The organism is Amphritea atlantica (assembly GCF_900111095.1).
Taxonomy (GTDB): domain Bacteria; phylum Pseudomonadota; class Gammaproteobacteria; order Pseudomonadales; family Balneatricaceae; genus Amphritea; species Amphritea atlantica.
The window spans coordinates 34,118-90,214 of record NZ_FOGB01000006.1; the positions used below are offsets into that span (position 1 = coordinate 34,118).

General features: G+C 51.0%; 59 protein-coding genes. 34 read left to right on the forward strand and 25 right to left on the reverse strand.

What is annotated here, in order from left to right; all coding sequences use genetic code 11:
• Positions 1-98 precede the first annotated feature (98 nt).
• Entirely contained in the window at positions 99-719 is a 621-nt protein-coding gene (locus BMY09_RS11220) for a riboflavin synthase subunit alpha (protein ID WP_091358023.1), read from the reverse strand.
• Positions 720-838: 119 nt separating this feature from the next.
• On the opposite strand from BMY09_RS11220, the gene BMY09_RS11225 reads away from it, so the two are divergent.
• On the forward strand, positions 839-1,744 hold the full coding sequence (locus tag BMY09_RS11225; protein ID WP_091358026.1) for a TIGR01777 family oxidoreductase: 906 nt from the start codon (positions 839-841) through the stop codon (positions 1,742-1,744).
• Between the two features lie 40 nt (positions 1,745-1,784).
• Here the strand turns inward: BMY09_RS11225 and BMY09_RS11230 are convergent, their stop codons facing one another.
• Positions 1,785-3,482, reverse strand: coding sequence for a BatD family protein (locus tag BMY09_RS11230; RefSeq protein WP_175483518.1), 1,698 nt, complete (start codon positions 3,480-3,482; stop codon positions 1,785-1,787).
• A 316-nt stretch (positions 3,483-3,798) separates the two neighbouring features.
• Here BMY09_RS11230 and BMY09_RS11235 point away from each other — a divergent pair, with 316 nt between their 5' ends.
• Both BMY09_RS11235 and BMY09_RS11240 read left to right on the forward strand, forming a co-directional pair.
• Positions 3,799-4,017 carry a DUF2835 domain-containing protein gene (locus BMY09_RS11235; protein WP_091358031.1) on the forward strand — a complete coding sequence of 73 codons (219 nt, stop codon included), beginning with the start codon at positions 3,799-3,801 and terminating at the stop codon, positions 4,015-4,017.
• Between the two features lie 64 nt (positions 4,018-4,081).
• Positions 4,082-5,113, forward strand: coding sequence for a quinone-dependent dihydroorotate dehydrogenase (locus BMY09_RS11240; protein ID WP_091358034.1), 1,032 nt, complete (start codon positions 4,082-4,084; stop codon positions 5,111-5,113).
• 150 nt (positions 5,114-5,263) lie between these two features.
• Here BMY09_RS11240 and rmf read toward each other — a convergent pair whose 3' ends face one another.
• Complete coding sequence (rmf, locus tag BMY09_RS11245; protein WP_091358036.1) at positions 5,264-5,470, reverse strand: ribosome modulation factor; 207 nt, start codon at positions 5,468-5,470, stop codon at positions 5,264-5,266.
• 446 nt (positions 5,471-5,916) lie between these two features.
• Here rmf and rlmKL point away from each other — a divergent pair, with 446 nt between their 5' ends.
• Together rlmKL and BMY09_RS11255 are read left to right on the forward strand one after the other, a co-directional pair.
• On the forward strand, positions 5,917-8,103 hold the full coding sequence (gene rlmKL / locus BMY09_RS11250; RefSeq protein ID WP_091358039.1) for a bifunctional 23S rRNA (guanine(2069)-N(7))-methyltransferase RlmK/23S rRNA (guanine(2445)-N(2))-methyltransferase RlmL: 2,187 nt from the start codon (positions 5,917-5,919) through the stop codon (positions 8,101-8,103).
• Positions 8,104-8,404: 301 nt separating this feature from the next.
• The gene (locus tag BMY09_RS11255; protein ID WP_091358042.1) at positions 8,405-9,613 is read left to right on the forward strand and encodes an ammonium transporter; all 1,209 of its coding nucleotides are present in this window, start codon (positions 8,405-8,407) and stop codon (positions 9,611-9,613) included.
• A 119-nt stretch (positions 9,614-9,732) separates the two neighbouring features.
• Here the strand turns inward: BMY09_RS11255 and BMY09_RS11260 are convergent, their stop codons facing one another.
• Both BMY09_RS11260 and gltA read right to left on the reverse strand, forming a co-directional pair.
• Positions 9,733-10,146 (reverse strand): hypothetical protein, encoded by a 414-nt coding sequence (locus BMY09_RS11260; RefSeq protein ID WP_139203184.1) that lies wholly within the window; start codon positions 10,144-10,146, stop codon positions 9,733-9,735.
• 191 nt (positions 10,147-10,337) lie between these two features.
• On the reverse strand, positions 10,338-11,618 hold the full coding sequence (gene gltA, locus BMY09_RS11265; protein ID WP_091358049.1) for a citrate synthase: 1,281 nt from the start codon (positions 11,616-11,618) through the stop codon (positions 10,338-10,340).
• Positions 11,619-12,132: 514 nt separating this feature from the next.
• Here gltA and sdhC point away from each other — a divergent pair.
• From sdhC to BMY09_RS11345, 16 genes are all read left to right on the forward strand, one after another.
• Positions 12,133-12,510: a succinate dehydrogenase, cytochrome b556 subunit gene (sdhC, locus tag BMY09_RS11270; protein ID WP_091358052.1), complete on the forward strand. Its 378-nt coding sequence runs from the start codon at positions 12,133-12,135 to the stop codon at positions 12,508-12,510.
• Positions 12,504-12,851 (forward strand): succinate dehydrogenase, hydrophobic membrane anchor protein, encoded by a 348-nt coding sequence (gene sdhD, locus BMY09_RS11275; protein ID WP_091358054.1) that lies wholly within the window; start codon positions 12,504-12,506, stop codon positions 12,849-12,851. Before sdhC ends, sdhD begins: the two co-directional genes overlap by 7 nt.
• 1 nt (position 12,852) lies before the next feature.
• Entirely contained in the window at positions 12,853-14,628 is a 1,776-nt protein-coding gene (gene sdhA, locus BMY09_RS11280) for a succinate dehydrogenase flavoprotein subunit (protein ID WP_091358057.1), read from the forward strand.
• Positions 14,629-14,640: 12 nt separating this feature from the next.
• Positions 14,641-15,345, forward strand: coding sequence for a succinate dehydrogenase iron-sulfur subunit (locus BMY09_RS11285; RefSeq protein WP_091358059.1), 705 nt, complete (start codon positions 14,641-14,643; stop codon positions 15,343-15,345).
• Between the two features lie 315 nt (positions 15,346-15,660).
• Entirely contained in the window at positions 15,661-18,492 is a 2,832-nt protein-coding gene (locus tag BMY09_RS11290; protein ID WP_091358061.1) for a 2-oxoglutarate dehydrogenase E1 component, read from the forward strand.
• 47 nt (positions 18,493-18,539) lie between these two features.
• Positions 18,540-19,757 (forward strand): 2-oxoglutarate dehydrogenase complex dihydrolipoyllysine-residue succinyltransferase, encoded by a 1,218-nt coding sequence (odhB, locus tag BMY09_RS11295; protein ID WP_091358063.1) that lies wholly within the window; start codon positions 18,540-18,542, stop codon positions 19,755-19,757.
• A 40-nt stretch (positions 19,758-19,797) separates the two neighbouring features.
• Positions 19,798-21,231: a dihydrolipoyl dehydrogenase gene (gene lpdA, locus BMY09_RS11300; protein ID WP_091358066.1), complete on the forward strand. Its 1,434-nt coding sequence runs from the start codon at positions 19,798-19,800 to the stop codon at positions 21,229-21,231.
• A gap of 159 nt (positions 21,232-21,390) precedes the next feature.
• Positions 21,391-22,557, forward strand: a complete 1,167-nt coding sequence (gene sucC / locus BMY09_RS11305; protein WP_091358069.1) for an ADP-forming succinate--CoA ligase subunit beta — start codon at positions 21,391-21,393, stop codon at positions 22,555-22,557.
• 2 nt (positions 22,558-22,559) lie between these two features.
• Positions 22,560-23,435: a succinate--CoA ligase subunit alpha gene (gene sucD / locus BMY09_RS11310; RefSeq protein WP_091358072.1), complete on the forward strand. Its 876-nt coding sequence runs from the start codon at positions 22,560-22,562 to the stop codon at positions 23,433-23,435.
• A 150-nt stretch (positions 23,436-23,585) separates the two neighbouring features.
• The gene (locus tag BMY09_RS11315; protein ID WP_091358075.1) at positions 23,586-24,149 is read left to right on the forward strand and encodes a hypothetical protein; all 564 of its coding nucleotides are present in this window, start codon (positions 23,586-23,588) and stop codon (positions 24,147-24,149) included.
• On the forward strand, positions 24,146-24,751 hold the full coding sequence (locus BMY09_RS11320; RefSeq protein ID WP_091358077.1) for a hypothetical protein: 606 nt from the start codon (positions 24,146-24,148) through the stop codon (positions 24,749-24,751). Before BMY09_RS11315 ends, BMY09_RS11320 begins: the two co-directional genes overlap by 4 nt.
• A 125-nt stretch (positions 24,752-24,876) precedes the next feature.
• On the forward strand, positions 24,877-25,158 hold the full coding sequence (locus BMY09_RS11325; protein ID WP_091358080.1) for an HlyU family transcriptional regulator: 282 nt from the start codon (positions 24,877-24,879) through the stop codon (positions 25,156-25,158).
• Positions 25,159-25,250: 92 nt separating this feature from the next.
• On the forward strand, positions 25,251-26,477 hold the full coding sequence (locus tag BMY09_RS11330) for a S1C family serine protease (RefSeq protein ID WP_091358082.1): 1,227 nt from the start codon (positions 25,251-25,253) through the stop codon (positions 26,475-26,477).
• Positions 26,478-26,488: 11 nt separating this feature from the next.
• Positions 26,489-27,064: a hypothetical protein gene (locus tag BMY09_RS11335; RefSeq protein ID WP_091358085.1), complete on the forward strand. Its 576-nt coding sequence runs from the start codon at positions 26,489-26,491 to the stop codon at positions 27,062-27,064.
• A gap of 62 nt (positions 27,065-27,126) precedes the next feature.
• Complete coding sequence (locus BMY09_RS11340) at positions 27,127-27,624, forward strand: MOSC domain-containing protein (protein WP_091358594.1); 498 nt, start codon at positions 27,127-27,129, stop codon at positions 27,622-27,624.
• A 35-nt stretch (positions 27,625-27,659) separates the two neighbouring features.
• Complete coding sequence (locus BMY09_RS11345) at positions 27,660-28,487, forward strand: AraC family transcriptional regulator (protein WP_091358087.1); 828 nt, start codon at positions 27,660-27,662, stop codon at positions 28,485-28,487.
• Here BMY09_RS11345 and BMY09_RS11350 read toward each other — a convergent pair.
• Entirely contained in the window at positions 28,476-29,069 is a 594-nt protein-coding gene (locus BMY09_RS11350; protein WP_175483519.1) for a LysE family translocator, read from the reverse strand. The genes BMY09_RS11345 and BMY09_RS11350 overlap by 12 nt on opposite strands.
• Before the next feature lie 176 nt (positions 29,070-29,245).
• Between BMY09_RS11350 and BMY09_RS11355 the strand changes: the two genes are divergently transcribed.
• On the forward strand, positions 29,246-29,761 hold the full coding sequence (locus tag BMY09_RS11355; protein ID WP_091358090.1) for a MerR family transcriptional regulator: 516 nt from the start codon (positions 29,246-29,248) through the stop codon (positions 29,759-29,761).
• Positions 29,762-29,853: 92 nt separating this feature from the next.
• On the opposite strand, the gene nhaA is transcribed toward BMY09_RS11355, so the two are convergent.
• From nhaA to BMY09_RS11375, 4 genes are all read right to left on the reverse strand, one after another.
• Complete coding sequence (nhaA, locus tag BMY09_RS11360) at positions 29,854-31,218, reverse strand: Na+/H+ antiporter NhaA (RefSeq protein ID WP_091358095.1); 1,365 nt, start codon at positions 31,216-31,218, stop codon at positions 29,854-29,856.
• Positions 31,219-31,321: 103 nt separating this feature from the next.
• Entirely contained in the window at positions 31,322-31,714 is a 393-nt protein-coding gene (locus BMY09_RS11365; RefSeq protein ID WP_091358098.1) for a Rap1a/Tai family immunity protein, read from the reverse strand.
• Between the two features lie 238 nt (positions 31,715-31,952).
• Complete coding sequence (locus BMY09_RS11370) at positions 31,953-33,716, reverse strand: DEAD/DEAH box helicase (protein WP_091358102.1); 1,764 nt, start codon at positions 33,714-33,716, stop codon at positions 31,953-31,955.
• 77 nt (positions 33,717-33,793) lie between these two features.
• Positions 33,794-34,366, reverse strand: a complete 573-nt coding sequence (locus tag BMY09_RS11375; protein WP_175483520.1) for a DUF3047 domain-containing protein — start codon at positions 34,364-34,366, stop codon at positions 33,794-33,796.
• A 542-nt stretch (positions 34,367-34,908) separates the two neighbouring features.
• On the opposite strand from BMY09_RS11375, the gene BMY09_RS11380 reads away from it, so the two are divergent.
• Positions 34,909-35,214, forward strand: coding sequence for an MGMT family protein (locus tag BMY09_RS11380; protein WP_091358108.1), 306 nt, complete (start codon positions 34,909-34,911; stop codon positions 35,212-35,214).
• Positions 35,215-35,312: 98 nt separating this feature from the next.
• Here BMY09_RS11380 and BMY09_RS11385 read toward each other — a convergent pair whose 3' ends face one another.
• Genes BMY09_RS11385 through purM form a run of 6 tightly spaced genes read right to left on the reverse strand, consistent with a single transcriptional unit; the run spans position 35,313 to position 38,867 of the window.
• Positions 35,313-35,759, reverse strand: a complete 447-nt coding sequence (locus tag BMY09_RS11385) for a potassium channel family protein (protein WP_091358111.1) — start codon at positions 35,757-35,759, stop codon at positions 35,313-35,315.
• Between the two features lie 27 nt (positions 35,760-35,786).
• A complete protein-coding gene (locus BMY09_RS11390; RefSeq protein WP_091358114.1) occupies positions 35,787-36,182 on the reverse strand; it encodes an immunity 22 family protein in 396 nt (131 codons plus the stop codon).
• Positions 36,179-36,445 carry a YfcL family protein gene (locus BMY09_RS11395; RefSeq protein ID WP_091358117.1) on the reverse strand — a complete coding sequence of 89 codons (267 nt, stop codon included), beginning with the start codon at positions 36,443-36,445 and terminating at the stop codon, positions 36,179-36,181. Before BMY09_RS11395 ends, BMY09_RS11390 begins: the two co-directional genes overlap by 4 nt.
• Positions 36,445-37,149 carry a DUF3108 domain-containing protein gene (locus BMY09_RS11400; RefSeq protein ID WP_091358120.1) on the reverse strand — a complete coding sequence of 235 codons (705 nt, stop codon included), beginning with the start codon at positions 37,147-37,149 and terminating at the stop codon, positions 36,445-36,447. Before BMY09_RS11400 ends, BMY09_RS11395 begins: the two co-directional genes overlap by 1 nt.
• A 3-nt stretch (positions 37,150-37,152) precedes the next feature.
• Entirely contained in the window at positions 37,153-37,806 is a 654-nt protein-coding gene (gene purN, locus BMY09_RS11405) for a phosphoribosylglycinamide formyltransferase (RefSeq protein ID WP_091358123.1), read from the reverse strand.
• A gap of 2 nt (positions 37,807-37,808) precedes the next feature.
• Positions 37,809-38,867 carry a phosphoribosylformylglycinamidine cyclo-ligase gene (gene purM / locus BMY09_RS11410; RefSeq protein WP_091358126.1) on the reverse strand — a complete coding sequence of 353 codons (1,059 nt, stop codon included), beginning with the start codon at positions 38,865-38,867 and terminating at the stop codon, positions 37,809-37,811.
• A gap of 162 nt (positions 38,868-39,029) precedes the next feature.
• On the opposite strand from purM, the gene BMY09_RS11415 reads away from it, so the two are divergent.
• From BMY09_RS11415 to BMY09_RS11450, 8 genes are all read left to right on the forward strand, one after another.
• Positions 39,030-40,118: a DUF2066 domain-containing protein gene (locus tag BMY09_RS11415; protein ID WP_091358129.1), complete on the forward strand. Its 1,089-nt coding sequence runs from the start codon at positions 39,030-39,032 to the stop codon at positions 40,116-40,118.
• A gap of 38 nt (positions 40,119-40,156) precedes the next feature.
• Positions 40,157-41,209, forward strand: coding sequence for an AI-2E family transporter (locus BMY09_RS11420; protein ID WP_091358131.1), 1,053 nt, complete (start codon positions 40,157-40,159; stop codon positions 41,207-41,209).
• Between the two features lie 148 nt (positions 41,210-41,357).
• A complete protein-coding gene (gene hda / locus BMY09_RS11425) occupies positions 41,358-42,062 on the forward strand; it encodes a DnaA regulatory inactivator Hda (RefSeq protein ID WP_091358134.1) in 705 nt (234 codons plus the stop codon).
• Between the two features lie 19 nt (positions 42,063-42,081).
• Positions 42,082-42,318: an RNA-binding protein gene (locus BMY09_RS11430; protein WP_091358138.1), complete on the forward strand. Its 237-nt coding sequence runs from the start codon at positions 42,082-42,084 to the stop codon at positions 42,316-42,318.
• A 49-nt stretch (positions 42,319-42,367) separates the two neighbouring features.
• Positions 42,368-43,057 carry a TIGR01621 family pseudouridine synthase gene (locus tag BMY09_RS11435; protein ID WP_091358141.1) on the forward strand — a complete coding sequence of 230 codons (690 nt, stop codon included), beginning with the start codon at positions 42,368-42,370 and terminating at the stop codon, positions 43,055-43,057.
• Positions 43,058-43,076: 19 nt separating this feature from the next.
• Positions 43,077-43,292 carry a hypothetical protein gene (locus BMY09_RS11440; protein ID WP_091358143.1) on the forward strand — a complete coding sequence of 72 codons (216 nt, stop codon included), beginning with the start codon at positions 43,077-43,079 and terminating at the stop codon, positions 43,290-43,292.
• A 14-nt stretch (positions 43,293-43,306) separates the two neighbouring features.
• Complete coding sequence (gene tcdA, locus BMY09_RS11445; RefSeq protein WP_091358146.1) at positions 43,307-44,107, forward strand: tRNA cyclic N6-threonylcarbamoyladenosine(37) synthase TcdA; 801 nt, start codon at positions 43,307-43,309, stop codon at positions 44,105-44,107.
• Between the two features lie 110 nt (positions 44,108-44,217).
• On the forward strand, positions 44,218-45,531 hold the full coding sequence (locus tag BMY09_RS11450; RefSeq protein ID WP_091358150.1) for a sensor domain-containing diguanylate cyclase: 1,314 nt from the start codon (positions 44,218-44,220) through the stop codon (positions 45,529-45,531).
• A 22-nt stretch (positions 45,532-45,553) separates the two neighbouring features.
• On the opposite strand, the gene BMY09_RS11455 is transcribed toward BMY09_RS11450, so the two are convergent.
• The 4 genes from BMY09_RS11455 to arsC are packed head-to-tail and all read right to left on the reverse strand — an operon-like array spanning position 45,554 to position 48,635.
• Entirely contained in the window at positions 45,554-47,251 is a 1,698-nt protein-coding gene (locus tag BMY09_RS11455) for a SufS family cysteine desulfurase (protein ID WP_091358153.1), read from the reverse strand.
• A 15-nt stretch (positions 47,252-47,266) separates the two neighbouring features.
• Positions 47,267-47,674: a DUF2069 domain-containing protein gene (locus BMY09_RS11460; RefSeq protein ID WP_175483521.1), complete on the reverse strand. Its 408-nt coding sequence runs from the start codon at positions 47,672-47,674 to the stop codon at positions 47,267-47,269.
• Between the two features lie 16 nt (positions 47,675-47,690).
• A complete protein-coding gene (gene wrbA, locus BMY09_RS11465) occupies positions 47,691-48,287 on the reverse strand; it encodes an NAD(P)H:quinone oxidoreductase (protein ID WP_091358157.1) in 597 nt (198 codons plus the stop codon).
• Positions 48,288-48,635, reverse strand: a complete 348-nt coding sequence (gene arsC / locus BMY09_RS11470) for an arsenate reductase (glutaredoxin) (RefSeq protein ID WP_091358160.1) — start codon at positions 48,633-48,635, stop codon at positions 48,288-48,290.
• 123 nt (positions 48,636-48,758) lie between these two features.
• Between arsC and BMY09_RS11475 the strand changes: the two genes are divergently transcribed.
• Entirely contained in the window at positions 48,759-49,976 is a 1,218-nt protein-coding gene (locus BMY09_RS11475) for a virulence factor BrkB family protein (RefSeq protein ID WP_091358161.1), read from the forward strand.
• Positions 49,977-50,018: 42 nt separating this feature from the next.
• Complete coding sequence (locus BMY09_RS11480; RefSeq protein WP_091358164.1) at positions 50,019-50,288, forward strand: acylphosphatase; 270 nt, start codon at positions 50,019-50,021, stop codon at positions 50,286-50,288.
• On the opposite strand, the gene BMY09_RS11485 is transcribed toward BMY09_RS11480, so the two are convergent.
• The 5 genes from BMY09_RS11485 to BMY09_RS11505 form a co-directional block, all read right to left on the reverse strand.
• The gene (locus BMY09_RS11485) at positions 50,289-50,861 is read right to left on the reverse strand and encodes a lytic transglycosylase domain-containing protein (RefSeq protein ID WP_091358166.1); all 573 of its coding nucleotides are present in this window, start codon (positions 50,859-50,861) and stop codon (positions 50,289-50,291) included.
• A gap of 107 nt (positions 50,862-50,968) precedes the next feature.
• Positions 50,969-51,271: a heme-degrading protein HmuQ gene (gene hmuQ, locus BMY09_RS11490; RefSeq protein ID WP_091358168.1), complete on the reverse strand. Its 303-nt coding sequence runs from the start codon at positions 51,269-51,271 to the stop codon at positions 50,969-50,971.
• Positions 51,272-51,322: 51 nt separating this feature from the next.
• Positions 51,323-52,051: a PhnD/SsuA/transferrin family substrate-binding protein gene (locus BMY09_RS11495; protein WP_091358171.1), complete on the reverse strand. Its 729-nt coding sequence runs from the start codon at positions 52,049-52,051 to the stop codon at positions 51,323-51,325.
• A gap of 92 nt (positions 52,052-52,143) precedes the next feature.
• Positions 52,144-53,865, reverse strand: coding sequence for a proline--tRNA ligase (locus BMY09_RS11500; RefSeq protein ID WP_091358173.1), 1,722 nt, complete (start codon positions 53,863-53,865; stop codon positions 52,144-52,146).
• Positions 53,866-53,979: 114 nt separating this feature from the next.
• Entirely contained in the window at positions 53,980-55,401 is a 1,422-nt protein-coding gene (locus BMY09_RS11505; protein ID WP_091358176.1) for a hypothetical protein, read from the reverse strand.
• Positions 55,402-55,515: 114 nt separating this feature from the next.
• On the opposite strand from BMY09_RS11505, the gene BMY09_RS11510 reads away from it, so the two are divergent.
• On the forward strand, positions 55,516-56,022 hold the full coding sequence (locus BMY09_RS11510; protein WP_091358177.1) for a DUF3087 family protein: 507 nt from the start codon (positions 55,516-55,518) through the stop codon (positions 56,020-56,022).
• The last annotated feature ends 75 nt before the right edge of the window (positions 56,023-56,097 follow it).

Sequence of the window (56,097 nt, forward strand, 5' to 3'; positions counted from 1 at the left end):
GAGCAACGAGCAACGAGCAACGAGCAACGAGCAACGTCTTTTTCTGGCAAGGAAAGCGAAGCTTTCCGTCTGGCCACTAACAGGCGCGAAGCGCCGTTCTAGCGGCTTAATATAGCGTTCTGTTGCATATATCGTTCTACAGTGTCGACTACTGCCTGAGTCTGGCTATCGACCTCGAGATTGATCCTGTCTCCGACAGATGCTGTACCAAAAGTGGTGACAGTGAGTGTTTCCGGTATCAGGTAAACGTTAAACCGGTTGCCCTGAACCTCTCCAATCGTCAGGCTGCAACCATTCAGGGCGACAAAGCCTTTCGGCAAAATGTATTTCATCAGTTCAGAATTACCTTCAAACCAGACAATCCGGTTGTCTTCGGGTTGTTCAATCTGGCTGATGGTTGCCTGTCCATGGATATGGCCGGAGAGCATATGTCCACCAATCTCGTCACCGATTCTGGCGGCGCGTTCAAAGTTTACCTTATCACCGGGTTTCAGCTCTCCCAGATTAGTGACTCTGAGCGTTTCCATAATCAGGTCAAAGCTGATCTGGTTTGCTCTGAATCCGGTGATCGTCAGACAGGTGCCATTGATGGCAATACTGGCACCGGTTTGAAGGTGTTCGCAGTGCTGCTGGGGAAACTCCAGCGTCAGCTGCATGAACTGATCTTTCATTAAAGTCGTAATAACCGTTGCGGTACCCTGAACAATTCCGGTGAACATAATTATTTCCTGTTAAATTTTCACTGGTCTATGTTTATAAAGAGAGACAGCCTGGTTTGCAATATCAGGGTAGGGGCTAATGTCCTCTGTTTCTTGGCACTCTTTCTAAGGAGATCTATATGAAGGTTCTGATCAGCGGTGCTACCGGCTTTATTGGGCGCCACCTTATTCCCCGGTTATTGGATTACGATCATGAGCCAGTGGTTCTTACCCGCTCTGAAGCCAAAGCCAGGGATCTGTTTGGGGCTTCTGTCAGAGTAATTACCAGTCTTGATCAGATTAACAGTGATGAGCAGATCGATGGCATCATCAATCTGGCTGGAGAGGGGATCGCCGATAAGCGCTGGAATGAGGCCCGCAAACAGGCATTAGTGGACAGCCGGATCAGCATTACTGCAGATCTGGTCTCACTGATTATGCGGCTGGAACACAACCCGGAAGTGATGATCAGTGGTTCGGCAATTGGCTATTATGGTTGCCGGACAGATGATCTGCAGCTACCTGAACGAGGGGAGGTGGTTGATGATTTTACCCATCAGCTGTGTCAGCGGTGGGAAAGTGAAGCGCTTAAGGCTCAGACCATGGGGGTGCGGGTTTGTCTGATCAGAACCGGGGTGGTATTGGGGCATGGCGGTGCGTTGGCAAAAATGTTGCCTGCTTTCAAACTCGGTTTGGGTGGTCCGGTTGCCAGAGGGGATCAGTGGATGTCATGGATCCATATGGACGACGAGGTAGAGATCATCTGTATGATGCTGACCCATAATAGTTTTCATGGCGCCTATAATCTCACCGCACCTGAAGCAGCGACCAATGCAACCTTCAGTCAGACGCTGGCGAGTGTTTTATCCCGGCCATGCTGGTTCAGAGTGCCTGCCGTGATGCTTGATCTGATGCTGGGTGAGGGCAGTGATCTGCTGGTTAAAGGGCAAAATGTTTACCCCGAACGGCTGTTAAAGGCGGGCTATAAGTTTGCCTATCCTGATCTGGATACTGCGCTGGCCCAGGTGCTGGAGCCTGCAGACTAATCAGGATTAACTCGCCGCTTATCAGCAAAACGGTGCGGTTTCAGCGCTGCCGCTTGCGTAGCTGACTCTCTCTGATATGTCTGAGAGCCTGTGCCAGAAGGTCGCCGGACCACTGGCCTGTTTCAGCACCGCTGATGTAGCTTTCCATATCGATCAGTAGCAACTCCAGGGTTTTACTGTTGTTGATCTCACTCAGATGGAGACTGTCTGTAAACTGGCTGTTTGGCCAGAACAGTCGGGCCCAATCCAGTATCAATAACCGGGCTTCGAGGGGAATATCCCGGTCACAGGCCTGAATCGCTTTATCAAACGCGTTCTGCTCATCGTCTTGTGGTTTTGCCTGGGAAGCGCCGGCTTCAGCCATTGGTTGCTGCGACAATGAGTTGGGGAGAGGATTTTTGTCCGCTGAGCTGATATCAAAGTCACCGATATCAAACTTCTTGCGCCGCTGTGCAGAATAGCTATAGAGCCAGCCCAGTGAGGAGATAATGGTAATCGCGGTCAGCAGCCAGACCAGTATGCGTATACTGCTGTAATCCGGCTTATCCTCTGAGGGGATGTTTGGCGCGACCATTGCCGATTTTTCGGCAACCGCCTCTACTGCCGGGGGCGTGGCTGGCGCAGGTGAGGGGGGGGCAACTCTCAGAATCACCTGGGCTAAGCGGACTTTCTCACTCTGGTCCTGATTGATGTTCCACCAGGGAATAATTATCTCCGGCAGGGTGACCTCACCCCGCTCTGCAGGGGTGATACGCAGCGTCTCTGTACGGCTGCTGACAACCCCTTTGGCAGTGAGTTTCTGCTCCAGGCTGACATCTTCTACGTTGATGCGGGCCAGTTCATTACGCAGAGGCATCAGGGCGGGTAACTGTTCAGCCATCAATCCCTCGGCACTGATTCTGAGGGTGCGTAGCTGGCTTTCACCCAGTACCAGGTTGTTATCCGCTTCAGTAAGGTCTTCCAGAGTAATTTTGCTGGCTGGCAGCCAGTAGCCGCGTATCGTTTGAGAAACTCTGGGTAATACATCGATGGAGATCGGATCAGTGGTCAGCTCCGGTGTTCCGGGACCGGCACTGAAGTGGGCCGCGGGTATTGTTAATGGACCGGTTTGGTCTGGAAAAATGGCATAGCTCTGTTCTGTTACCTGATAGGTCTGCCCCTTCATCTGGCGGCTATACTGCTGTTTATCACCGAGAGGAACTGTTTTGGTGCCGGGGATGGTCAGCTCAGACAATGTTGACATCGGCGGCAGCTCTTCCAGATGGAACAGTCTGACGCTATACAGAAGCTGGCTGCCCTGATAAACCTCATAACTGTCAACTGAGCTTTCAAGAAATGAATCGCTGCTGATCAGTGCCGCCGCACCGGCAACCCCTTCCACGGTGATCAGTTGTGGTTGACTGTATTCATTATTCAACTGCAACGCCGGAATCTGCAGATCACCTGCCCGGCGAGGCCGCAGCAGAATTTTCCAGCGAGTGATATTTTGGTTAGCACCGTTAGCATAGCTGGAGACAGTCATCTGTTTGCTGCCCAGAAAGTGAAAATCTTTTGTCAGAGGCGAAAAGTCCGGGCGGCTTGAGGTACGCTGATCGATCTCAACCGTTAGCTGAATGGTTTCACCCTCAGTGATAGAAAAGCGATCAGGAAAAACATTGAGCTGTGCCCAGACTGGTGAGGAGGCCAGTATGATCAAACCAGTGATGAGAGAACGGGTAAGGTGGAACATCTGCGACATAAGTAAGTTAATCTCCGGTGACTGTCCGGCTCCAGAAGGCTTGTTAATACAGTCCGTGTTCATGGTCATCTTGTTAACGCTGCCCGCTGGGCGGCTGTCGCACCACCGCTGCAGCCGTAGTAGCATAACTGAAAAATGCTGCAAAAGGATAACTTTTAGAGAGATAAACCGGAGTCTTTGAGTTAGCCGCATGACTCGATTGTTGTGACCTTTTGCTGAACCGACAGAGGGAGGGACTACGCGGATATGCTGGCAGCCTGCCTGCAGCGGCAGTAGAATAACGCAGGAAGCCATATATCCTCTTTAAGAAACACTTATGCAACAGATCATTGTCGATATACACTTAACTCAGGAGCAGTATCTGGCTCATTACACATCTCAGGCAAGGGATGTTGTGGCCACCAGTCGTGATGGCCGGCGGGTCAGATTTCCATCTTCATTGCTGCAACCCTATCTGTTGCATAACGGAATTCAGGGGAGTTTTCGTATCTCATATACTGATGCGGGAAAATTCAGTAGCATCGAACGGCTCTGATTTTTTTACAGCGCCGACGGCTTTGCATATAATGCCCGCACTTTAATTTGACTTGTGGTATCCCATGCTCTATCAAGCTGCCCGATCTTTGTTGTTTAAACTGGATCCTGAAACGGCCCATGACCTGTCACTGAACAGCCTTAACCTGATGGCCAGTATTGGATTGAACTCACTGTTTCGCTTTAAAACGATCAGTCAGCCCGTAGAGGTGATGGGGATTAAGTTCCCGAATCCGGTAGGCCTGGCTGCGGGACTGGACAAAAACGGCATTGCTATCGATGGTATGGCGTCACTGGGATTCGGTTTTGTTGAAGTGGGGACGGTTACACCCAGACCGCAGCCGGGCAATCCTCAGCCGCGTCTGTTCCGGATTCCTGAACGTCAGGCGATTATCAACCGTATGGGGTTTAATAATCAGGGTGTTGATACACTGCTGAAAAATATTGAAAAGAGCCGTTTTGATGGCATTCTGGGCATCAATATCGGTAAAAACTTCGATACCCCGGTGGAACAGGCGACGGATGACTACCTGATCTGCATGCGCAAAGTGTATGACAGGGCAAGCTATATCACAGTGAACGTTTCCTCTCCCAATACTCCCGGGCTTCGGACATTACAGTTTGGCGACACCCTGAATGAACTGTTGGCGGCACTTAAGACCGAACAGGCCAATCTGGCCCGCTTGCATGGTAAGTATGTCCCGATAGCGGTTAAGATCGCCCCCGATATGAGTGAAGAGGAATTCGCTCTGGTCGCTGCATCGCTCAAGTCCTATGAGATCGATGGTGTGATTGCCACTAACACCACCCTTTCCCGTGCCGGTGTTGAGGAGTTTCCGGTGTCACAGGAAGCCGGAGGGCTGAGTGGTGTACCAGTGCGTAATGCTGCCACTAAGGCTATTCGTATTCTGGCCCGTGAACTGGACGGTGCTTTGCCGATTATCGGTGTGGGCGGAATTACCAATGGCTTTGATGCGGCAGAAAAGATTGAGGCTGGGGCTTCACTGGTTCAGGTGTATACCGGCTTTATCTATCGCGGTCCTGAATTGATTTCTGAGTCTGTAAAAGCGATTGCAGAGCTTGAAAGGAAAGCCTGATAAGCAACCCATGACAGAGATATCTGATGTTTAGATGTCCGTTGCTTAGGTGAGAGTGACTAAGGCCTGAACGGCCAACTATAAGAAAGGCTCCCAAGGGAGCCTTTCCTGTTTATGTTCTTTCCACAATTATTGTTTTCAGTGGTTCGGTTAATGCAAAGATGGATTAATGTTTATAGCCGAGACACCCGACTGACCATTCCAATGTGCTTCACGACCTTCACGCCATCCACTCATCCAGTGGGTTCTGAGGTCTCCGATTGTGACTGGACACTCGTCTTTAGATTTACCTACGAGTCCGGCGGTAAAGCCGCGGTTGAAAAGTACTGAAGAACGATCACGTTTTTGTCTCTTCATAAAAGACGCCTCTATTTAGTTCTTAATATTTTCAGGCAGACTACTGATACCAGGGCCATTGGTGCGAAACACAGCTACAAGACAAACTCATAACATTTTCGACTTCCCTGGCGTCTCAGTAATCCGGTTTACTGTGACTCAATTGCTCCTGTGGTTTGTGTGTTAACTGTTTACATTGTGAACTTCACAGAAATCCACAATGGCGCAAACGCAATCGGGTGTGTAATTAAAAAAAAGTATCAGGAATCGTTTTTTAATAAAAATGTCATAGAAGCATCTGCAAAAAGATCATTACTTCAATAGCTTGCACAGGGGTTTTGAAACAGCGACACCTCAATGAAAAAAATTCACTTTACTGTAGTTTTCTTTGAATTTGCATCTTAGTCATTGGTCTTAAAAGCGTTTGCCGTTAATATGCCCGTTCTTAAATGAGGTATTCCCTGAGTATGAAATTCTTTGCTACCTGCCCAAAAGGGCTGGAGCCTGTTCTGTTTGATGAACTTCAGGCCCTGAATGTTGACGCGCCGAAACAAACCCTGGCGGGGGTCTACTTTTCCGGCGGACTTGAAGCCGCCTATCGTGCCTGTTTATGGTCGCGGGTAGCTAACCGTATTCTGCTTGAGTTACACCGCTGTCCTGCGGAAACGGCCGAGCAGTTATATCAGGGTGTGCAACAGCTTAAATGGCTTGAGCATATGCGTCCGGAAGGCACGCTGACAATCGACTTTACCGGGCAGTCTGAAGGGATTAATCACAGTCGCTTTGGGGCACAGAAAGTTAAAGATGCCATTGTTGATCAGATCCGCGATGAAACTGGACGGCGCCCCTCTGTCGACCGGATGAAACCGGACCTGAGAGTCAATGTTCATCTGCAGCGGGGCGAAGCAACCATTGCGGTTGATATTTCCGGTGACAGCCTTCATCGCCGGGGATACCGTCTGCAATCCGGTTCGGCACCGATGAAAGAAAACCTGGCTGCTGCGTTGCTATACCGCTGTGGCTGGCCGGAAAAAGCGGCTCAGGGGCAAGCGTTGCTGGACCCGATGTGTGGTTCCGGAACCCTGCTTATCGAAGGGGTGCTGATGGCGGCTGATATCGCCCCGGGGCTGCTGCGCCGGGATTACGGTTTTACTTACTGGACACAGCATAACAGCAAGTTATGGAAATCACTGCTTGAAGAGGCACAACAGCGCCGGGAGGCGGGGCTGAAAGTTGTCAGCAGTCGCTTCGAAGGCTTTGATGCCGATGCCAAAGTACTCAATATCGCCCGGGATAATGCCCGCAGAGCTGGTGTTGAGAGGCTGATTCATTTTGAACGCAGAGAGTTGTCGCGCCTGTCCCTCCCAGCGACCGATGCTCAGGGGCTGGTGGTGACTAATCCGCCCTATGGCGAGCGTCTTGGGGATGAGCCAACGCTGTTCTTTCTGTATCAGCATCTGGGGGAGCGCCTTAAAGCGGAATTTGCTGGCTGGCAGGCGGCGGTGTTCACCGGTAATCCGGAACTCTGCCGGATGATGAAGCTGGCAGCGGATAAAACCTATAAATTATATAACGGAGCGATTCCCAGTCAGCTGCAGATCTTCAATATCCGGGCCCGGCAAGCAGCTGAAATACAAGCATCTGAGTGCCTGGAGACGCGCGAGCCTGATAGCAGTGAACCAGCAGTGACAGACGCGGCGCCGGTTGAGCTGAGTGATGGCGCTCAGATGCTGGCTAACCGGTTGAGAAAAAACCTCAAGCAGTTGGGTAAATGGGCGAAGCGACAGGAGATAACCTGCTACCGTTTATATGATGCTGATCTGCCGGAATATTCCGCTGCCATTGATATCTACGATGACTGGGTGCATGTGCAGGAATACCAGGCACCGAAAAGTGTCGATGTGGTGAAAGCGTTTGCCCGTCTGCAGGAGATTGTCGCTGTGCTGCCATCAGTGCTGGGAGTGCCGGCTGCTCATGTAATTCTGAAGCAGCGCCGCCGTCAGCAGGGCAGCAGTCAGTATGAAAAACAGGATCAGACCGCGCACTTTATCGATATCACAGAGGGTGGCTGCCGGATTCTGGTTAATCTGGAAGACTATCTCGATACCGGTCTGTTTCTTGATCACCGTCCGGTGCGCATGCAGATTCAACAGGAAGCGAAAGGAAAGGATTTTCTTAATCTGTTCTGCTATACCGCGACGGCATCACTTCACGCTGCTCAGGGTGGCGCCCGTTCCACCACCAGTGTTGATATGTCGGCAACCTACCTGAACTGGGCGAAGAAAAACTTTGCTTTAAACGGCTTCTCAGAAGCGCGTAACCATTTTATTCAGGAGGACTGTATCAGGTGGTTAAAGGCGCAGAAGGGGGAGGGCTATGACCTGATCTTTCTTGATCCGCCGACATTCTCTAATTCAAAACGGATGCACGATGTGCTGGATGTGCAGCGGGACCATGTTGAGCTGATCAGTCTGGCAATGGCATTGTTGCGCCCAGAGGGTAAGCTGATCTTTTCCAATAACTACCGCCGCTTTAAAATTGATCCGCAACTGGCAGAGCGTTATCGGGTGGTGGATATTACCCGCAAATCGATCGATCTTGATTTTAAGCGCAGTAGTAAGATTCATCAGTGTTTTGAAATTTCAGCGCTGTGATGCAATCAGTGGCGAGAGATTAACAGCCAGACATCGATTAAAACCACCGGGAGGTGGTTTTTTTTGGTGCGGATATTTTGCGTTCAAATGGTGCGAGTTTGTGTGTTGGCACATTATCTGCTTATAAAAATGCACATTTCTGGAGCAATAGTGAGCGGATTTCGTTGATCTCTCGATATATGGTTGATAGAGATGATTAGCGACATGTTCTGATTGTTCGAATAATTAATAAACGCACCATAAATGTGCCTATGATTAAGAATTGGCATTAAAAGAGTGCGTTATTTCGCAGGAGGTCTTCGTGGAAAGTGTTAATAGTGCCGTAGAAACACTGGTTCAGAGTTCAAATACGCTGTTTATTCTGATGGGCGCCATCATGGTGTTTGCCATGCATGCTGGCTTTGCCTTTCTTGAAGTGGGTACCGTGCGTCAGAAAAACCAGGTGAATGCGCTGGTTAAAATTATGACCGACTTTGGCTTTTCCGCAGTCGCCTATTTTTTTATAGGTTATTGGGTTGCATACGATGTGACCTTCTTTCAGGATGCACAGACCCTGGCCCAGGGGAATGGTTATGAGCTGGTAAAGTTCTTTTTCCTGATGACCTTTGCGGCGGCGATTCCGGCAATTGTCTCCGGTGGTATTGCGGAGCGGGCACAATTCTGGCCTTTCCTGATTGCATCCTCGCTGATTGTGGCTTTTGTCTATCCGTTTTTTGAAGGCATCATCTGGAATGGTAATTACGGTATTCAGGACTGGATGGAGGCCACCTTTGGTGCTGCGTTCCATGACTTTGCCGGCTCTGTTGTGGTGCATGGTGTTGGGGGCTGGCTGGGATTGGTGGCGGTCATTATGCTGGGCATCCGTAAAGGGCGGTACAGAAGCGGCAAGCTGGTGGCTTTTCCTCCCTCTAACATCCCTTTTCTGGCGCTGGGGGCATGGATTCTTTGTATTGGCTGGTTTGGATTTAATGTGATGTCAGCCCAGACTCTGGATGGAATCTCCGGTCTGGTGGCGGTTAATAGTTTGATGGCGATGGTCGGCGGTATCATTGTTTCTCTGTTACTGGGTAAAAATGACCCTGGTTTTATTCATAACGGTCCTCTGGCGGGTCTGGTAGCGATCTGTGCCGGTTCAGATATTGTGCATCCCATTGGGGCGCTAATGATCGGTGGAATCGCCGGCGCACTGTTTGTCTGGATGTTTACCGTGGTGCAGAACCGTTGGAAGATTGATGATGTGCTGGGGGTGTGGCCACTGCACGGTCTCTGTGGTGCCTGGGGCGGTATTGCGGCAGGCATCTTTGGTTCGGTCTCGCTGGGCGGGTTGGGCGGTATCAGTCTCACTACACAGGTGGTAGGCACTCTGTTAGGGATTGCTATTGCCGTGGTCGGTGGTGTGATTGTTTACGGTGCGATTAAAGTTGTGATGGGGCTTCGGCTGGATGAAGAGCAGGAGTTTAACGGTGCAGACCTGTCGATTCACAATATTGAATCCGTATCTGTCGATTGAGTCTTCAGTCTGATTCGGGTCCTGCAGGCTGACGGCTCCACATCAGTGGTCTGTCGATCTGATCAGGGGGTTAATGCAATGCAGCGGTGGCATTCTGGGGAATGCCACCGCTGCTTTTTTTATATCCTGGAAACTGAAGAATTGAGCTCATGTCTGCAGTGTATTCTGATTCTCAGGACAATCAGACCTGCCAGTACCAGTAGTGTGCCGCTGACAAAGCCCAGAGGGTTTTCTACCAGGGTATAGCAGGTTACGCCGCCAGCCAGGTAGGCAAAGGGCAGGCTCTCATACAGCCACTCCGGGGCATAACCTTCGACATTGCCTCGGGATATCTGGCTGAGAAGGAGGCGGTGTTCCCGACGGTCCCGGCGACGGTAGTTTGAACGCATAACCCAGATTACACTACCGCAGAGGTAGAGTAGCAGTGCTGCAATTAGCATTGCCGGGCTTTGGTGATATCCAATTGCCAGAAGTGAGCATATGGCAAAGTAGAGATAGGGCAAACTTTCGTAAACAGGGGTGGGAAGCCGCATAGTCATCGCCTTTTGCAGATTGCTGTTTAAATCCCCCTACCCATGTATGGATATTAGTATGAAGTTAAACGTATTGACTAGTTTGCTGCATGAAAAAAATTCAACAATGCTGCTAGTTTTATGAATTGAGTGTGTATCGGGCAAAAAAAAGCCGCTTCAGAAAGCGGCTTTTTGGTTTTTTGTTCTGGGGGTTACTTGCTAGGGTAATCCCGCTTGGCAGGTCCGGTATAGAGCTGACGTGGTCGTCCGATCTTGTTCGGGCTGCTGTGGAATTCGCTCCAGTGCGAGATCCAGCCGATAGTACGCGACAGGGCGAATATTACCGTGAACATGTTAGTTGGGATGCCTACCGCTTTCAGGATGATGCCTGAATAGAAGTCTACATTCGGGTAGAGCTTGCGCTCTACGAAGTAATCATCTTCCAGGGCGATCTGCTCAAGCCGCTTAGCGATCTTCAACAGAGGATCGTTTTCAATGCCCAGCTCGGCCAGAACCTCATCACAGGTTTGTTTCATAACCTTAGCCCGCGGGTCAAAGTTACGGTAAACACGGTGACCGAAGCCCATCAGACGGAAGGAGTCATCCGGATCTTTGGCGCGCTTGATGAACTCTTCGATATTGGACTCATCACCAATCTCATTGAGCATTGTCAGAACTGCTTCGTTGGCGCCGCCGTGAGCAGGCCCCCAAAGGGCGGCGATGCCGGAGGCGATACAGGCAAATGGGTTGGCGCCAGATGAGCCGGCCAGACGTACGGTAGAGGTCGATGCATTCTGCTCATGGTCGGCATGCAGCAGGAAGATCTTATCCATCGCTTTAGCCAGCACGGGATTGGTTACATAGTCCTGGCATGGATTGCCAAACATCATCTGCAGGAAGTTGTCTGCATAATCCAGATCGTTACGTGGATACTGGAATGGCTGACCGATGCTGTATTTGTAACACATCGCAGCGATAGTAGGCATTTTAGCGATAAGGCGGTATGCGCAGACTTCACGGTGGTGGGCATCGTCGATGTCCAGAGAGTCGTGGTAGAACGCTGACAGTGCACCGACAACACCGACCATGATTGCCATCGGGTGAGCGTCGCGGCGGAAGCCGTTAAAGAAATGCAGCATCTGTTCGTGAACCATGGTGTGGTTCTTAACGGTGGCAACAAATGTTGCTTTCTGCTCAGGTGTCGGCAGTTCGCCGTTCAGCAGCAGGTAACATACTTCCAGGTAGTCAGATTTTTCTGCCAGTTGCTCAATGGGATAACCGCCATGCAGCAGGACACCGTTGCCGCCATCTATATAGGTAATGGCAGAGTCACAAGCTGCAGTAGAAACGAAGCCCGGATCATATGTGAACAGGCCTTTACTTGTCAGAGCGCGTACATCTATAACATCAGGTCCCATTGTTCCGGAATACACCGGCAGTTCAAAAACCTCGTCGATACCGTCGACTGTTAAGCGTGCTTTCTTGTCAGCCATTATAGGCTCCTATCATTTCTGTTTAATCTGAATGACTTTATAAATTGTTGAAGGGTGATCTGTCGCTACAGCAGGGTTTGCAGTTAAACCTGTCAGCACTCGCAGCCCTTTATCTCAGTCACAATATATGAGTTTTAGCTCGAAATAGGACCCTGACACTATAGAGCGTTGAATACGTTTGTCAATTCAAACGAGCCAGGTTTTACTGCAATGCAGCAAAGGTATTATATGCTTAAGAACAGGTTTATCAGGAAACTGAAATAAGCTGAATAATCATTTAGTTGTAGGTAGTTCAGACAGGGTGTCAGATAAAAAAAACACTAGACAATAGACTTAGATTCGGTGTTGATTAATTGTATTGCGACAATTTGCTGGTATACTCCGTCTCCAGCTTGCATTCCTCATTTCGGGATGGGGTGCGGGCGCTGGACCGAGGTGCTTATCTTTGTCTTTGTACACTACCTTCAACAACCTAGCCCTGCAATCGGGCTTAACATAAGTGTGAACAAGAGCCGTGAACGAGAAAAGACCCGTAAACTTAGATCTACGAACTATTAAACAGCCACTTCCGGCTATCACTTCCATACTGCACCGTGTGACGGGGCTTGCGCTGTTTTTTGGCGCGTTCTTTATGCTGTATGCACTTGGAATGTCTCTTGAGTCTGAGCAGGGCTTTGAAGCTGCTGCGCAGATGCTGACGGAGAGCTTCTTCGCGAGGCTGATCGCATGGGGACTGGTTTCAGCGTTGCTGTATCATTTCTTTGCCGGCATCAAACACCTGGTGATGGATTTTGGTCATTGTGAAGAGTTGGAAAGCGGTAAGATGGCTGCCAAGGTTACCCTGGTTGTCTCTGCTGTTTCTATTCTGCTGGCAGGAGTATGGATATGGTAACTTCAATTACAAGTTTTGGCCGCAGTGGGCTGTATGACTGGATGATCCAGCGTGTAACTGCTGTTGTGCTGCTTGCTTTTACAGTCTTTATGATTGGGTATATGTTGTTTAATCCGGATCTGGATTATCAGCAGTGGAAAGAACTATTCGAATGCACCTCTATGCGTATCTTTACACTGATGGCTCTGCTGTCAATGGCGGCACACGCATGGATCGGAATGTGGTCAATCTCAACTGACTACATTAAGCCAACAGGCATTCGCTTCTTGTTCCAGTCAGCTTGTGGTCTTCTGACGTTTATCTACGTCGTTTGGGGCATTCAGATTCTGTGGGGAGTGTAAAATGAGCAGCAAGCTACGTACGCTGACTTTTGATGGTATTGTTATTGGTGGTGGCGGCGCAGGTATGCGTGCGGCACTGCAACTGGCCCAGGGCGGCCTGAATACCGCATGTATTACTAAAGTATTTCCAACCCGTTCGCACACTGTATCAGCCCAGGGTGGTATTACCTGCGCGATTGCCAGTGCTGATCCGAACGATGACTGGCGCTGGCACATGTACGATACCGTTAAGGGTTCCGACTATATCGGTGACCAGGACGCTATCGAATACATGTGCTCTGTAGGTCCTCAGGCGGTATTTGAGCTGGACCACATGGGTCTGCCTTTCTCCCGTACTGAAGAGGGGCGTATCTATCAGCGTCCTTTCGGTGGTCAGTCTAAAAACTTCGGTGAGGGTGGTCAGGCTGCCCGTACCTGTGCTGCAGCTGACCGTACCGGTCATGCATTGCTGCACACGCTGTATCAGGCGAATATGAAAGCCGGTACAACATTCCTCAACGAATGGTATGCAGTTGATCTGGTTAAGAATGGTGATGGTGCTGTTGTCGGTGTTATCGCGATCTGTATCGAAACTGGTGAAACTGTTTATGTAAAAGCTAAGGCAACTGTGCTGGCGACCGGCGGTGCCGGACGTATCTTCCAGTCGACCACTAACGCTCTGATCAATACCGGTGACGGTATGGGTATGTCTCTGCGTGCAGGTGTTCCTGCTCAGGATATGGAGATGTGGCAGTTCCACCCAACCGGTATTGCCGGTGCCGGTGTGCTGGTGACTGAAGGTTGTCGTGGTGAAGGTGGTTATCTGGTCAATAAGGATGGCGAGCGTTTCATGGAACGTTATGCGCCGAACGCTAAAGACCTGGCTGGCCGTGACGTTGTTGCCCGTTCTATGGTGCTGGAGATTCTGGCAGGCCGTGGTTGTGGCGAGAATGGCGACCACGTATACCTGAAGCTGGATCATCTGGGTGAGGAAGTGTTGCACTCCCGTCTGCCTGGTATCTGTGAACTGTCTAAGACGTTCGCCCATGCCGATCCGGTAAAAGAGCCTGTCCCTGTTGTTCCAACCTGTCACTACCAGATGGGTGGCGTTGCCACTAATGTTGGTGGTCAGGCGATTGGTCGCGATGCGGATGGTAATGATCAGATTATTGAAGGTCTGTTTGCCTGTGGTGAAGTGGCTTGTGTATCTGTTCACGGTGCGAACCGTCTGGGTGGTAACTCTCTGCTTGATCTGGTTGTATTTGGTCGTGCAGCGGGTATTCAGATTGAGAAGCAGATGGCAGCTGGTTACTCCGCTGATGATGCTACTGAAGCAGATATCGAGCGCGCTATGGCTCGTCTGAACCGTCTGAACAACTCCACCGGTGGTGAGAGTGTATCTGAGGTTCGTGCTGAACTGCAGAAGACTATGCAGCTTTACTTTGGTGTATTCCGCGAAGGTGAAAGCATGGAGAAAGGTCTGGAGATGCTCAAAGACATCCGCAAACGGGTGGAAAATCTGCATCTGGAAGATAAGTCTCAGTCTTTCAATACGGCGCGTATCGAAGCGCTGGAGCTGGAAAACCTGATGGAAGTTGCAGAAGCAACGGCTATTGCAGCTCTGACCCGTACGGAAAGTCGCGGTGCGCATGCCCGTAATGACTTTACTGAGCGTGATGATGAAAACTGGTTGTGCCATTCACTGTTTGATCCGAAGACCAAAGAGATCACCAAGCGTGATGTTAACTTTGCTCCGAAAACAGTCGAAGCATTTCCACCAAAAGTTCGAACTTACTAAGGGGTTGTTACGATGCTGGTAAGTGTATATCGCTATAATCCTGAAATCGATGATGCACCTTACATGCAGGATATCCATATTGATATCCCGGGCGGTAAGGACATCATGGTGCTGGATCTGTTGCAACTGCTGAAAGATAAAGATCCGACGCTGGGTTACCGTCGTTCATGCCGTGAGGGTGTGTGTGGTTCTGATGGTATGAACATGAACGGTCTGAATGGTCTGGCCTGTATCACACCGCTGTCTGAAGTTGTCGAAAATGACAAGCTGGTGCTGCGTCCGCTGCCTGGTCTGCCGGTTATTCGCGACCTGGTTGTAGATATGTCTCAGTTCTACAAGCAGTACGAGAAGATCAAACCGTTCCTGATCAATGATACTCCGCCGCCGGCTATCGAGCGTCTGCAGTCGCCGGAAGAGCGGGCTGAGCTGGATGGTCTGTACGAGTGTATTCTCTGTGCCTGTTGTTCAACTGCCTGTCCGTCTTTCTGGTGGAATCCTGACAAGTTTATCGGTCCTTCCGGTTTGCTGCAGGCCTACCGGTTCCTGGCTGACAGTCGTGATACTGCAACAACTGAACGGCTGGCTGATCTTGATGATCCGTTCAGTGTGTTCCGTTGCCATGGCATCATGAACTGCGTCAACGTTTGCCCTAAGGGACTTAACCCGACCAAGGCAATTGGTAAGATCCGCAATATGTTGATTTCACAAGCAACCTGATTGCAAACTAAGCGGCTCCCATTGGGAGCCGCTTTTTTTTGACTTTTATCTGTGTGCCCGTCAGTGGTTATGGGGGTACTAGTCAAAAGACTTATATCTGTTTGTATGGAAACTTTTTAGAATTCCCTCTGCATTGATATATAAACTGCGCCTTAAAAAGCGTAGAATCACGTCCCGTAACCTGTACCTCTATCAGGCTATATACGTGAAATATTATAAACGGTAACTAAACAGGGGACGGCCGGAACAGGCCAGTTGGACAGGACGTGGTGCATCCTGGACTTCGATAGTACCCCTGAGCCAGGGTGATCAAGAATGCAAGAAGGCATAATGGAGCTGATGTGGAAGAATGCCCATCTATATGGTGGCAACCTGTCTTACATTGAGCAGCTATATGAATCCTATCTGATGGACCCCAACGCGATTCCTCAGGAATGGCGTGAAGAATTCGATCGACTCCCTAAAGTCGGCGACAACCTGAGCCAGGATGTTCCTCATTCAACGGTTCAGGATCATTTCCTGTATCTGGCTAAAAATCAGCGTCGTGCAGCGCCTGCTGCTGGCGGTGGTCAGAGTTCTGAGCATGAAAAGAAACAGATTCGTGTTTTGCGGATGATTAATGCGTATCGCGTTCGTGGCCATCAGGCAGCGAATATCGATCCGTTGAATCTTATGCAGCGTGAGCCTGTGCCGGATCTTGATCCTCGCTTTCATGAACTCTCTGAAGCTGACTTTGATACAACCTTCCAGTTAGGATCACTCTTCTTCGGTACTGAAGAGGCGACCCTGAAACAGATTATTGACGATCTCAAAAAGACTTACTGTACAACAGTGGGTGCTGAGTATATGCATATTGTCGATACTCAGGAAAAACGCTGGATTCAGTCTCGTCTGGAGCCTGTACGCTCGCATCCGGTTGTCGATGTTGAACGCAAAATGATGGTGCTTGAGCGGCTGACTGCGGCCGAAGGTCTGGAAAAGTATCTCGGATCTCGCTTCGCGGGCGCTAAACGCTTCGGTCTTGAAGGCGGTGAGTCACTGATTGTATCCCTGAATACGCTGATTCAGCGTGCGGGTAAACAGGGAGCCCGTGAGATTGTTATCGGTATGGCTCACCGGGGGCGCTTAAATACGCTGGTTAATATCTTCGGTAAGAATCCGGCCGAACTGTTCGGTGAGTTTGAAGGCAAGAAGACGCTGGAAACCTCCGGTGATGTGAAATACCACCAGGGCTTTTCGTCAAACGTTATGACTGGTGGTGGTGAAGTGCATCTGGCGATGGCGTTCAACCCATCGCACCTGGAGATCTCTGCGCCGGTAGTGGAGGGGTCAGTACGGGCCCGTCAGGATCGTCGTCAGGATCCGGTAGGCACGACCGTTCTTCCGGTTAACATCCACGGCGATCAGGCGTTTGCTGGTCAGGGTGTGGTGATGGAGACATTCCAGATGTCTCAGACCCGTGCTTATAAGACCGGTGGCACCATCCATATTGTGGTCAACAACCAGGTGGGTTTCACCACCAATAAACTGGAAGATTCCCGCAGCTCTGAATACTGTACCGATATCGCTAAGATGGTGCAGGCGCCTATCTTCCATGTGAATGGTGATGACCCGGAAGCGGTTCGCTTTGTAACTCAGCTGGCGGTTGATTACCGTACTGAGTTTAAGAAAGATGTCGTGATTGATCTGGTTTGTTATCGTCGCCGTGGCCATAACGAAGCGGACGAACCCTCTGGCACTCAGCCACTGATGTATAAGCAGATCAAGGTTCAGAAATCCACACGTGAACTCTATGCTCAGCAACTGATCGCCGAAGGCGTGATCACTGCAGAGCAGAGCAAGCAGCTGGAGCAGGACTACCGCAAAGATCTGGAAGATGGTAAGCACGTAACCCACTCTCTGGTGATGAAGCCCAATCAGGAACTGTTTGTCGACTGGGCTCCTTACCTGGGTCATGAGTGGTCATTTGATTGCGATACCCGTGTTGATCTTAAACTGTTGCAGGAGCTGGGCACTAAGATCTGTGAAGTCCCCGAAGGGTTCCAGGTGCAGCGTCAGGTTCAGAAAATTTACGATGACCGTAAGCGTATGGCTGTCGGCGCGATGGAACTGAACTGGGGGATGGCGGAGTCACTGGCCTATGCTTCAATTCTGGCTGAGGGATACCCGGTACGTCTGACCGGTCAGGATGTGGGGCGGGGGACATTCTCTCACCGTCATGCAGTGCTGCATGATCAGCGTAGTGGCAATGTCTTTGAGCCGCTTAAAAATATCGCCGCAGATCAGCCACGGCTGACGCTGCACGACTCATTCCTCTCAGAGGAAGCGGTGCTGGCATTTGAATATGGTTACTCCACCACTATGCCAAATGCATTGGTGATCTGGGAAGCTCAGTTTGGTGATTTTGCCAACGGTGCTCAGGTTGTGATTGACCAGTTTATTACCAGTGGTGAACACAAGTGGGCGCGCCTTTGCGGTCTGACTATGTTGCTGCCGCATGGTTTCGAAGGCCAGGGGCCTGAGCACTCCTCAGCTCGTCTGGAACGTTACCTGCAGCTGTGTGCGGAACACAATATTCAGGTCTGTGTGCCCACCACGCCAGCGCAGATTTTCCATCTGCTGCGACGTCAGATTGTCCGGCCTCTGCGTAAGCCTCTGGTGGTTATGACACCGAAAAGTCTGTTGCGTCACAAGCAGGCGGTCTCATCGCTTGAAGAGTTGTCTGACGGTGGTTTCCTGCCGGTTATTGGTGAAACAAATCAGTTGGATCCGAAGAAAGTCAAGCGTCTGGTGCTGTGTAGCGGCAAGGTCTATTACGATCTGTATAACCGTCGCGCTGAGCTGGAAAAAGACGATGTTGCCATTGTACGTATCGAGCAGTTGTATCCGTTCCCAGAACATCAGATGTTCGATGCGATCAAGGAATACACTAACCTGGAATCGGTCGTCTGGTGTCAGGAAGAGCCAATGAATCAGGGTGCATGGTACTGTTCTCAGCATCATATGCGCCATGCTCTGGCTCGCCACAATGACAAGATTCATATGGAAGGTGTGGGTCGTCCACACGCTGCAGCGCCTGCCGTAGGTTACATCTCTGTACACCTTGAGCAGCAGGAAAAACTGGTTAATGAAGCAATCAATGGCTAACAGGCCAGATAAAAGCGCCTGTTAGTAGCACTGAGAAAGGAAAAGACATGTCAATCGAAATCAAAACGCCGACCTTCCCTGAATCTGTAGCCGACGGTACCGTAGCGACCTGGCACAAACAGCCTGGTGAGGCTTGTTCTACCGATGAACTGATCGTTGATATTGAAACTGATAAAGTGGTTCTGGAAGTTGTGGCACCCGCCGATGGTGTGATCAAAGAGATCATTAAAGGCGAGGGCGACACGGTCCTGAGTGAAGAGGTCCTGGCGATCTTTGAAGCGGGCGCGGCAGCATCTGCAGCTCCGGCAGCGGCCTCTGCGCCTGCTGCAGCAGCCCCTGCAGCTGAAGCATCTGCCACTACCGATGCCGAAAAAGTCGGCCCTGCGGCACGTAAGCTGATCGAAGAGAACGGCCTGGATGCTAATCAGATTCCGGGTACTGGTAAAAATGGCGGGATCACTAAAGAGGATGTGGTTAACTACCTCAAAAATAAACCTGCAGCAGCGCCTGCAGCAGCCGTCAAGGTCGATAATGCTGCAGCCCTGAACATCGCTTCTGGTGAGCGGGTTGAAAAGCGTGTTCCGATGACCCGTCTGCGCGCTACGATCGCCAAGCGTCTGGTGGAAGCTCAGCAAAATGCTGCGATGCTGACCACCTACAATGAAGTCAACATGAAGCCGGTTATGGAGCTGCGTAAGCAGTATAAAGACCTGTTCGAGAAGACCCACAACGGTACTCGTCTGGGCTTCATGTCGTTCTTTGTTAAAGCGGCAACTGAAGCGCTGAAGCGCTTTCCAGCTGTCAATGCCTCAATCGATGGTAATGATATGGTTTACCACGGCTACCAGGATATCGGTGTCGCAGTTTCAACTGAGCGGGGTCTGATGGTTCCGGTTCTGCGTGATACTGATGCGATGACTCTGGCCGATGTTGAATCGACTATTGCTGATTTTGGCAAGCGTGGTCGTGATGGTAAGCTGGGTATGGATGATATGCAGGGCGGTACATTCACGATCACCAACGGTGGCGTGTTTGGTTCCCTGATGTCTACGCCGATCCTGAATCCACCACAAACCGCTATCCTGGGGATGCATAAAATCCAGGAGCGTCCAATGGCGGTAAATGGTCAGGTTGAGATTCTGCCAATGATGTATCTGGCGCTCTCCTATGACCATCGTATGATTGATGGTAAGGAAGCGGTACAATTCCTCGTGACTATTAAAGACCTTCTGGAAGACCCTGCACGTATGCTTTTAGAAGTCTGAGTCGGTCCCTTACTAGAACGAATAGATAGGTAGGTAATAAATGTCTGATAAATTTGACGTAATTGTAATTGGTGCAGGGCCTGGCGGATATGTTGCCGCCATCCGTGCTGCCCAGTTGGGTCTGAAAACTGCGTGCGTTGAAAAGTGGGTAGATGATAAAGGTGCGCCTGTACTGGGTGGTACTTGTCTGAATGTCGGTTGTATCCCCTCTAAAGCACTGCTTGAGTCGACTCATCAGTTCCATAAGACTCAGCACGCCGATGTTCACGGCATCCAGACCGGTGATGTCACCATGGATGTTAAGAAGATGGTTGCCCGTAAAGATAAGATCGTTGGCAACCTGACCGGTGGTATCGCCGGTTTGTTTAAAGCTAACGGCGTTACTCTGTTACAGGGTATGGGTAAACTACTGGCCAACAAGCAGGTTCAGGTGACTGCTGCTGATGGCACTGCAAGTGTATATGCTGCGGAAAATGTGATTCTGGCATCCGGATCTGTACCGGTTGAAATTCCGCCAGCGCCGCTGACTGAGGGATTGATTCTCGATAACGCGGGTGCACTGAATATTGATGAAACTCCTAAACGTCTGGGTGTTATTGGCGCGGGTGTTATCGGTCTTGAGATGGGCTCTGTCTGGGCGCGTCTGGGTACTGAAGTAACCGTTCTTGAAGCGATGGATGAGTTCCTTGCCATGGCTGACGCTGATGTTGCTAAAGAAGCGGCTAAGATCTTTAAGAAGCAGAAGCTGGATATCAAACTGGGTGCTCGTTGCACCGGGACTGAGATCAATGGCAAAGAGATTACCCTGAAGTATACCGATGCTGAGGGTGCTAAAGAGCTGGTTGTCGACAAACTGATCGTGGCAGTTGGTCGTCGTCCACAAACTCAGGGCCTGTTGTCCGATGATTCTGGCGTTAAGCTTGATGAGCGAGGCTTTATCTTCGTCGATGGTCAGTGTCGTACAGAAGCGCCGGGCGTTTACGCTATCGGTGACTCTGTTCGTGGTCCTATGCTGGCGCACAAAGCCTCCGAAGAGGGGATTATGGTTGCAGATATCATTGCCGGTCACCATGCGCAGATGAACTATGATGTGATTCCGAGCATTATCTACACGCATCCTGAACTGGCGTGGGTCGGTAAGACTGAGAAAGAGCTTAAAGCTGAAGGCGTTGCAATTAAAGTGGGTAAATTCCCATTTGCTGCATCTGGCCGTGCTATGGCTGCTGATGACACCGATGGTTTCGTGAAGATGATCGCCGATGAGGCAACTGACCGCATCCTGGGTGTTCATATGGTCGGTGGTATCGCTTCCGAGCTGATTGCACAGGCAGCGATCGCCATGGAGTTTGGCTCTACTGCCGAAGATCTGCAGTTGACTGTGTTTGCGCACCCAACCGTATCAGAAGCCGTGCATGAAGCAGCACTGGCTGTCGATGGCCATGCTATCCATATGGCTAATCGTAAAAAGCGTTAATCGCTGTACAATAGTTTGAAATTTCGACCGGGTAACCCCGGTCGATTATTGTTGAGGGTAGATTGTTTATTACCTGCAACAATTGGGCTGTAAAAAGATACTTTCTCTATATCGTTTTGCAGAGTCCTAATAAGTGTGAAAAAAACGACGGATTAGAGCATGAATCTTCATGAGTACCAGGGCAAACAGTTGTTTGCCGAATATGGTCTGCCGGTTTCTAAAGGAATCGCGGTAGATACCCCTGAAGCTGCTGCTGAAGCGGCTCTGAAAATTGGTGGTGATAAGTGGGTTGTTAAGACTCAGGTTCACGCAGGTGGACGTGGTAAAGCCGGCGGCGTGAAGCTGGTTGACTCTCCTGCAGAAGCACAGGCTTTCGCAGCGAACTGGCTGGGTAAAAACCTGGTCACTTATCAGACTGACGCAAATGGTCAGCCAGTTTCCAAAATCTTAGTTGAAGACTGCACTGATATCGCTAATGAGCTGTATCTGGGTGCGGTTGTTGACCGCTCTTCACGTCGTATCGTGTTCATGGCATCCACTGAAGGTGGTGTTGAGATCGAGAAAGTTGCGGAAGAAACTCCAGAAAAAATTCTGAAAGCCACGATTGATCCGGTGACCGGTGCGCAGCCTTACCAGGCACGCGAGCTGGCGTTTAAACTGGGTCTGGAAGGCGTTCAGATTAAGCAGTTCACTCAGATCTTCCTGGGTCTGGCCAAGATGTTTAAAGAAAAAGATCTGGCCCTGCTGGAAATCAACCCTCTGGTTATCACAACTGAAGGCAACCTGCACTGTCTGGATGCTAAGGTAGCGATCGATGGTAACTCTGTATACCGTCACAAAGATCTGCAGGCGATGGAAGATCCATCACAGGAAGACGAGCGTGAAGCGCGCGCGGCAGAATGGGATCTGAACTACGTAGCGCTGGATGGCAGCATCGGCTGCATGGTTAATGGTGCAGGCCTGGCAATGGGTACGATGGATATCGTCTCTCTGCACGGTGGCTTCCCGGCTAACTTCCTGGACGTTGGCGGCGGCGCGACTAAAGAGCGTGTAACCGAAGCGTTCAAGATCATTCTTGAAGACGACAAGGTTAAAGCCGTACTGGTTAACATCTTCGGTGGTATCGTACGTTGCGATCTGATTGCAGAAGGTATTATCGGTGCAGTTAAAGAGGTAGGCGTAAACGTACCTGTTGTTGTACGTCTGGAAGGTAACAATGCTGAACTGGGCTCCAAACTGCTGTCTGAGTCTGGTCTGGACATCATTGCAGCAACCAGTCTGACTGATGCTGCTGAGCAGGCAGTTAAAGCAGCGGAGGGTAAATAATAATGTCCGTTCTGATTAATAAAGACACCAAAGTAATCTGTCAGGGTTTCACTGGTGGTCAGGGTACCTTCCACTCTGAACAGGCTATCGCATACGGCACCAAGATGGTTGGTGGTGTAACGCCGGGTAAAGGCGGTACTGAACACCTGGGTCTGCCGGTATTCAATACTGTTGCTGAAGCTGTTGAAGCGACTGGCGCAGACGCTTCTGTTATCTACGTTCCTGCTGCATTCTGTAAGGATTCTATCCTGGAAGCTGCGAACGGCGGTATCAAGCTGATCGTTTGTATCACTGAGCATATTCCGGTTATGGATATGCTTGAGTGTAAAGTTGTATGTGACAACCTGGGCGTGCGCCTGATCGGACCAAACTGCCCGGGTGTTATCACTCCGGGAGAGTGTAAGATCGGTATCATGCCAGGTCACATCCACCTGCCAGGTAAAGTCGGTATCGTGTCCCGTTCCGGTACACTGACCTATGAAGCAGTTAAGCAGACAACTGATGCTGGTTTCGGTCAGTCTACCTGTGTCGGTATCGGTGGTGACCCGATCCCAGGATCTAACTTCATCGATATTCTGGAAATGTTCCAGAACGATCCACAGACCGAAGCGATTGTTATGATCGGTGAGATCGGTGGTTCGGCTGAAGAGGAAGCGGCTGCTTACATCAAAGCAAACGTAACTAAGCCTGTTGTCTCTTACATCGCTGGTGTGACTGCTCCTGCTGGTAAGCGTATGGGTCATGCGGGTGCGATCATCTCCGGTGGTAAAGGTACTGCAGACGAGAAGTTTGCTGCGCTGGAAGCTGCTGGCGTTAAGACTGTTCGCTCTCTGGCTCAGATCGCCGACGGTCTGCGTGAAGTGACTGGTTGGGAATAACACGCCCAAGTTGCTAGACGGCGCTTCGCGCCTTGCTAGTGGCTAGAAAAAAAAACCGCCGAATGGCGGTTTTTTTGTCTGTAAATGATTGTTTTTAAATCTATTTTTATGCATTATTAGGGCTTATTTTTTAATAGGGATGTTTGAATAATGATTCGATTACGATATTGTTTGATTCTGCTATTGACGTTGGTAACTGCTGGTTGTGCTTCTTTTAAGGCTCCAGTTTACTCACCAGACTATCAGGTGTTAGATAGTCTTAAGAATAAGCCGTTGGTCAGTGTGTCTGTTGCGCCTGTTGAGCCTAAAGATCCTGAGGCTAAAGTTAATAAAATTAGTCTGCGAGCCGCGTCTTTATCTACCGAGCAGGGGACTTTTTCTGCATATTTTGAGCAGTCTATGATTCAGGATCTGACCGAGATGGGAATCTATCAGCCCAGTTCTAATGTGCAGATTAAAGCGACTCTTATCGAAAATGATATCGATATTTCCAGCTTTTCTAAAGGTTATGGCAAGATGGTTGTTGATCTTGAAATCCATAAATCATCAGTGCTCACTTTTTCCAAACAGTATACTGGTCTAACACAGTTTGAATCGTCTTTTGCCGGGGCGGTTGCTATTCCTAAAGCTCAATCTGAATATCCCTATCTGGTTAGGGAACTGCTCAAACAGATATACTCAGACCCTGAATTTATAAAGGAACTCTCAAAATGAAAAATTTTGTTTCAGACCTGAAAAGGAATTTAAAAGCAATATCCGTTATCGCATTATGCAGTGCGGTAGTGGGCTGTGCTCATCCCATCAGTATCAGTCAGCTAGCTGATCATCAGGGATATGCTGGGGAGAAAGTGTCTAAAACAGTTGCTTATGTCATTACTGATGAGCAGAGAAAAGCTGAGGTGACCACTCCCGGGGGGGGAGGTGATAAAATAAGTTACTATCCATATCGCGATCTTGAGGGAACTTTACGCTCCGCATTAGGCTCTGTTTACGAGGGGGTTTATGCACTTAATTCTACAGACGATAATGCGACGATAAAGGGCAATGGTATCGAATTGGTATATGTTCCAAGTATTTCAACTAATTCAAGTTCAGAGTCTGCGTTCACATGGCCGCCTACAGAATTTACGATTGATATGACATGTTCTGTGTATGATGTCGACGGTGGGCTTGTTTCAACACTGGATGTAACAAGTGAAGGTAAGGCCGAATTTGATGAATTTATCAATGAGGTTGGTTTGGCTGCAAAAAGAGCGGCAGGTAGTTTGAATGATAAGTTGACTGAGTCTATTCTCTCCCATGAAGAGTTGAAGTAGTGTTACTTATTTCCTCTTGAGGAGGTTTTACTAAAACCGCCGACTGGCGGTTTTTTTATGTCTGCGGATTGAGTTAACTCAGGGTCTGCGGGTATTCTGGAGGTATCTATAGTTAAGGAGTTTTTATGAGTCTGTTTTCATCTATCAAGTCGATGTTTAGCTCTGCGGATAGCGGCTCTAAAGAGCCTGAAACTCTGCCATCTGAAGAGTATCAGGGTTTTACTATAACACCCGCGCCAATTTGTGAAGAGGGTGGCTATCGGGTTAATGGGCTGATTAGCAAAGGTGAGCAAAGCCACCGGTTTATCCGCGCGGATATGCTTTCCTCCAGTGACAGCTGTGCTCAGGAGATGGTGCGTAAAGCGAAGCAGGTGATTGATCAGCAGGGCGATAATATTTTCGGCTGATTTATTCTGCCTGGTTGGCTTTTATGGTCGTTTACAGCTGTTTGTATGATAATGTTTCAGTTGTTTACACTCAGTTTTAAAAGGATTTTTTAATGCGATATCTGATAATTGCTCTTGCATTGCTGCTGGCTGGTTGTGAAGTTGCGCCGGTAAAAGATGCTGCCAGTGTCCAGGTTTCAACAAAGCTTGATAGTAGCCTGACACTTCCTGTGGCTGCGCCACTCGCCTACTATATTTCCCGTGAAGATCTGCAGCGAGAAGTTAATGGGGCTGATGGCTATTCCCGCTGGAAGTTTTATCCTGGGCCGTTCTTCAAAAAAGCAGCAGATATCGTTTATCCAGATTTTTTCTCGGTTGCCGGACCACTGGCTGAAGATCAGTCTTTTCGCTATCTGGTCAAGCTTAGCAGCGAGGCAGGGTATTCAAATCTGTGGGGCACATATAAGGTAACAGTCACAGCTTCATACCTCGATCGTCAGGGTAATGAGGTGTTTAAAACCACAACGGAGGCCAGTGTTACCGGGGCAAACTTATGGCAGGAGGCTTATACCAGCATTTATGCCGAGGCCCTGAAAGAATCAACTCACCGGTTTTTGAATCATATGGCAGGGCTGAATAGTGATTTACAGCAGCCTATTAGTGATGAGGAACGACAAACAGCTGACTTTGATAAACTGTTGGGAGAGATGAAACCCGCAGGCAACGGTACAGGTTTCTTTATAAACAGCAGTGGTCAGTTGCTTACGGCAGCTCATGTCGTAAATGAGTGTCTGAAAACCGAAGTGCGATACAACGGGCAAAACTATCCGGCGAACAGGGTTGCGCTTAGCAGGGTTCTTGACCTTGCGGTACTGCAGGCTGATCTGCAACCGGCACGTTTTGCCAGCATTCCCGCTAATGCTTCCGATGATGTAGCATTGGGACAGAGTGTATTTGTTACTGGCTATCCACTAGGAAGCATCATGGCGGACTACCCCAGTCTCACAATGGGAAATATCAGCTCTTTGGGAGGCTTGAAAGGAGCGCTGGCCAATCTGCAGTTTTCAGCGCCAGTGCAGCCGGGTAATAGTGGTGGACCATTAATCGACTACAGGGGGAATGCTGTAGGGGTGGTCACCAGCAGTCTGAATCAGTCAATGATGCTGGCTAAGACGGGGACAACGTCTCAGAATGTCAACTTTGCTGTGAGTGCCGAATATATGCGCCGCTTTCTCGATCATTCGCACGTTCAGTACCGTTATAAACCACTGAAAAAGAGTCTGGAAGCGGCTTCAGACGCAGCGGTTAAATTCACTGTACAGATATTGTGTTATCAGTAAGGAGTGCTGAAATGTTCACTAATTTAACCCGGACAAAGATTATCTTGTTGCTGACGGTGCTTTTTAATTCAGGCCTGGTGCAAGCAGCAGATCCCTCTGAGTCATTTACTGAGTATGTTCATCAGGGGGATCCGTATCCTCCTGTATTGTTCCAGAGTAATATTGAGGGCGACACCTTTACGGAGAAGCTAAAATCCTATGGTGCTTTTAAATCCGTAGACAAGGATGCTATGGGCTCGCCTATTGGTATTATCGTTATGAAAGGCTTGCGCATGAAAGCTGATGCAACCAGTTTTTCTAGTTTAATGTTGTCGGCGGGAACTCTTGGGTTAATACCCGTTGTATCGAATAAAAGCTTTAAAGTTCAGTATGGTGTATTTGTTCAGGGGGATCTGCTGTCTACTTTTGACTACGAGATGACCTCCACTGATGTAGAGAACATGTGGAGCGGTCCCCGTACTTCTGAAATGAAGCCAGCAGAGGAGCTTTTTCTGGAAAACAGTCTGTCGCTGTTTCTGAATGATCTGGCAAAAGACCGGAAGGCTCAGGAGCTCTTTCGTGAGTACTATACCTATTTCGATCGCTGAGTGGTAATGGTTGAAATCAGATCAGCTAAAGCGCCTCATGGCGCTTTTTTATGGTGAACCCGATGACTCAGAAACAACTGTTTGCCCGCTATAGTAAAGATCTTAATCCTGGCAGGCTTGAGTGGATTGGCCTGCGACCAACGCGTAAAGCGGATCTTGAGGTGGTTGATAGCGTTGAAGCGCTGGCAGGATTGGGGCTGCAAGGGGATCATCGTTGCAGTAAAACACCGGGCTCTGCCCGGCAGGTTACGCTGATCTCTGCTGAGTTCATCAGGATGATCGAAACCTACACTGGAATTAACACGATTGATCCGGCCCTGTTACGGCGCAATCTGGTAGTCAGTGGTATTAATCTCAATGCTTTACGGCATCAACAGTTCACCATTGGTGGTGCGCTGTTTGAAGCAACCGCGTTGTGCCACCCCTGTCGTCGGATGGATCTGGCGCTGGGCCAGGGCGGGGCTGCGGCTATGCTGGGGTATGGTGGCCTGTGTGCGCGGGTATTGGAGTCAGGTATGATCAGGGTTGGTGATCCGCTGATACCGCAAGTATCAGGTTGATCGTGGTGACGGACGAAGAGGGTGAAGGGGCATTAATGGATAGATCAAAGCCTGTTTTTTGGCGTGATTCACGTATGCCTTATGTGGAACTGCGTCAGGTGAGTGATGGCAGGACTGTGTGTTACGCACCTCATAGCCATGCTCAGTGGTCAATTGGCGCAATTACTGAAGGTATCAGCACGTTTTGTTACCGGGATGAGCGGTGCCAGGTCGGTGCGGGTGATCTGGTGCTGATAAATCCTGATTGGGTCCACGCCTGTAATCCGATCGACAATCAGCCCTGGGCATATCTGATGCTCTACATCGATACTGGGTGGCTAACGGCGCTGCGTACCCGGCTTGGGTTGCTGGAGCAACCTGTGTGGCAAGATATTGGTACCGCCGTTGTTTCTGAGCAGCGGTTTTATCAGGGATATTGTCAGATGGCGGATTGTTTGCTGGACTCTCAGATAGCTCTGCCAGAGAAGCAAACCGCGGTTATCGAATACCTTTCCGGCTTACTGAACTGCCTGGCAGGTCAATATCCATTGCCACTTGAGAAGGTGCCGCAGGCACTCAGTGATCTTGCGGGGTATCTTGATGAAAATGCAACAGAGGATATTCCCCTGGCAGAGATGTGTCTTCGCACTGGCTATAGCGCCGGTTATCTAATCCGGTCATTTAAGCAGTATTTCAGTCTGACGCCCCATGCATATCAGATAAATCGACGGATCCAGCGGGGGCAGCGGGAGTTAAAACGAGGCAGGCCCATTGCTGAGGCCGCATTGACTGCGGGTTTTACCGACCAGCCCCATTTTCAGCGTACGTTTAAACGGATGGTCGCTGCCACCCCAAATCAGTACAGACAATCTCTACTCAGATAGAAGGTAAAAGCAGCTAGCTACCAGCAGGATAGCCAGAGTCCGGTTGATTGTTTTGAGTATTGCAGGCTGGCTTATATATCTGCGCAGACATGCACCTGCATAAACCCAGCTTCCCAGCGATAGCCAACAGATCGGCAGGTAGATTGTCGCAAACAGAAGCAGCTGTTGCATATCGTTTCCGCTGGTGTATGCACCGATTCCTGATGCTGAGGCCAGCCAGGCTTTGGGGTTGAGCCACTGCATCATCGCTCCGGTTATAAATCCGGGGGCTTTCCCCGGTTGCTGTTCTGGCAGTTGCCCGTCAAAGGCGGCAAGCTTGACGCTCAGGTACAGCAGGAAAATGATACCGCCCCAGCGCAGTAAAATAGTTAAAGCCGGGATCATTTCAAGTGTCGTATAAAGGCCCATCCCAATAGCTATAAACAAAACAATAAAGCCGAGAGTCGCACCGGTGACAAATATAAGACCTTTCGAAATGGTGTAGCGGCTGCCACTGCTCAGGCAGACAAGATTTACCGGCCCGGGAGAGATTGAGGCCGCCAGCGCAAAAGTCGACATGGATAAAATGATAGGCAGGGTCATGCTGTTCTCCTCAACGAAAGATGATCAGTATGCCGTGGTCGATGCGTAGGATATTGAATAAAATTGATCTTTATTACGACGCTGAGGGGGGATTTTGAGGTTTGCTAAGAAACTTTCTTGACCTGTCTACTGGTGATGGCCTCAGGCTAGCTGTGAATCGTGAATGAGGTGTTGATGTGCTGACTATTTCTCTACTGGCCAAAAAGTTCAATCTTTCACGGACGACGATTCTCTATTATGAGCGGGAAGGATTGTTGCATCCTCTTAAGAGGGATCTCAATGGTTATCGGCTTTATGGCGACAAGGCGCTGTCCCGGTTATCGCAGATAGTGAGCTACCGGGCGCTGGGCGTTCCTGTTTCTGAAATCGCGCTGTTGCTGGATGGAAACGGTGAGCAGAAGCGCATTCTGCAGGATCAGTTGCAGCGTCTGCAGGCAGAGATAGAGCGGCTTCATCAACAGCAGATGGCGATTCTTAAATTTATGAAACAGCCGGACACTGAGGAGAATAGTATGGTGACGAAAGAGCGCTGGACAGAGATCATGAGAGCCGCAGGGCTAAGTGATGATGATATGCATAACTGGCACATCCAGTTTGAAACACTGGAGCCTGACGCGCATCAGGAGTTCCTTGAGTCGTTGCAGATAGGTGCCGATGAAATCGATCGAATCCGGGCGTGGTCACGTTGTTAACTGTGTAGCTGCAGCCGATGCAGGATAAACGTGGTTTTTTGACCAAAAAGAGAGCCGTGTGGCTCTCTTTAATCTGAGAATAAACGCTGCTATCAAACCGGTTTTGGTGACTTAAAGTACAGCCAGCTAAAGCCGATCAGGCCTGATATCAGGGAAGCAAACAGAATGCCTGTTTTCGCCATCAGAAGGTCAGCTGGATATTGGGCAAAGCCGAGTTCGGCGATAAAGATCGACATGGTAAAACCGATCCCCCCCATAAAGGCCACCCCAATGATATGATTAAAGTTAAGGCCGGAAGGCAGATCGCTGACTTTCAGTTTGACTGCCAGCCAGGTAAAACCGGCGATACCGATCAGTTTGCCCAGAATCAGCCCGGCACCTATGCCCATCGCGACAGGGTGGGCAATAACATCTGAAATCTCTGACCAGTTAATCGGTACACCGGCATTGGCCAGCGCAAAGATAGGGATAATCAGATAAGCGGAAGGCAGATGCAGGTTATGTTCAAGTACCTGAGCCGGCGCCTGAACTTTATATACTCCTTCTCCCAGTGCCCGTACCCGGGATCTTAATGCATCGTTAATGATGATGTTCTCATTCTGGCTGAACAGGCTTTTGATGTGATCAGCACTGTCTCGTACCAGTGAATGGAAGCGGGCGGGATCATATTTTGGTTTCATGGGGATGGTAAAAGCCAGCAGAACCCCTGCAAGCGTGGCATGAACCCCGCTTTTCAGCATTGCTACCCAGAGTACCACGCCAATCAGTGAGTAGGGCAGAATCCGGCGGACACCACCCAGGTTGAGGCAGATTAACAGAAATATCATCAATCCGGCGGTTAGTAGTGCCGTCAGATTGATTGTCTCGGTATAGAACACCGCGATAACAATAACCGCCCCAAGGTCATCGACAATGGCCAGTGCGACCAGGAACATCAGCAAGTTCTGTGGCACCCGTTTACCAAGCAGTGCCAGTGCGCCCAGGGCGAAGGCGATATCGGTTGCCATCGGAATGCCCCAGCCGTTCAGAGTGTGCCCTTCAGGGTTGATTGATACATAGATCAGCGCAGGCATCAACATGCCGCCTGCGGCAGCAATAATGGGCAGTGAGGCCTGTTTTACATTTGCCAGCTCGCCGACCAGCAGTTCCCGTTTAAGCTCCAGTCCCACCACCAGGAAAAATAGTGCCATCAAACCATCATTAATCCAGTGGTGAACGGTTTTCGATAGCTGAAAGCCCTCCATGCCGATGACGAACTTTGATTGAAGGAAGTGGTGATAGCCTTCATTCAGCTGACTGTTTGCAATGATAAGTGCTACAACTGCAAACAGCATTAGCAGAATACCACTGGTTGTCTGGCGGTGAATAAACTCCTCAAATGGGGTTAGCACGGTTTCAAATGCTCGTTCCCAGGGGGCAACATACTCATTGCCGGCAATCCTGCGTCTCCGTCTCATCAATCTCTCCAAGCTACAGATAGGTACTGTTAATCTCGCTGCTGCATTGTAACTAAATCATAGCCTTATGCATGTGTTGTTTTAACTTTTCTTCGGTGGCAGGTTAATCCTGGCAAGGGTAGAGTGATTTGATTATGTTATAAAGAAATACGTCGCGCTGAGTGTTGTCTGGGCGCGGAGTATGGCTAAGTTTATCGAGGATACTGCTGATCAGAGAGTCTTGCGTGGCACCTTCCGGAAGGCAGAAGCCTGCCAGATAGGTTGACTGCTCGGCAGGATGCTCTTTGCCGAGGCGGGTTCTGTAAGCCCGTAATATAAACTCGCTTTCATTTCCTGAGCTTATATTGTCAATGATGGCACCATCAGTAAGGTCTGCGCCTGCCAGGAAGCCAGCAATATAATCAGGGCTGATCGCATCATAGGCATGGTGCTCAGCAAAGGCTGCGGGGGCCGTGGGTAAAGCAAGGGCTGATACTAAAGCGATTGTTTTTTTCATAATCTCTTTCCTTCCGATGCAGTTATCTTTGTCGCTATACGTCCGGGTAACCGGATCAGATCTAAGATGGGGCAGATCTATTGTTTTTGCATAGAATAGTGATCAAATGCAGGATTATCCAGTTAGAGTCATTACTCAGCCAATATTGCCGGAGTACCAATTAAGGGGGGAATGCTGCGCGATATTCTGGACAAAAAAAAGAGAGCCACAGGGCTCTCTTGATCAGATTGATATGTTCTTAAGCGTCGCGACGTGGACGGGGCTTTCGTGGCGCGCCACGGTCATTGCCGCCGCGGTCGTTACGCCCTTTACCCTTAAAGTCGCCCCGCGGTTTACGGGGGGCCGGACGGGCAATTTCACCCTCCATCAGGCTGATATCGATCTTTTTACGACAGATAAATACCCCTTTCAGTTGCTGCAGAACTTCAGGCGGCATCCCTTTGGGTAGCTGAACAGTGCTGTGGTCATCAAACAGACGGATATCGCCAATATGACGGCTATTAATATCAGCCTCATTAGCGATCGCTCCGACGATGTTTTTCACCTGAACGCCATCATTACGACCTACTTCAAGGCGATAGACATCCAGGTCCGCATAGTTGATCCGTTCGCGTTTCGCACCCCGCTCGCCGTCACGGCTATCGCGATCATTATCCCGCTCGCGACGTGGACGTGGTTCAGGCTCTGGAGGCAGTATCAGTGGCTTATCTTTCTGGGCCATGTAAAGCAGGGCAGAAGCCAGATCCAGGGTTTCCAGTTCAGTGTCAGAGGCCAGTTGATCCACCAGCTCGCGGTATGTTGACATGTCCTCATCATTGAAGATGCTGGTCACCTGCTCGCGGAACGATTCCAGACGTTTGTTCTGCACCATATCGCGGGAGGGCAGATCCATCTGCTTTATTGGCTGACGGGTCGCCTGTTCGATCTGTTTCAGCAGGCGTCGTTCACGGGGGGCAACAAACAGAATCGCTTTACCATCACGACCGGCACGACCGGTACGACCGATACGGTGAACATAGGCTTCAGTGTCGTAAGGAATATCGTAGTTGATAACCATGCCGACACGTTCAACATCCAGTCCGCGGGCGGCAACATCGGTTGCGACCAGAATGTCCAGCTTGGCATCCTTTAATCGCTGCACGGTGCGCTCACGCAGTTGCTGGTTCATATCGCCGTTCAGTGGCGCCGCCGCATACCCGCGGGCTTCAAGCTTTTCAGCTATCTCTGTGGTGGCTGTCTTGGTGCGGGCGAAGATGATAATGCCGCCACAATCTTCGGTTTCCAGAATCCGAACCAGTGCATCCAGTTTGTTTACACCGGAAACGATCCAGCAGCGCTGATCGATATTTTCCATGGTGGTGGTCTTGGAGGCGATCTTGATCTCTTTCGGATCGCGCATGTAACGCTTGGTAATGCGGCGGATCTGCTCCGGCATGGTTGCAGAGAACAGTGCGGTTTGTCGTGCCGCAGGGGTTTTAGCCATGATGGTTTCAACATCATCGATAAAGCCCATGCGCAGCATTTCGTCTGCCTCGTCCAGCACCATCGCTTTCAGTTCATCAAGAATCAGTGTGCCACGATCCAGATGATCCATAACCCGGCCAGGTGTACCAACGACAACGTGCGGGCCGCGACGTAACTGTTTCAGCTGCAGAGTGTAACTCTGGCCACCATAGATGGGTAAAACATGAAAACCAGGAATGTGACGTGCGTAAGCCTGAAAGGCTTCAGCCACCTGAACTGCCAGTTCGCGAGTGGGTGCAAGCACCAGAACCTGAGGTTTATTAAGTTTCAGGTCGATACGACTCAGCAGGGGCAGGGCAAAAGCAGCTGTTTTACCGGTACCTGTTTGTGCCATCCCCAGTACATCATCTCCGTTCAGTAGTAACGGAATACAGGCGGCCTGGATGGGAGACGGTGTTTCATAGCCAAGCTCTGTTATGGATTTAAGAACGGAAGAGGGGAGATCAAGGTCGCTGAATGCGACTTGTGTGTCTGACATATTTGAAGGTACCGGAAGGAATGGAATTGTAAAACGCGAAATTATACGCCTATTGTCGAATAAAAGCCCGTATTTTATTAACGTGACTCAGAGTCGGCTGCTAATGGAGCGTCTGATAAGCTCAGATCATCATACCAGCTTAAAAAGCGTGTGCCGCTATTGTCGCTGTCTGTCATGATGGCGACCGCCTGAATCTGCGTATAGGTTTTATTGAACGCGGTGTTAAGATCCTGCTGAAGGTTGCGACTGTGCTGTACCCACTGGCCTGTCTGGTTGCTGCCGCTGTTAAGGGCCCACATTGTTGCCCGGTCGGTAAACGGGTTAAGCCAGCGGCTGTCTACCGGCTGATTATTAGACCATACATAAACGAGGGTGCGTTTTTGCCAGAAAAAGGGGCCGTCTGATACGACAATATACACCCGTACGGGAAAGTCATCCCCCGCCTTCGTGGTTTCTGCGGCTGTGGGTAAGGTTTTACTGATTTTCCAGCGCCAGTTAAGGTATGTTGTTGAGTCGATAGAAATATCTTTTTTATAGTAAAGCCCGGATGCTGAGCTATCTGAGCGCGCTTCCAGTATCTGATTATCCGTTTCAGTTACCAGCGAATAGTGAGTTTCTCCGGCAAAGCTTTCTTTTTGCCACTGAGACATACTCCGCGAATCAAACTGGGGAAGCTGTGCCGGTGAGGCCAAGGCGGTAGGGAGCGCCAGCGCTGATATCAGTGTGATTGCGTAAACTGCTGAGTAAATATTATACATATCTGCTTTACACTTTTTAGTTTCGACTATACTAGAAGTACGTTTTGGATCAGTGTATCAGAGTTTTAAGGCCCATTTCCCCTTCTGGCTATTCTCTGAATTGGTCTGCTGCCGGTAGCTGCTGTTTCCAGGCAGTTACGGCACAATGTGCTGATCTGTAACTACGGGCGAAAGGGCTGTTGTAATGTTCCCCTTTTTATAACAGCTGTTCATCGTGTTACTCTTCGCTCACCCAAGGGGCCTGGTTTTCCAGGCCCCTTTCTGTTGGGGGTTGTAGTCTCTGTTGCTGTAACTATGTTGCCTGTACTGAGGCGTTCGGTGTTAGTTATCTCTGGCGGTTGATGAGCCTATTGTAGCCAAAGCGGGGCGGGCTTTTCGCCAACATCGCGATCCAGTATAGTGCTGGTGGTGTTTTTTACTAAGAGGTTGCTCCTGTGGTGCAGAATCCCGCCTATGAGATGATATGGCAGGTGGTGGCGGCCATCCCCTCGGGTAAGGTGGCTACCTACGGTCAGGTGGCTGAGCTGGCGGGTGTCTCCGGTTCGGCCCGGTTGGTTGGTCGCTGTCTGAGTCAGTTGCCTCTCGATACGCGACTGCCCTGGTATCGGGTCATCAATGCTAAAGGCCAGATCTCATTTCCAGTTGGAAGTGAAGGATACCTCAGGCAGGTTGAACGGCTGCAGGAGGAGGGAGTAGCGGTGCTGAATGGTCGGATCAGTCTGACAAGGTTTCGCTGGTAATCCTGTATTCTCTCACCTTACTTCACCTGTCGATGTTAACTTCTATGCAGTTGTCAGTAGTTTTATAGCCCCAGTTGCTGGCAGCGCGGTGCAATGGGTCAGGATTTCAGCTGTTCAATCAGAAGATCAAGTTTGTTCTCTAACTCTTTGTTGTGTTTCATTATCTCCTCATTCTGGCGACGTAGCTCACGGTTGCGCACATTGGTATCAGCGAAGCCTATCATTTTGCTGGCGATCTGCGCGCCAATAAATCCGACGATTCCGACACCGATATAGAACATCAGAGCAACGATGATTCTGCCGCCCTGGCTGACCGGGTAGAAGTCACCGAAGCCGATGGTGCTGGCACTCATCTGCAGTGCCCAGAAGGCGTCTGCGTAGCTGAGAATATTCGCCTGGGGATGAAGCTGTTCAAACCAGAGCAGGGGAAATGAAAGCAGGGCGATCAGACTATAGAGCAATACGAACGCCAGCACCCCGAGAAACAGACTGCTGTAGTTGCGGACATTATACTCATCAGTGGAATAGATATATCGCCTGACCATCGGTCTCTCTTTACCTGGATTCCTGACTTATTCTAAATTGCCGGCGTCCATGTCGTATGGAAAACAGCCGACGAAATGGACATATTGATCTTCGAAGATATGGGTTTTCTTAGCGCGATATTCAAAATCGAACATCAGTATCAGCCAACTGATCTGCTGGTTGCCAAGTTTGTCTATCTTTTTAATCACCGCCTCGCCATAGGAGTATGACCAGGAGCAGGGCGCTATAATTTTGCGAACACTCAGAAGGCCGGTTTCGCAGCCGTTGGTTTCCATATTTTCAGGGTTGTAGCTGCTGATCTGGAAGTTTCTGGCCCATTGATCCAGCCCCTGTTCATCCTCTTCAAAATAACTGTCAGGGATGCTGGCGTAGTCAGTTGTTGAGTACCAGACTGAAACAATACCCTCTTTTTCAAAATTCATGCATCTGTCTCGCTTAGCTGAGCCCAGAGTGAGCGGATATCGTGGAGATCCTCAGTACTGAGTTTGTCAATTTTAAAAGCATCTTCCAGGCTGTTTTCTACCCGTTGATTGAACTGGTCTGCGGTGTCGCCCTGTTCGGCGCTTACCAGGCTGATATGTCCCAGCAGATAACTGCATAGAAACAGCAGATTGGGTTCAGCCCTTTGCTCCATTTCGATCAGTCGGTTGTAAATCGATTCAGCCTGTTGTTGGTATGCGTTCATCAGGGGTCCATAAATTCCAGTTTATCGATCAGCAAGCTGTACTCTTTGCCGCTTTTTTCGACCTGTTGCAGTTTAATCACGATATAGTCGAGTTCGGGAGCAAACCAGATATAGGTTTCACGCTTACTGTCCGGGCCGCGGTCGCGCTGGATTTTAACCGCTTCGAAAGAGCCGATCGCTGTGGTTACCGTTTCGGTACCGCGTTTGATAAAGGGGTAGGTTTTGATTTTTCCACCGTCGGCGACTTTGTAAACCAGATCATCTTTGCCCGCAGCAAGGTCCAGGCGTAGCTGCATCTGATAGCTGAGATTGTCCTGAGTGCCTGGTGCAACATTCATGGTCCAGGGCTTCTTCGATACATCGTTCAGTACGGTGCCGGTGTTCCAGTTGAACTGTAATACCGCATTCTTGTTGCCACCAATCACTTTGCGGTGATATTCATAATGTTGTGGCTGGACGGACTGGTCCTGAATGGTGAACTCAGAAAACTCATGCACTTCAGCAATCAGGGCTTCAGCTGTGAGCGAGGATACCCAGCGATCCCCCTTGCGTTTCAGTTCACCGATCGCGTTTCCGCCAAAGGAGATGCCCATATCCCATTGTGCTTTATAAACCGCCCGAAAGGGCATGAATAGTTCAGAGGCGTGCCCAGGCGCTGCTGAAACCAGTAAAAGTGCAGAGATAAATAGTGTGCCGATGCGCATCAGTTACTCCTGAATGAATTGATATCCTTCAGGTGCCAGAGTAGCCCCATCGAGCTGAACAGCTCCTGAAACTGTTAACGCAAGGCGATCAGCACAGAACCATTCAACCGCCAGCGGATAGATCTGATGTTCTGCACTGTGAACCCGCTGTTGCAGGCTGTCGGCATCATCGTTGGTCAGAATGTCGATCGGTGCCTGAATTGCCGTAGGTCCGCCATCCAGCTCTTCAGTGACAAAGTGGACCGTGCAGCCGTGTTGTGAATCGCCAGCTTCTATCGCGCGCTGGTGAGTATGTAGCCCTTTGTATTTGGGCAGCAGGGATGGATGGATATTCAGCATCCGCCCCTGATAATGACGTACAAAGTCCGCTGTCAGGATGCGCATAAACCCTGCCAGCACGATCAGATCGGGGTGGTGGGCATCAATCGCTTCCATCATCGCTGAGTCAAAGCTTTCTCTGCTATCAAACAAGTGATGGTTGATAACGATCTGAGGTATGCCGGCCTGCCTGGCGCGCTCAAGCCCGTAGACCCCCTCTTTATTGCTGAGCACCGCAGCAACGCGGCCATTAATCTGGCCGCTTGCGATAGCATCGATGATCGCCTGCAGGTTTGAGCCGCTGCCAGAGATCAGCACTACAATGCTTTTCTCTGCCATTCTCAGGCCTCCAGGCCCAGCAGTTCTACCTGCTCTTCACCCTCGGTAGCGGTAGCGATCTCACCAATGATAAAGGGTGCTTCTCCGGCGCCTTTGAGAATCTCAAGCGCAGCGTCAGCCGTATTTGATGGTACGACGATCACCATACCGATGCCGCAGTTCAGGGTGCGATACATCTCACGGGCGTCAACATTGCCCAGCGCCTGAAGCCAGCGGAACACTTCAGGCATCTGCCAGCTGTTTACATCAATGACGGCTTTAGCGCTTTGTGGCAGAACCCGGGGAATGTTTTCCAGCAGACCGCCGCCAGTAATATGAGACAGTGCATTCACCTGACTCTTTCTTATCAGCTCCAGCACTGGCTTAACATAGATGCGGGTGGGTTCCAGCAGTGCTTCAGTCAGTGGCTTGCCATCGACTGTGCCGCTCAGGTCAGCTTCACGCACCTCTATGATCTTGCGGATCAGCGAGTAACCATTTGAGTGTGGGCCGGAAGAGGGCAGTGCAATCAGTGTGTCACCGACGCTGACTTTAGTGCCATCAATGATCTCATCTTTTTCCACTACGCCAACGCAGAAGCCTGCCAGGTCGTAATCTTCGCCTTCATACATGCCCGGCATTTCGGCGGTTTCACCGCCCACCAGAGCGGCTCCTGCCAGCTCGCAACCAGCGCCAATGCCGGTGACAACATCGGCTGCAATATCGATGTTCAGTTTGCCAGTCGCATAGTAATCCAGGAAGAACAGTGGCTCGGCGCCGGCAACGATCAGGTCGTTGACGCACATCGCAACCAGATCGATACCGATGGTGTCATGTTTGTTCAGGTCCATTGCCAGACGCAACTTAGTGCCTACCCCGTCAGTGCCGGAAACCAGTACGGGCTTCTTATAGCCTTCAGGTATTTCACACAGGGCTCCGAAACCACCCAGGCCGCCCATCACTTCGGGGCGTGCGGTGCGTTTCGCAACGCCTTTAATACGGTCAACCAGTGCGTTACCTGCATCGATATCGACGCCGGCGTCTTTGTAGCTGATAGGAGTGTTATTGTCAGTTGCAGACATAGTGTGTATGAACCTGTTCGGGCTGATTACTGATAGAAAAAATTTGACGCGTATTCTATCAGGTTGCTGGTGAGGCGGCTATTGTGTGTTAAAGTTTATGCCGTTTTAAAGGACACTTTTTTTCAGACGCCCGGGATTGTTGTCCGGGCAGCAAAACAGGGTATGAAAACGATCATGATGCGCAACTTTTGTAACTGTCTTCTGGTATGGGTCTTTGCAGGCTTATCGACACTGGCCCAGGCAGCTACGGTAAATGGACTTTATACGGCTGAGATGCTGGTGCCTGAGCAACACGCTCAGCCTTCAGACGCGCAGTTGCAAGCAGGCCTGAAAACCGTACTGATTAAAGTCTCCGGGCGCAGCGCTGTAGTCAACAAGCCTGCTGTGGTGAATGCGTTGCAGCAGCCTGCTGCCTTGCTCAGTCAGTTCAGTTATCAGGCGACCCAGACGCCGGTAGCGGCTGGTGATGGTCGTGAGGTATTGGGACAGCGGTTGCTGCTCGAATTTGATCCGGTGATGGTTGACCAGTTACTGAACAAATCAGCTATGAAAGCGATCGGCCACGCCCGGCCAGTCATTCTGGTGTGGCTGGCGCAACAGCGGGGTGCGGCGGGCCGGGATTTTGTGCCACAGGAGAGTCCCATATATGCTGAGTTACGGCAGCAGGCTGATCTGAGAGGCTTGCCCATGAGTGTGCCACTACTAGATCTGGATGATCAGAATGCCGTTGATGTCAGTGATCTGTGGGGCTTCTTTCGCGAACCGGTGTTACAGGCATCCGCCCGTTATCAGCCCGATGGTGTGCTGATCGGGCGGCTGGTGCAGGGGGGAAGCGGTGCTTGGCAAACGGAATGGTTGTTGCTTAAAGATGGTCAGGCGCGCTCGTTCAGCCCGTCCGGCTCGTTGTCGGAACAGATAAGCCAGGTGATGAATGAGACTGCTGATTTTGCGCTGGCTTCACTGGGGGCATCCAGTTTTAACTACGTCGAAACAGGATTGCAACTTGAAGTCGCTAATATAGTAGAGATAGAAGACTATCTGCAGTTACTGGATTATCTGCGCCAGTTACCTCCGGTTGATGCTGTGCGGGTCAGCGGCGTAGATGCTGACCGGGTGCTGTTCCGGGTTGAGATTCAGGGGGGGATTCAGGCGCTGGAGCAGGCCGTTCGTCTTAATCCGCGGATGACATCGATGTCGCGGTTACAGAATGGGGCTGAAGCTGTTTATAGCTATCGCTGGCAGCAGCAATGATGGACGCTGTTTTAAAAGCCGGTTGAAAGGGAGTGTTTATGAGTGATTCGCAGCGCTGGTTTTTCCTGATTTTTACCCTGATAGTGGGGTTTCTCCTGTATCTGCTACAGCCGATACTATCCCCTTTTCTGATTGCTGCATTGCTGGCATATCTGACAGACCCGCTGGCCGACAGGCTGGAAGCACGGGGACTGAGCCGGACGCTGTCAGTGGTTGTGGTGTTTCTGGTGATGACCACTGTATTGCTGTTACTGGTGATTCTGCTGATACCCAAACTGGGACATCAGGTGCAGGTGATGGTGAAAATGGTGCCCCAGGTATTCTCTATGATTCAGACCGTCTGGATACCCTGGCTGGAGGAACATACCGGGTTGTCCTTTGCCGAGTTTGATCTTCAAAATCTGCAGGCGCTGATGAGTGGTCACTGGCAGCAGACAGGCAGTCTTGTGAAAGGTGTGTTTAGCAGTGTGAGTCAGTCCGGGCTGGCGCTGGCCGCCTGGGTGGCTAATCTGGCGCTGATCCCCGTCGTGATGTTCTATCTGTTGCGCGACTGGGACGTGATGATGGATAAAATTGGCGTGCTTTTGCCGCGTAATGTTGAAAGAAAGGTCACCCTTTGGGCGCAGGAGTGTGATGAGGTGCTGGGGGCTTTTATCAAGGGGCAGCTGCTGGTTATGCTGGCGCTGGGGGTGATCTACTCTCTGGGACTCTGGGCCGTCGGGCTGGATCTGGCACTGCTGGTTGGAATGCTTGCCGGCCTGGCCAGTATCGTCCCCTATATGGGGTTTATTATCGGTATTGTCGTTGCCGGTGTAGCAGCGATGTTGCAATTTAATGATATCACTATGCTGGGGTGGGTCGGCGCGGTATTTGCGGTGGGTCAGGCGCTGGAAGGAATGGTGCTGACACCGTTGTTGGTGGGCGATCGTATCGGCCTGCATCCGGTGGCCGTTATTTTTGCCATTATGGCCGGTGGGCAGTTGTTCGGTTTTGTCGGGATTTTGATTGCACTTCCCGTTGCTGCCGTTATTATGGTGCTCCTCCGACATCTGCATCAGGGATATAAAAGTAGTAAACTTTATGACTGTTAAGCAGTCAGTAATAAGTACAATGCAGTGATTTAACGTTCAGCGCTCACAAATCGCGGGCTTAAAGTACAGCAAAGCTTACAAACCCAGAACATTTAACGATGAGAAAGGCCCGGTGTTCAGCTGCAGGCCTGAATAAGTATTGATATAGATGAGTAGTCCTGAACCGTTTCAGATACCGCTGGGTATCACTCTGCGGGATGATGCCCGATTTGAGAATTTCCTTTGTCAGGGGAACGAGCTGCTGTGCAACACGCTGGATCAGGCTGCCAGGGGTGAAGGCGAGCAGTACCTGTATATCTGGGGCAACAGTGACAGCGGTTGTTCCCATTTGCTCCAGGCGGTGTGCCATGCCTCTGATCCAGTGGGGCGCACAGCTGTATACCTACCCCTTGATGAGTTGCTCGATATGGGGCCGGGGGTGTTGGAAGGTATGGAGCACCTTGATCTTGTATGTCTCGATCATATTCAGATTATTGCCGGCAATAAACAGTGGGAAGAGGGCGTGTTTCATTTTTTCAACCGTATCCGGGCTGAAAACAACCGCTTATTGGTTGCCGGAGACCGCGCGCCACGGCAGCTGAGTCTTAATCTGCCCGATCTGGCCTCCAGGCTGAGTTGGGGAATGGTGTTTCAGGTGCATAATCTGGACGATGATGGCAAGGTGCGCGCTTTGCAGCTGCGTGCCCAGGGGCGCGGCTTCACGATCAGCGAAGAGGTGGCCTGGTTTCTCATCCATCGTGCCAGTCGTAGTATGACTGATCTGTTTGAATTGCTGGATAAACTGGATTCTGCATCACTCAGCGCTAAGCGTAAAGTGACCATCCCATTCGTTAAACAGGTTCTGGGTCTCTGATTATTAATTGCGGCGTATTATGAATATTATCCTTGCGGGCTTTACATCGGATGTAACTGAAGCTGAACTGAGGGAGCTGCTCTCTCGTTACGCTGAAGTTGATGAGTTGGAAATTATCCCGGGTGATCTGCCGGAACAGACGGTTGCGATCCTGACAGTCGAGGCAAGTAATGCTGAGGCACACTGGGTTTCCCGTCGGCTGACTGGCCTGTATTGGCATGGTCACTCTCTGCGGGCCTATGTATCGCTGTTTTGATACGAAGGCTGTTTTGATAAGAAGACTGTTTTAATACGAAGACAGGTGCATGCAAACATATTCACTGGTTGCCCGAACACGCGATTTTCTGGTGATTGATAAAGCCCCGGGAATATCGGTTCACCGTGATGACGCAGAGGTTGGGCTGTTGCAGCAGATCTCAGCTGATCTGGGGTGTGGTCCTCTCTATCTTGTTCATCGTCTGGATAAGATGACCTCGGGTTTGCTGATACTGGCCTGCCATTCGGAAGCTGCCTCAATACTTTCGCGTCAGTTTCAGGATCGCCGGGTCGAAAAGTATTACATCGCGCTGTCCGATCAGAAACCTCGCAAGAAGCAGGGGTTGATCAAAGGCGATATGGAACGCACCCGACGGGGTAGCTGGAAACTCACCACCGCTCAGCGCAACCCTGCTATTACCCGGTTTTTCAGTTGCTCCCCCATGCCTGGAATGCGGTTGTTTCTGTTGCGCCCTTTAACCGGGAAAACACATCAGTTACGGGTTGCCCTGAAAAGTATCGGCGCCGCTATTATTGGTGATACGCGTTACCATGGTGCAACTGAAACAGCGGCCGACCGCGGATATCTGCATGCCTGGGGGCTGGCATTTGACTGGCAGGGTGAGCGGTGTGAATATCTGTGTGATCCTGGAGTCGGTGAGCTGTTTCTTAAGGACGCGATAAAACAGCAACTGGAAAACTGGAAGCCGCCAGCCGCTCAGGCCTGGCCGGCAACGTAACTCTATTTTGAGGACCTCAATGCACGAAGATCGAGTTGAGCGGGACTTCAGCGCCCGTAGCGAGGAGGAGCAGCAGGCCTTTCTGCAGGAAACCTGGTGCGACAACTGTCAGGAAGCGAATCTGGGGATGAAAAACCCACGGGAATATCTTTATAAAGGGGTTATCTTTATAGAGGGTGAGTGTAATCGTTGTGCCAGTGTGGTGCTCACCGAGCTTACTGATGATGACTTTTAAGGCCTGTTTTTCATATGTCTGACTCGTTTAATCAGCGCTTTGGCGGTATTCAGCGGCTCTATGGCATGGCCGGGGCCGAGCTGTTCCGGCAGGCGCATATCGCCGTCATCGGTATTGGCGGAGTCGGGTCATGGGCGGCCGAGGCGCTGGCGCGTTCGGCTATCGGTAACATTACCCTGATCGATCTGGATGATATCTGTATCACCAATACCAATCGTCAGATTCATGCGCTGGATAGTACTATTGGTGAGCCAAAAACGGAGGTCATGGCCTCAAGAATCCGGCAGATTAACCCCGATTGCCGGGTTGAGCTGGTGGATGATTTTATCACGCTGGAGAATATCCCGCAGTTGATCAATCCTCAGTTTAACTACGTTATCGATTGTATCGACAGTGTTAAAGAGAAGGCGGCGCTGATCGCCCACTGTAAGCGCCAAAAAATTCCGGTCATTACTGTCGGTGGTGCAGGTGGACAGACTGATCCCACGCAGATCAATATTGCGGATCTGAGCAAAACCCATCATGACCCTTTAGCCGCTAAAACCCGCTCATTACTGAGGCGTTATTACAATTTCAGTAAAAGTGGCCGGCGTTTTGCGGTGGATTGTGTCTACTCAACAGAGCAACTGGTTTATCCGCAGCCGGATGGCAGCGTCTGTCAGATGAAGTCAGTCGCAGATGGCAATACCCGCCTTGATTGCAGTGGCGGCTTTGGTGCCTCGACCTGTGTGACGGCGACATTTGGTTTTGTTGCGGTATCCCGTGTATTGCAGAAGATGCTTGAAAGGGCAGAGCGCGAAAGCAAAGCACCCTGACCTGGTTTAAAACGCCTGGTATGGAGTAATCGTTGACGGTTGCGGTTGACCTTTCTGTTTAACAGGCTAAAGTGTTTCGATTGTACCGCAAATGGATATCTGGCCCGTCAATGTCTGAGCGCTTTTCAGAAGGATTTTATAAAGCCATTTTTGAAGGCTGTAGTGATGCGATCTATGTGATAGATCCGCAAAGCTCACGCATTCTTGATGCCAACACCCGTGCCTGGACAGACCTGGGCATGAGCCGCGAACGGTTATTACAGCACAGTGTCATTTCGCTGCAGCAGGGGGTTGAAAATGAGGAGCACTGGGCGCAGATCGCGGAGATGATCTATTCCTGTCATCCGCAGGCCTTTACCTTTATTGGTCGCCATTATCATCAACATGGGACCTATTTTCCGGTTGAAGTCTATACCAGTGTGATTGAGTTTGAAGGTCAGCCGCTTTTTCTCTCAATCGCCCGTAACCTTGATCGTACCTCTTCCCAGCGAGAGGCGTTCCGCACCAAGGATGCACGCCTCACTTATGCTCTGAATGAAGCGGTAGATGGGCTGTGGGACTGGACTATTGATACCGGAGAGGTGTTTTTCTCACCCCAGCTAAAGCGGATGCTGGGGTATCTGCCCCATGAGATGGAACCGACGCTGGAGACCTGGAGCGAGGCAGTGCATGATTCGGACCGGGGCCGGGTAATGGCCGCGCTGGATGAGCATCTCTCAGGGCGTGACGATAGTTACAGTGCCGAATATCAGATGCGTAAGCGCGATGGCAGTTATATCTGGGTGCGGGATCGTGGCCGGGTCTGTCAGCGGGATGAGGCGGGCAATCCATTACGGGTAGTGGGTATGGTGCATGATATTACCCGCAGTAAGGGCCTGGAAGATCAGCTTCGCGAGCAGGCCAGTCATGATCACCTGACCGGTTTGCTGAACCGGCGTGCCGGTTATATTCATTTCTCCAAACAGCTCAGTTATGCACTGCGCTATAATCAGAGTCTTACCGTTTGCCTGATCGATCTGGATCATTTTAAGAATATCAATGACAGCTTTGGGCATCTGGCAGGCGATTCGGTGTTGAAGCATTTTGCCGGGCTGATGAATATCACCCTGCGCAAGTCTGATTCGCTGATGCGCTGGGGAGGTGAAGAGTTTCTGCTGTTGCTGCCGAACACTGAGGTCGCCAGTGCCGTAAAGCTGATCGGTCAGTTGAAAGAAAAACTGGCTGATAACCCGGCAGAGCTGGAGTCGGGGGAGCAGATCAGTTACACCTTCAGTGCCGGACTGGCGTGTTGTCCGCTACATTCGCAAGCTTTAGATGCTCTGATCAAGTGCGCTGATGATGCCCTCTACACAGCCAAGGGCTCCGGGCGTGATACGATTTTGGTCAGCGACGAGAGTGGTATCGAGCAGCCCGGATTGTTCTGATCTTATTACCTGCACTCAGGTATCAGATCGGTTCGTTGTTTTTTGCCCGCAACGCCTGTTCTCTTACCGCTTCGATAATCGCTTTCAGGCCGTTGCCTCTTGAGGGACTGAGGTGACGCGTTAAGTTTAACTGATCAAAATACCCCTCGATATCGAACGCCAGAATATCCTCCGGCAGGCGACCATTCAGTGCCGCCAGTACCAGTGCTATCAGGCCGCGAATAATCCGGGCATCGGAATCGGCGGCAAACCACAGGGCTCCCTGATCATCACGAATAACCCGTAACCAGGCGTCACTTTCACAGCCGCTGATACGATACTGCTCATGCTTCATGGATGAGGTAAACGCCGGCAGGTGTTTACCCAGCTGCATGATCTCGCGATAACGGTCATTCCAGCTTTTCAGCGCTGTCAGTTGGGTCAGGATCTCCGGGTCACGGATCTCCCGGCCAAAGGGCGAATCATCAAAGATCGATTGCGCCGACACGGTTTCAGCGACCGCAAAGCTACCTCCCTGGCTGATCTGTTCCAGAGCCTGGGCCAGACGTTCAACCTCATCAAGGGTGTTGTAGAAGCAGAATGATGCCCTGATGGTGCCGGGCAGCCCCAGTCGCGCCATTAAGGGCATGGCGCAGTGGTGGCCGGTACGCAGGGCGATCCCCTGCTGGTCCAGCATCAGACCCACATCCTGCTGATGATGACTTTCCAGCTGGAAAGAGAGAATCGAAGCACAGGCGGTCGGGCTGCCGATACGCTTAAAGCCGGGAATCATGGCGCAGAGATCAACCGCTTTGTTCATCAGTGCCCGTTCATGTCGGGCCAGTGCTTTGCGATCCAGTGCTGTCAGAAAACGAATCGCCTCCGCCAGTCCCAGTGCACCGCTGATATTGGGTGTTCCCGCCTCAAACTTGAAAGGCAGTCCGTTATAAGTGGTGCCACTACTGAAAGAGACATGGTTGATCATCTCCCCGCCGGATTGCCAGGGAGGCATCGCTTCGAGCAATGGTTTACGCCCGTAGAGCACGCCGATGCCGGTAGGAGCAAACAGTTTGTGTCCGGAAAACAGATAGAAATCGCATCCCAGTCGCTGCACATCAACTTCAAGGTGGGGGACGGCCTGGGCACCGTCGATCACTACGGTTGCGCCGATCGCCTTCGCCTGACGTACCAGTCCGGCAACCGGATTGATGGTGCCCAGAGCATTGGAGATATGGGTGAGGCTGACAATGCGGGTTTTCTCGTTCAGTAACTCACTGAAACGCTGCAGATTCAGGTCGCCGTTATCGTGGATCGGTACCACCCGGATCAGCGCGCCGGTCTGCTGGGCGACAATCTGCCAGGGGACGATATTGGCGTGATGTTCAAGCTCAGTCAGCAGAATTTCGTCGTTGGGTTGCAGCAGTGGACGGGCATAACTCTGGGCGATCAGGTTGATCCCCTCGGTAGTTCCCCGGGTCCAGATGATCTCCTGCTCAGAGGTTGCATTGAGAAACTGCTTTACCGTTGATCGGGCCGCTTCAAAAGCGCTGGTGGCCCGTTCACTCAACTGGTGCGCGCCACGGTGAACATTGGCGTTCTGTGTGCGATAGAACTGTTCTACAGTTTTAATCACCGCTTCCGGTTTCTGGCTGGTTGCAGCGTTATCCAGATAGATCAGTGGGTGGTCATTAATCTGCTGTTGCAGTGCCGGAAACTGCTGTCTGACTGAGTGTAGATCCACAAATGGTTCCTGAGCTTAATTGTCTGCCGAGGGCGACTGGGAGGCGCTGTTGCGCAGCTTGTTCAACTGACTCTGCCAGCGGGCAAACATCATAGCGGCAATGAAGAGACTCGCCACCAGCAGGGTTTCAGCCAGTGCCAGCGTGGCGCTGCTGTGTGCCGACATAGCCAGTGTGACCGAGTGCATAAAGTAAACGGTGATAAAAAAGCAGAGCCAGATATGACCGCGCAGATGTTTTTTCAGAATAACCGGATAAAACAGCAGCAACGGCACCGTCTGGAATGCCCAGATACTATAAGGGTTGGCGTTATCAGGCGGTGACAGCAACAGATGCCATGCTGTTAATAGCAGAATCAGTCCGAAATAGCTGAACAGGGTGGCAGCGCGACTGATCGCCACCTTTTTTGTGAGGGTGTCGTACATCGTTTGATCCTGAGTGTTAATCATGTAGCTGAAGGGCCAGGTGGCCCAGTCGTTTGCCCTGTGCAAGGCAGAGCGCGGCTTCAGTCTCATCCAGTGGCTGGTCGCTGAACTGACCCGCCAGATGGGTGGCCCCATAAGGCGTTCCGCCACTGAGGGTCTTGATCAGCTCAGGCTCGCTATAGGGCAGGCCGCAGATCACCATGCCGTGGTGAAGCAACGGCAGCATCATGGTGAGTAGTGTGCTTTCCTGACCACCATGCAGGCTGGAGCTGGAGCTGAACACTGCCGCAGGTTTATCGATCAGTGAGCCACTGAGCCAGAGGCTGCTGGTGGAATCGATAAAGTATTTCAGCGGTGCGGCCATGTTGCCAAAACGGGTTGGGCTGCCCAGCGCAAGACCGGAACAGTTCTTCAGGTCCTCCTCTGTGCAGTACAGGTCGCCGGTTGCCGGGATACTCTCTTCGGTGGCTTCACAATTCGCCGAGATCGCTGGTACGGTTCGCAGACGGGCTTCTATGCCGCACTGTTCGATACCGCGGGCGATCTGAGAGGCCATGGCGCGGGTTGCGCCATGACGACTGTAGTAGAGCACCAGAACGTAAGGGTCTGCCACTCAGATAATCTCCAGCACCGATTCCGGTGGACGACCGATGCGCGCCTGACCATTACTGATGACGATGGGACGCTCAATCAGGCGGGGAAACTGCACCATCAGATCGATAATCTGCTGGTCGCTCAGGGAGGTGTCTTTAAGGTTATTCTCTTTATATTCATCTTCCCCTTTGCGCAACAGTTCCCGGGGGGGGATACCCAGCTGTGCAATCACTCCGGAGAGTTGCTCTGCGGTGGGCGGGTTTTCCAGATAGAGTCGCACCTCAGGGGTGATATTGTTTTCTTCCAGCAACGCCAGGGTCGCACGGGATTTTGAACAGCGTGGATTGTGATAGATTTCAACAGTCATGGAACATATCCTGTTTGTAACGGCAAATAGATAGTAAGTGCGATATTGTATACAGCTTGGCTACCAGCCAAAAGAGCAGCAGGGTATTATATCCGTTTAATTCATCGACACAGGATCGTTGTGATGAGTGATCATCTGTTCTCCCTGCGGGGAGTCTGGCATTTTATTCGCTACCTTGTACGCCAGTTTGTTCATAATCAGGGGGTGCTTAACGCCTCGGCACTGACCTATACCACACTGTTTGCGGTGGTCCCTCTGATGACAGTGTCCTATGCCATGCTTGCTGCCATCCCCTCGTTTCAGGGGGCAGGTGAGCAACTGCAGGGCTGGATTTTCGAAAATTTTGTCCCTGCCACCGGGGCGGTGGTGCAGGAGTATCTTAGTGATTTTGCTGCCCAGGCGAGTAAGCTCACGGCTGTTGGTCTGATCTTTCTGTTTATTACATCGATTATGATGATGAAAAATATTGAGGCCGCACTCAACCGTATCTGGCGGGTCAGCGAACCCCGTAAAGGGATGTCCAGTTTTCTCCTCTACTGGGCAGTCCTGAGTCTTGGACCGATACTGATCGGTGTGGGGCTTCTGGTGAGTTCCTATCTCGCCTCACTCTCGCTGTTTACCAGCGCCACCGAGCTGGTGGGGCGTGCACGTTTACTGGCGATTCTGCCGCTGGTGATGTCTGCTGCGGCGTTTACTCTGCTCTATGCCGCTGTACCTAACTGTAAGGTGCCGCTGCGTAATGCGGTGATCGGTGGTCTGGTGGTGGCTATACTGTTTGAAACCGCAAAGCGGGCGTTTGCGTTTTTTGTCACCCAGTTTCCCTCCTATGAGCTGATCTATGGTGCCTTTGCTGCGGTACCCCTGTTCCTTGCCTGGATCTTTATCTCCTGGACAATCATTCTGTTGGGCGCCGAGCTGAGCCGGGCACTGACTGTCTATCGCGATCACCGGCGTGGCAGGCACTACTCTCATCTGCATACCATGGTCTCTATTCTGCAACGGCTCTGGCAGGCTCAACAGAAGGGCGAGGTGCTGGCTGACCGACAGTTGCTGCAGCAGGTTGAAGGGCTTGAACAGAGTGACTGGGACAGTTATAACATTATCTTGCTGGAGGCATCGGTGATCAGTCGCACCGAGCAGGGTGGTTATCTGCTGGCCCGGGATATGGGTAACTTTACCCTGGACCAGTTGAATCAGTTGCTGCCCTGGCCGTTGCCTGAGAGTGCTGCTGCAGAAGTTGCCAGTGGCTGGCAGAATCAGCTGAATCAGCGGTTAAAAAACCTCAGTGAGGCGCGGCAAGAGCAACTGGGCCTGACACTGGAAGCGCTATTTAACGAATAAGTGGCGCCCGTCGAATTAACTTAATCTTTGGGAATTGTTTATATGCAGTGTTTACATGCCTGGGTGAGTGGTCGTGTGCAGGGGGTATGGTTTCGCCAGTCGACGCTGGAGGTGGCGCAGGCTAACGGTTTAACCGGCTGGGTGCGAAACCTCGATGATGGGCGGGTTGAGGTGATGGCCTGTGGCAACGAGCATGGTCTGATGCAACTGGAGTCCTGGCTTAGTATCGGCCCCGAGCTGGCTTGTGTCGCCGAAGTAAAAGCCAGCCGGGTCGAAGCTGAGGAGAGCTATAGCGATTTTGTGATTCGCTAATCAGTCTTCGTAACGGCGCTGATTACGGTAAACTTTTTCCGGATACCAGACCTTACCGTAGCTGCCATTGTAGCGTGCCAGCGCTTCCGTCAGATTGCCTTTGGAGCGATCCAGGTAGTATTTCAGAATTGTGGCTCCATAGCGCAGATTGGTCTGGATGTTGGTCAGGTTGTCATCGTTGCGGCCGATCTCTTTTTTCCAGAAAGGCATTACCTGCATCAGTCCCTGAGCACCTACCACCGATACCGCAAAGCGGTTGAAACGGCTTTCGGTATGTATCACACCCAGCAGTAACGAGACGGGTAATTCAACCCGCTGAGCTTCAGCATGAACGGTTCTGAGAATCTCAATGCGCTCCAGTTCATTGCTGACGTAGCGTTTGGTGCGACCGGACATGTCGGTGAGCCAGACCTCTGCGGCAAAACGGTCTTCAAAACTACTGCTTTGCGCAAATGCCTGCTTAAGTGCCTCCCGCAGCTGGGGATCGACTTCCTGGGTTGCTGCCAGTGATGGCCATGATAGCAGCAAGAGTAAAAGGGTGGTTGTCAGTCGCACAGGTAAATTTATAACCATTCAAAATTCAGATTAAACAATCTATTAATCAATCCATTAATCAGTCAATGTAAAGTGATTAATTAAGTCGCTTTCTCAGCACGGCTCGGAAACCGACGCTGCCTCGCTCAGAGTACGGTTTCAAAGCCTTCAAACTGAGGCGGTCCCAGATAGATATCCCTGCGGGTACCGGCGTTGGCATGAGCTTTTTTGAAAGCATCGGATTTAAGCCAGCCTTCAAAGGCTGCTTTATCCTGCCATACCGCATGGGATGACATCAGTGTGTGATCCTCTTTCGTTTCGCCCTGCAGCAAATTAAACGAGACAAAGCCCGGTACCGATTCGAGGTGGCTGTCACGGTTTTTCCAGATTTCGATAAAATCCTGCTCGTGGCCTGGCTTTATTCTGAAACGGTTCATTGCGATATACATCTGAGTCGGACTCCTGATCTGTCAGTGAACTGAGTGGTAAATGAGCGGGTGCTACTTGCCACGCAGTAATTTAACCATGTTTATAATGCTTTGCTGTGAGGGTTTTTTCCAGCCCTGGTTATTCAGTTTTTCAACAACAGCCGCTCCCTTCGGATCATCAGCCATTCTTTCGAGTATCTCCCGTAAACCGTTTATCCGGGGTTTTAGCTGCGGTGCCACCATCAACAAGGGAAATGCTTTGCGCAGGTGGCTGCGGGCCAGAAGGTTGACCGATGTCAGGCTGAGTTCTGACAACTGGTCGATAAAGTTTTTACTCAGCAGGGCGTAGGGCTGCTGTCCCTGTTGTACTGCTTTGAGTAGTTGCAGCCAGTTTTCGGCATATGCCATGGAGCCGGGCTGGATCTGTTTCTGCTTCAGTGTGGTAAGCCCAAGCCGGTTAGCAAAGGAGCCTTTGATGCCTCCCAGCGAGCAGCCCTGAATGGCGCTTAGTCGATGTTCTGAGGCAGCAGGTCCTGACGCAATAACTACCTCTTCATACACATCAACAGGCTGCATCAGTGGAATAAAGCGATGGTCGCGTATCAGGGAGGGGATTTGCTCAGGGGCGCAATAGACCATCCCGGCATCGCAGAGCTGTTGTTGAAACTCCTCTGCTGTGGTGGTGATCAGGGGGGTAACGGTATCACCGCACTGACGACTCAGATAGATGGCAAATTCGTACCAGCGCTCAGAATCCCGGGCGGTATCATTGGGGGGCGTCAGAAGCCGGATGTTATCCATAACCAGATACCGCGGCAGGTTGGGTTAAGCGTACAGTGGTACACAGTTTCACTGGCGCAAAAAAAAGCAGGCCAGAGGCCTGCTGTGAGATTTTATCGGGCCACGCTACGCTCAATGAAAGCGCTGAGCTCGGCCAGTGGGATCTCCTGCTTTTCTGCATCCCGGCGGCCTTTATATTCCAGCGTGCCCGCTTCAAGGCCGCGATCTGAGATGACGATGCGGTGAGGGATGCCCATCAGCTCCATATCCGCCATCTTAACCCCGGGACTCACTTTAGCCCGGTCATCCAGAATAACGTCGTAGCCCGCCTGAGTCAGGGTCTCATACAGTTTGTCAGCCTGTTCACGCACCGCTTCGGACTTTTCATACTTCAGCGCTACCAGGGCGATACTGAAGGGGGCAATTGCTTCTGGCCAGATAATGCCGTTGTCATCGTAGTTCTGCTCGATAGCGGCAGCCACTACACGGGTAACACCGATACCGTAGCAGCCCATATCCATCGTGACCGCTTTACCATTTTCATCGAGAACGGTGGCGTTCAGCGCTTTGGCGTACTGCTGACCCAGCTGGAAAATGTGGCCTACTTCGATGCCGCGACGGATAACGATTTTACCCTTGCCGCAGGGGCTTGGGTCACCTTCGACAACGTTGCGCAGGTCTGCCACTTCTGGCAGGGCAACATCGCGATCCCAGTTGATACCGAAATAGTGTTTGCCCTCAATATTAGCACCGGCACCAAAGTCAGACATCACTGCAACAGTGCGGTCAACGATGCAGGGAATTGGCAGATTGACAGGGCCCAGGGAGCCGGGGCCGGCACCGATCAGACTCTTGATCGCCGCTTCATCGGCCATCTCCAGAGGTGCTGCAACCTGCGGCAGTTTTTCTGCTTTGATCTCATTGAGGTCGTGATCACCACGCACCAGCAAGGCAACAAAGTCAGCATCACACTCATCGGAGGCTTTAACAAACAGGGTCTTAATGGTTTTTTCAATCGGCAGACCATGCTGCTCAACCAGCTGAGCGATGGTCTTGGCGTTTGGTGTATCCACCAGGGTCATCTCTTCAGTGGGGGCTGCGCGTTCACCTGCTGGTGCTACCGCTTCCGCTTTCTCGATATTGGCGGCGAAGTCGCTGCTGTCGGAAAAAGCGATATCATCTTCACCGGAATCCGCCAGAACATGGAATTCGTGGGAGGAGTTACCGCCAATCGAGCCGTTATCTGCCAGTACCGGACGGTAGTCCAGTCCGATACGGTCAAAGATTTTGCAGTAGGTCTGGTGCATCAGATCGTAGGTCTGTTGCAGCGATTCCAGGTTGCAGTGGAAGGAGTAGGCATCCTTCATAATAAATTCACGTGAACGCATAATGCCGAAGCGTGGCCGCACCTCATCCCGGAACTTGGTCTGAATCTGGTAGAAGTTCGCAGGCAACTGCTTATAGCTGTGAATCTCGTTGCGAACCAGATCGGTGATCACCTCTTCATGGGTTGGGCCAACGCAGAATTCACGGTTATGACGGTCGTGCAAACGTAGCAGTTCTGGACCATATTTTTCCCAGCGGCCAGATTCCTGCCACAGTTCAGCCGGCTGTATCGCTGGCATCAGCACTTCCTGGGCACCGGATTTGTCCATCTCTTCGCGCACAATCCGTTCAACTTTGCGCAGGGTCCGCAGGCCGGTTGGCAGCCAGTTGTACAGGCCAGCGGCCACTTTACGGACCATACCTGACCGCAGCATAAGCTGGTGGCTGATAACTTCAGCATCAGAGGGAGTTTCTTTCAGTGTGGCAATCAGAAATTGGCTGGCTCGCATAGATTTTATAAACCTGAAATCGAATAGATAATTTAGCCGAACATTGTATGTGGCCCGTCCGTCCGGGACAAGAGTCGTGGAGAAGGAAAAAGCAGAAAACCCGCTGAAACCGGGTTAATCGCTGTCGACGCCGAGCTTTTCCAGAATCTGAGGGTCATCAAAGTGGAGATGGCCAATAAAACGGATCGCATGGTCTCCGGGGCGCCTGAGGGCTCCTGGGTTAGAGATTCCCATGGGCCAGAATAGCCAGCGTTCCAGTCGCTCAGAGCCACTTACAAAACCTTGCCGGTTAAATACGGAGCGGTATTTATCCCCGGTCTTCAGCTGCATCAGGCGGGTAAATGGTTGCAGTTGATACTCTGTGCTGACAGGCGGAGGCTGATCGCTTTTCTGGCTGGCGATAAGCAGATGAGAGTCAGCCGTCAGCGAAATCTGCTGTCGACCTCTGTCGGTGTGCAATACAAAGGTGGGCTCATGATAGAGCTCCTGATGGTCGGAATAGCGTGTCCCGGTTGGCAGAATCAGCGTGTACCAGCAGCCACAAAGATGGATGCTGTCATAGGCCAGAATCTCTCCGGAAGGTCTCAGGTGCACCCGAAACAGTACGGCATCGTGCTGTCCGGCAACCAGATCGAAGCTGTTTTCAGCCGGGCGCTCAGGAAACCAGATCAGATAGTTCAGTTGCAGGGTAATCTGGCTGTGATGGATTCCGTAACTGATATAGGTAAAGCTGACTGGTTGCGAGTTTACCTGAAGTTCTCCCTCTGCCCAGTAGGGGGTGCCCGGGCGGTTAACCGGCTGATGGTCAGGCAGTCGCCATAGTGGTGCGTGGTATTCAAGCAGTGACTGTTGCAGCGCCGGGGGCAGGCGGGGCATGCCCAGACTGTTATAGGTGACTGAATCCATATCGGGTGCGGTTGTCGATACTGTTGCGGCGGTATAGGTTGTCCATTGGCTGTCTTGAAGTGTTTCCGGTTGCTGGTATAGCCGGTTATGTTCCCGTATGACGCCCTGCTTAAACAGTAGTGCGGTGATTGGGTAGATGCCGGCAACTCTGGCCAGCGGCTGATAGTCGTCGTCTTCGGGCAGGCTGCGTAGCCAGCGACGGGTTTTATCGGGGGACTGCAACTGTTGCTGCACCAGTGTCTGGCTGCAATGATCGATAAAGCGGCTGGCGTCGTTAATGTCAAAGCGTTGCTGCCATTCCTGCAGCTGGGAAGCCGGGATCAGCCTGGCTTCATTATTAAGGCTGGTCACAGCCAGCTGTGACATCAGGTTAAGCAGATCGGCTAATTGCGTTTCGTTGAGATCGGTCTGGCGATAATAATCCACCAGTCTGTTACTGCGCAGCCAGGGGGCTTTGGCAACCCGCTCTCCCTGTTGCATTCCGCTGTAACTTAGGCTGAGTTGTTGCAACGAGGTCAGTGCTGCAGCGCAGTGCTCAGCGGCCCCGGATTGCGGTGGCAGGGGGCGCAGGCTCTGGCTGCAGCCATTAATCAGCAGGACAACCAGAGGAATCAGGATAGCCTTATACATTTTTACTCTCTTCAGGTATTTGCCCGTGGGGTGCAAGATTGTTGATCTGCTGCCTTGGTGCTACTCCCGCGAGAGACTATAATCGCGCCAATCATTCTTCGGGTAAAAAATAACATGCAGCTGAAACAGATTAACAAAGAGCGTTATAGCAAACATTATAAACAGATCATGGTCGGTGTGGTGATACTGCTTGCAGTGATAGCGTTATCCGTCTCTACTCTCCTGATCCAACTGATGGGTAATCAGGATGGCAGTAATTTCTGGCTGAATGTGGCGGGTGTTGTGGTTGCTGCGGTTGTGGTGGTTTCACTCCTGCGCCGTTACCGTGATCATGAGTATATGTACGAAGTGATCTATGTCTGGGATCTGAAACAGATGCTCAATAAAATTTATCGTAAACAGAAAAAGGTTAAGGCCGCGATTGAAACCGGTGACCGGGATGCAATGGTGATCATGAACTGGAGTTATAACGGTTCTGAGCAGCTCTATAATCTGGACAACAATACTATCACAATGGAAGATCTGCACCGCTCGATGAGAGAGTTACAGCAGACCATTGAGGAGCATGGTTATAGCGTGACGACCGACGAGTTCCGGCCAGAGATGCTGGATAAATATTGATTGAAAAACGGTTCAAAACGGTTCAAAGAAAAAGGCCCGGTGGGCCTTTTTTATTGGCTGTCTGTTATCTGCGCG

Coding starts and splice junctions, on each gene's coding strand:
- BMY09_RS11340 (WP_091358594.1), top strand. CDS start 27,127: ATGACTCAGAAACAACTGTTTGCCCGCTATAGTAAAGATCTTAATCCT.
- BMY09_RS11345 (WP_091358087.1), top strand. CDS start 27,660: ATGGATAGATCAAAGCCTGTTTTTTGGCGTGATTCACGTATGCCTTAT.
- BMY09_RS11375 (WP_175483520.1), bottom strand. CDS start 34,366: ATGTCTCAGTGGCAAAAAGAAAGCTTTGCCGGAGAAACTCACTATTCG.
- BMY09_RS11415 (WP_091358129.1), top strand. CDS start 39,030: ATGAAAACGATCATGATGCGCAACTTTTGTAACTGTCTTCTGGTATGG.
- hmuQ (WP_091358168.1), bottom strand. CDS start 51,271: ATGTATATCGCAATGAACCGTTTCAGAATAAAGCCAGGCCACGAGCAG.
- sucC (WP_091358069.1), top strand. CDS start 21,391: ATGAATCTTCATGAGTACCAGGGCAAACAGTTGTTTGCCGAATATGGT.
- BMY09_RS11430 (WP_091358138.1), top strand. CDS start 42,082: ATGAATATTATCCTTGCGGGCTTTACATCGGATGTAACTGAAGCTGAA.
- rlmKL (WP_091358039.1), top strand. CDS start 5,917: ATGAAATTCTTTGCTACCTGCCCAAAAGGGCTGGAGCCTGTTCTGTTT.
- purN (WP_091358123.1), bottom strand. CDS start 37,806: ATGGCAGAGAAAAGCATTGTAGTGCTGATCTCTGGCAGCGGCTCAAAC.
- BMY09_RS11365 (WP_091358098.1), bottom strand. CDS start 31,714: ATGAAAAAAACAATCGCTTTAGTATCAGCCCTTGCTTTACCCACGGCC.
- BMY09_RS11440 (WP_091358143.1), top strand. CDS start 43,077: ATGCACGAAGATCGAGTTGAGCGGGACTTCAGCGCCCGTAGCGAGGAG.
- BMY09_RS11235 (WP_091358031.1), top strand. CDS start 3,799: ATGCAACAGATCATTGTCGATATACACTTAACTCAGGAGCAGTATCTG.
- BMY09_RS11350 (WP_175483519.1), bottom strand. CDS start 29,069: ATGACCCTGCCTATCATTTTATCCATGTCGACTTTTGCGCTGGCGGCC.
- sdhD (WP_091358054.1), top strand. CDS start 12,504: ATGGTAACTTCAATTACAAGTTTTGGCCGCAGTGGGCTGTATGACTGG.
- BMY09_RS11335 (WP_091358085.1), top strand. CDS start 26,489: ATGTTCACTAATTTAACCCGGACAAAGATTATCTTGTTGCTGACGGTG.
- BMY09_RS11225 (WP_091358026.1), top strand. CDS start 839: ATGAAGGTTCTGATCAGCGGTGCTACCGGCTTTATTGGGCGCCACCTT.
- BMY09_RS11385 (WP_091358111.1), bottom strand. CDS start 35,759: ATGGTCAGGCGATATATCTATTCCACTGATGAGTATAATGTCCGCAAC.
- BMY09_RS11320 (WP_091358077.1), top strand. CDS start 24,146: ATGAAAAATTTTGTTTCAGACCTGAAAAGGAATTTAAAAGCAATATCC.
- BMY09_RS11500 (WP_091358173.1), bottom strand. CDS start 53,865: ATGCGAGCCAGCCAATTTCTGATTGCCACACTGAAAGAAACTCCCTCT.
- BMY09_RS11240 (WP_091358034.1), top strand. CDS start 4,082: ATGCTCTATCAAGCTGCCCGATCTTTGTTGTTTAAACTGGATCCTGAA.
- odhB (WP_091358063.1), top strand. CDS start 18,540: ATGTCAATCGAAATCAAAACGCCGACCTTCCCTGAATCTGTAGCCGAC.
- tcdA (WP_091358146.1), top strand. CDS start 43,307: ATGTCTGACTCGTTTAATCAGCGCTTTGGCGGTATTCAGCGGCTCTAT.
- BMY09_RS11505 (WP_091358176.1), bottom strand. CDS start 55,401: ATGTATAAGGCTATCCTGATTCCTCTGGTTGTCCTGCTGATTAATGGC.
- BMY09_RS11480 (WP_091358164.1), top strand. CDS start 50,019: ATGCAGTGTTTACATGCCTGGGTGAGTGGTCGTGTGCAGGGGGTATGG.
- BMY09_RS11510 (WP_091358177.1), top strand. CDS start 55,516: ATGCAGCTGAAACAGATTAACAAAGAGCGTTATAGCAAACATTATAAA.
- sdhA (WP_091358057.1), top strand. CDS start 12,853: ATGAGCAGCAAGCTACGTACGCTGACTTTTGATGGTATTGTTATTGGT.
- BMY09_RS11450 (WP_091358150.1), top strand. CDS start 44,218: ATGTCTGAGCGCTTTTCAGAAGGATTTTATAAAGCCATTTTTGAAGGC.
- BMY09_RS11330 (WP_091358082.1), top strand. CDS start 25,251: ATGCGATATCTGATAATTGCTCTTGCATTGCTGCTGGCTGGTTGTGAA.
- arsC (WP_091358160.1), bottom strand. CDS start 48,635: ATGACTGTTGAAATCTATCACAATCCACGCTGTTCAAAATCCCGTGCG.
- rmf (WP_091358036.1), bottom strand. CDS start 5,470: ATGAAGAGACAAAAACGTGATCGTTCTTCAGTACTTTTCAACCGCGGC.
- BMY09_RS11495 (WP_091358171.1), bottom strand. CDS start 52,051: ATGGATAACATCCGGCTTCTGACGCCCCCCAATGATACCGCCCGGGAT.
- BMY09_RS11460 (WP_175483521.1), bottom strand. CDS start 47,674: ATGTACGACACCCTCACAAAAAAGGTGGCGATCAGTCGCGCTGCCACC.
- lpdA (WP_091358066.1), top strand. CDS start 19,798: ATGTCTGATAAATTTGACGTAATTGTAATTGGTGCAGGGCCTGGCGGA.
- BMY09_RS11315 (WP_091358075.1), top strand. CDS start 23,586: ATGATTCGATTACGATATTGTTTGATTCTGCTATTGACGTTGGTAACT.
- sucD (WP_091358072.1), top strand. CDS start 22,560: ATGTCCGTTCTGATTAATAAAGACACCAAAGTAATCTGTCAGGGTTTC.
- BMY09_RS11420 (WP_091358131.1), top strand. CDS start 40,157: ATGAGTGATTCGCAGCGCTGGTTTTTCCTGATTTTTACCCTGATAGTG.
- BMY09_RS11400 (WP_091358120.1), bottom strand. CDS start 37,149: ATGCGCATCGGCACACTATTTATCTCTGCACTTTTACTGGTTTCAGCA.
- BMY09_RS11285 (WP_091358059.1), top strand. CDS start 14,641: ATGCTGGTAAGTGTATATCGCTATAATCCTGAAATCGATGATGCACCT.
- BMY09_RS11325 (WP_091358080.1), top strand. CDS start 24,877: ATGAGTCTGTTTTCATCTATCAAGTCGATGTTTAGCTCTGCGGATAGC.
- purM (WP_091358126.1), bottom strand. CDS start 38,867: ATGTCTGCAACTGACAATAACACTCCTATCAGCTACAAAGACGCCGGC.
- BMY09_RS11230 (WP_175483518.1), bottom strand. CDS start 3,482: ATGTCGCAGATGTTCCACCTTACCCGTTCTCTCATCACTGGTTTGATC.
- BMY09_RS11290 (WP_091358061.1), top strand. CDS start 15,661: ATGCAAGAAGGCATAATGGAGCTGATGTGGAAGAATGCCCATCTATAT.
- BMY09_RS11435 (WP_091358141.1), top strand. CDS start 42,368: ATGCAAACATATTCACTGGTTGCCCGAACACGCGATTTTCTGGTGATT.
- gltA (WP_091358049.1), bottom strand. CDS start 11,618: ATGGCTGACAAGAAAGCACGCTTAACAGTCGACGGTATCGACGAGGTT.
- BMY09_RS11475 (WP_091358161.1), top strand. CDS start 48,759: ATGAGTGATCATCTGTTCTCCCTGCGGGGAGTCTGGCATTTTATTCGC.
- BMY09_RS11395 (WP_091358117.1), bottom strand. CDS start 36,445: ATGAACGCATACCAACAACAGGCTGAATCGATTTACAACCGACTGATC.
- BMY09_RS11220 (WP_091358023.1), bottom strand. CDS start 719: ATGTTCACCGGAATTGTTCAGGGTACCGCAACGGTTATTACGACTTTA.
- hda (WP_091358134.1), top strand. CDS start 41,358: ATGAGTAGTCCTGAACCGTTTCAGATACCGCTGGGTATCACTCTGCGG.
- nhaA (WP_091358095.1), bottom strand. CDS start 31,218: ATGAGACGGAGACGCAGGATTGCCGGCAATGAGTATGTTGCCCCCTGG.
- BMY09_RS11390 (WP_091358114.1), bottom strand. CDS start 36,182: ATGAATTTTGAAAAAGAGGGTATTGTTTCAGTCTGGTACTCAACAACT.
- BMY09_RS11485 (WP_091358166.1), bottom strand. CDS start 50,861: ATGGTTATAAATTTACCTGTGCGACTGACAACCACCCTTTTACTCTTG.
- BMY09_RS11260 (WP_139203184.1), bottom strand. CDS start 10,146: ATGCGGCTTCCCACCCCTGTTTACGAAAGTTTGCCCTATCTCTACTTT.
- BMY09_RS11370 (WP_091358102.1), bottom strand. CDS start 33,716: ATGTCAGACACACAAGTCGCATTCAGCGACCTTGATCTCCCCTCTTCC.